Source organism: Streptomyces sp. 549, assembly GCF_030124175.1.
In the GTDB taxonomy this organism is placed as follows: Bacteria; Actinomycetota; Actinomycetes; order Streptomycetales; family Streptomycetaceae; genus Streptomyces.
Window position 1 is genome coordinate 56991 of record NZ_JASKMT010000018.1, and the last position, 57671, is coordinate 114661.

46 protein-coding genes (2 of these 46 cut by a window edge) are annotated in these 57671 nt (G+C 72.7%); 30 read left to right on the forward strand and 16 right to left on the reverse strand.

Annotated features, from left to right (window positions below; genetic code table 11):
• The 5 genes from QNO07_RS19485 to QNO07_RS27725 form a co-directional block, all read left to right on the forward strand.
• Window positions 1-393 carry the 3' portion of an NAD(P)/FAD-dependent oxidoreductase gene (locus QNO07_RS19485; protein WP_283993462.1) on the forward strand. The gene continues 939 nt to the left of window position 1, outside the view, so 393 of the gene's 1332 nt are visible here — the last part of the coding sequence; its start codon lies off the left edge, out of view; its stop codon occupies window positions 391-393.
• Between the two features lie 105 nt (window positions 394-498).
• Window positions 499-864 carry an Rv2175c family DNA-binding protein gene (locus tag QNO07_RS19490; protein WP_283993463.1) on the forward strand — a complete coding sequence of 122 codons (366 nt, stop codon included), beginning with the start codon at window positions 499-501 and terminating at the stop codon, window positions 862-864.
• Window positions 865-984: 120 nt separating this feature from the next.
• Complete coding sequence (gene thiE, locus QNO07_RS19495; protein WP_283993464.1) at window positions 985-1662, forward strand: thiamine phosphate synthase; 678 nt, start codon at window positions 985-987, stop codon at window positions 1660-1662.
• Window positions 1663-1742: 80 nt separating this feature from the next.
• A complete protein-coding gene (metF, locus tag QNO07_RS19500; protein WP_283993465.1) occupies window positions 1743-2660 on the forward strand; it encodes a methylenetetrahydrofolate reductase [NAD(P)H] in 918 nt (305 codons plus the stop codon).
• 20 nt (window positions 2661-2680) lie between these two features.
• The gene (locus QNO07_RS27725) at window positions 2681-3937 is read left to right on the forward strand and encodes a hypothetical protein (protein ID WP_502961886.1); all 1257 of its coding nucleotides are present in this window, start codon (window positions 2681-2683) and stop codon (window positions 3935-3937) included.
• Between the two features lie 46 nt (window positions 3938-3983).
• On the opposite strand, the gene QNO07_RS19510 is transcribed toward QNO07_RS27725, so the two are convergent.
• From QNO07_RS19510 to QNO07_RS19530, 5 genes are all read right to left on the reverse strand, one after another.
• The gene (locus tag QNO07_RS19510) at window positions 3984-5486 is read right to left on the reverse strand and encodes a phytoene desaturase family protein (protein ID WP_283993466.1); all 1503 of its coding nucleotides are present in this window, start codon (window positions 5484-5486) and stop codon (window positions 3984-3986) included.
• A gap of 11 nt (window positions 5487-5497) precedes the next feature.
• Window positions 5498-6124, reverse strand: coding sequence for a DUF4126 domain-containing protein (locus tag QNO07_RS19515; RefSeq protein WP_283993467.1), 627 nt, complete (start codon window positions 6122-6124; stop codon window positions 5498-5500).
• A gap of 243 nt (window positions 6125-6367) precedes the next feature.
• Complete coding sequence (locus QNO07_RS19520; RefSeq protein WP_283993468.1) at window positions 6368-7012, reverse strand: TetR/AcrR family transcriptional regulator; 645 nt, start codon at window positions 7010-7012, stop codon at window positions 6368-6370.
• A gap of 16 nt (window positions 7013-7028) precedes the next feature.
• Window positions 7029-9146, reverse strand: a complete 2118-nt coding sequence (locus QNO07_RS19525; RefSeq protein WP_283993469.1) for a YhgE/Pip family protein — start codon at window positions 9144-9146, stop codon at window positions 7029-7031.
• Window positions 9118-9972 (reverse strand): ATP-binding cassette domain-containing protein, encoded by an 855-nt coding sequence (locus QNO07_RS19530; RefSeq protein WP_283993470.1) that lies wholly within the window; start codon window positions 9970-9972, stop codon window positions 9118-9120. Before QNO07_RS19530 ends, QNO07_RS19525 begins: the two co-directional genes overlap by 29 nt.
• A gap of 130 nt (window positions 9973-10102) precedes the next feature.
• Between QNO07_RS19530 and QNO07_RS19535 the strand changes: the two genes are divergently transcribed.
• The 3 genes from QNO07_RS19535 to QNO07_RS19545 all read left to right on the forward strand — a co-directional run bounded on the left by QNO07_RS19535 (window position 10103) and on the right by QNO07_RS19545 (window position 12014).
• Window positions 10103-10588 carry an SAV_6107 family HEPN domain-containing protein gene (locus tag QNO07_RS19535; RefSeq protein WP_283993471.1) on the forward strand — a complete coding sequence of 162 codons (486 nt, stop codon included), beginning with the start codon at window positions 10103-10105 and terminating at the stop codon, window positions 10586-10588.
• Window positions 10589-10630: 42 nt separating this feature from the next.
• Window positions 10631-11380: a class I SAM-dependent methyltransferase gene (locus QNO07_RS19540; RefSeq protein WP_283993472.1), complete on the forward strand. Its 750-nt coding sequence runs from the start codon at window positions 10631-10633 to the stop codon at window positions 11378-11380.
• 226 nt (window positions 11381-11606) lie between these two features.
• Window positions 11607-12014 (forward strand): SCO2097 family morphological protein, encoded by a 408-nt coding sequence (locus QNO07_RS19545; RefSeq protein WP_283993473.1) that lies wholly within the window; start codon window positions 11607-11609, stop codon window positions 12012-12014.
• Window positions 12015-12309: 295 nt separating this feature from the next.
• Here QNO07_RS19545 and QNO07_RS19550 read toward each other — a convergent pair whose 3' ends face one another.
• From QNO07_RS19550 to QNO07_RS19565, 4 genes are all read right to left on the reverse strand, one after another.
• Window positions 12310-14694 carry a transglutaminaseTgpA domain-containing protein gene (locus QNO07_RS19550; RefSeq protein WP_283993474.1) on the reverse strand — a complete coding sequence of 795 codons (2385 nt, stop codon included), beginning with the start codon at window positions 14692-14694 and terminating at the stop codon, window positions 12310-12312.
• On the reverse strand, window positions 14691-15989 hold the full coding sequence (locus QNO07_RS19555) for a DUF58 domain-containing protein (RefSeq protein ID WP_283993475.1): 1299 nt from the start codon (window positions 15987-15989) through the stop codon (window positions 14691-14693). The genes QNO07_RS19550 and QNO07_RS19555 overlap by 4 nt, the downstream gene beginning before the upstream one ends.
• A complete protein-coding gene (locus QNO07_RS19560; RefSeq protein WP_283993476.1) occupies window positions 15989-17005 on the reverse strand; it encodes an AAA family ATPase in 1017 nt (338 codons plus the stop codon). The genes QNO07_RS19555 and QNO07_RS19560 overlap by 1 nt, the downstream gene beginning before the upstream one ends.
• 135 nt (window positions 17006-17140) lie before the next feature.
• A complete protein-coding gene (locus tag QNO07_RS19565; RefSeq protein ID WP_283993477.1) occupies window positions 17141-17671 on the reverse strand; it encodes a beta-class carbonic anhydrase in 531 nt (176 codons plus the stop codon).
• A 419-nt stretch (window positions 17672-18090) separates the two neighbouring features.
• On the opposite strand from QNO07_RS19565, the gene rsmH reads away from it, so the two are divergent.
• The 16 genes from rsmH (at window position 18091) to QNO07_RS19645 (ending at window position 35756) form a co-directional block, all read left to right on the forward strand.
• Entirely contained in the window at window positions 18091-19056 is a 966-nt protein-coding gene (gene rsmH / locus QNO07_RS19570) for a 16S rRNA (cytosine(1402)-N(4))-methyltransferase RsmH (RefSeq protein WP_283993478.1), read from the forward strand.
• Window positions 19053-19421 (forward strand): cell division protein FtsL, encoded by a 369-nt coding sequence (ftsL, locus tag QNO07_RS19575; protein WP_502961887.1) that lies wholly within the window; start codon window positions 19053-19055, stop codon window positions 19419-19421. The genes rsmH and ftsL overlap by 4 nt, the downstream gene beginning before the upstream one ends.
• A gap of 33 nt (window positions 19422-19454) precedes the next feature.
• Complete coding sequence (locus QNO07_RS19580) at window positions 19455-21395, forward strand: peptidoglycan D,D-transpeptidase FtsI family protein (RefSeq protein WP_283993479.1); 1941 nt, start codon at window positions 19455-19457, stop codon at window positions 21393-21395.
• A gap of 17 nt (window positions 21396-21412) precedes the next feature.
• On the forward strand, window positions 21413-23074 hold the full coding sequence (locus tag QNO07_RS19585; RefSeq protein WP_283993480.1) for a UDP-N-acetylmuramoyl-L-alanyl-D-glutamate--2,6-diaminopimelate ligase: 1662 nt from the start codon (window positions 21413-21415) through the stop codon (window positions 23072-23074).
• On the forward strand, window positions 23071-24513 hold the full coding sequence (locus QNO07_RS19590; protein ID WP_283993481.1) for a UDP-N-acetylmuramoyl-tripeptide--D-alanyl-D-alanine ligase: 1443 nt from the start codon (window positions 23071-23073) through the stop codon (window positions 24511-24513). Before QNO07_RS19585 ends, QNO07_RS19590 begins: the two co-directional genes overlap by 4 nt.
• Entirely contained in the window at window positions 24510-25568 is a 1059-nt protein-coding gene (gene mraY, locus QNO07_RS19595) for a phospho-N-acetylmuramoyl-pentapeptide-transferase (protein WP_283993482.1), read from the forward strand. Before QNO07_RS19590 ends, mraY begins: the two co-directional genes overlap by 4 nt.
• Window positions 25565-27028: a UDP-N-acetylmuramoyl-L-alanine--D-glutamate ligase gene (murD, locus tag QNO07_RS19600; protein ID WP_283993483.1), complete on the forward strand. Its 1464-nt coding sequence runs from the start codon at window positions 25565-25567 to the stop codon at window positions 27026-27028. Before mraY ends, murD begins: the two co-directional genes overlap by 4 nt.
• Window positions 27029-27096: 68 nt before the next feature.
• The gene (gene ftsW, locus QNO07_RS19605) at window positions 27097-28470 is read left to right on the forward strand and encodes a putative lipid II flippase FtsW (RefSeq protein WP_283993484.1); all 1374 of its coding nucleotides are present in this window, start codon (window positions 27097-27099) and stop codon (window positions 28468-28470) included.
• Between the two features lie 6 nt (window positions 28471-28476).
• Window positions 28477-29568: an undecaprenyldiphospho-muramoylpentapeptide beta-N-acetylglucosaminyltransferase gene (gene murG / locus QNO07_RS19610; RefSeq protein ID WP_283993485.1), complete on the forward strand. Its 1092-nt coding sequence runs from the start codon at window positions 28477-28479 to the stop codon at window positions 29566-29568.
• Between the two features lie 32 nt (window positions 29569-29600).
• A complete protein-coding gene (locus QNO07_RS19615) occupies window positions 29601-30410 on the forward strand; it encodes a cell division protein FtsQ/DivIB (RefSeq protein WP_283993486.1) in 810 nt (269 codons plus the stop codon).
• 319 nt (window positions 30411-30729) lie between these two features.
• Complete coding sequence (gene ftsZ, locus QNO07_RS19620) at window positions 30730-31956, forward strand: cell division protein FtsZ (protein WP_283993487.1); 1227 nt, start codon at window positions 30730-30732, stop codon at window positions 31954-31956.
• A 28-nt stretch (window positions 31957-31984) separates the two neighbouring features.
• The gene (gene pgeF / locus QNO07_RS19625) at window positions 31985-32716 is read left to right on the forward strand and encodes a peptidoglycan editing factor PgeF (protein WP_283993488.1); all 732 of its coding nucleotides are present in this window, start codon (window positions 31985-31987) and stop codon (window positions 32714-32716) included.
• 2 nt (window positions 32717-32718) lie between these two features.
• Window positions 32719-33444 (forward strand): YggS family pyridoxal phosphate-dependent enzyme, encoded by a 726-nt coding sequence (locus QNO07_RS19630; RefSeq protein ID WP_283993489.1) that lies wholly within the window; start codon window positions 32719-32721, stop codon window positions 33442-33444.
• A gap of 122 nt (window positions 33445-33566) precedes the next feature.
• A complete protein-coding gene (locus QNO07_RS19635) occupies window positions 33567-34190 on the forward strand; it encodes a cell division protein SepF (protein ID WP_283993490.1) in 624 nt (207 codons plus the stop codon).
• Between the two features lie 68 nt (window positions 34191-34258).
• On the forward strand, window positions 34259-34543 hold the full coding sequence (locus tag QNO07_RS19640) for a YggT family protein (protein WP_283993491.1): 285 nt from the start codon (window positions 34259-34261) through the stop codon (window positions 34541-34543).
• A gap of 49 nt (window positions 34544-34592) precedes the next feature.
• The gene (locus QNO07_RS19645) at window positions 34593-35756 is read left to right on the forward strand and encodes a DivIVA domain-containing protein (protein WP_283993492.1); all 1164 of its coding nucleotides are present in this window, start codon (window positions 34593-34595) and stop codon (window positions 35754-35756) included.
• A 209-nt stretch (window positions 35757-35965) separates the two neighbouring features.
• Here the strand turns inward: QNO07_RS19645 and ileS are convergent, their stop codons facing one another.
• Complete coding sequence (gene ileS, locus QNO07_RS19650; protein ID WP_283993493.1) at window positions 35966-39109, reverse strand: isoleucine--tRNA ligase; 3144 nt, start codon at window positions 39107-39109, stop codon at window positions 35966-35968.
• Between the two features lie 676 nt (window positions 39110-39785).
• Between ileS and QNO07_RS19655 the strand changes: the two genes are divergently transcribed.
• Entirely contained in the window at window positions 39786-40250 is a 465-nt protein-coding gene (locus tag QNO07_RS19655) for a TraR/DksA family transcriptional regulator (RefSeq protein ID WP_502961888.1), read from the forward strand.
• 190 nt (window positions 40251-40440) lie between these two features.
• On the forward strand, window positions 40441-40977 hold the full coding sequence (lspA, locus tag QNO07_RS19660; protein WP_283993514.1) for a signal peptidase II: 537 nt from the start codon (window positions 40441-40443) through the stop codon (window positions 40975-40977).
• A 41-nt stretch (window positions 40978-41018) separates the two neighbouring features.
• On the opposite strand, the gene QNO07_RS19665 is transcribed toward lspA, so the two are convergent.
• Window positions 41019-42425: a metallopeptidase domain-containing protein gene (locus tag QNO07_RS19665; protein ID WP_283993494.1), complete on the reverse strand. Its 1407-nt coding sequence runs from the start codon at window positions 42423-42425 to the stop codon at window positions 41019-41021.
• A 130-nt stretch (window positions 42426-42555) separates the two neighbouring features.
• On the opposite strand from QNO07_RS19665, the gene QNO07_RS19670 reads away from it, so the two are divergent.
• The gene (locus QNO07_RS19670; RefSeq protein ID WP_283993495.1) at window positions 42556-43521 is read left to right on the forward strand and encodes an RluA family pseudouridine synthase; all 966 of its coding nucleotides are present in this window, start codon (window positions 42556-42558) and stop codon (window positions 43519-43521) included.
• A gap of 149 nt (window positions 43522-43670) precedes the next feature.
• Here the strand turns inward: QNO07_RS19670 and QNO07_RS19675 are convergent, their stop codons facing one another.
• Window positions 43671-44738, reverse strand: coding sequence for a mechanosensitive ion channel family protein (locus tag QNO07_RS19675; protein WP_283993496.1), 1068 nt, complete (start codon window positions 44736-44738; stop codon window positions 43671-43673).
• A 112-nt stretch (window positions 44739-44850) separates the two neighbouring features.
• On the opposite strand from QNO07_RS19675, the gene QNO07_RS19680 reads away from it, so the two are divergent.
• On the forward strand, window positions 44851-45444 hold the full coding sequence (locus tag QNO07_RS19680; RefSeq protein ID WP_283993497.1) for a dienelactone hydrolase family protein: 594 nt from the start codon (window positions 44851-44853) through the stop codon (window positions 45442-45444).
• Between the two features lie 69 nt (window positions 45445-45513).
• Here QNO07_RS19680 and QNO07_RS19685 read toward each other — a convergent pair whose 3' ends face one another.
• Window positions 45514-47259 (reverse strand): serine/threonine-protein kinase, encoded by a 1746-nt coding sequence (locus QNO07_RS19685; RefSeq protein WP_283993498.1) that lies wholly within the window; start codon window positions 47257-47259, stop codon window positions 45514-45516.
• 295 nt (window positions 47260-47554) lie between these two features.
• On the opposite strand from QNO07_RS19685, the gene QNO07_RS19690 reads away from it, so the two are divergent.
• Window positions 47555-48562 carry a CopD family protein gene (locus QNO07_RS19690; RefSeq protein WP_283993499.1) on the forward strand — a complete coding sequence of 336 codons (1008 nt, stop codon included), beginning with the start codon at window positions 47555-47557 and terminating at the stop codon, window positions 48560-48562.
• Window positions 48563-48700: 138 nt separating this feature from the next.
• On the opposite strand, the gene QNO07_RS19695 is transcribed toward QNO07_RS19690, so the two are convergent.
• The 3 genes from QNO07_RS19695 to QNO07_RS19705 all read right to left on the reverse strand — a co-directional run bounded on the left by QNO07_RS19695 (window position 48701) and on the right by QNO07_RS19705 (window position 53160).
• Window positions 48701-49573 carry a thioredoxin domain-containing protein gene (locus QNO07_RS19695; protein WP_283993500.1) on the reverse strand — a complete coding sequence of 291 codons (873 nt, stop codon included), beginning with the start codon at window positions 49571-49573 and terminating at the stop codon, window positions 48701-48703.
• 38 nt (window positions 49574-49611) lie between these two features.
• Window positions 49612-50301: a hypothetical protein gene (locus QNO07_RS19700; RefSeq protein WP_283993501.1), complete on the reverse strand. Its 690-nt coding sequence runs from the start codon at window positions 50299-50301 to the stop codon at window positions 49612-49614.
• Between the two features lie 168 nt (window positions 50302-50469).
• Window positions 50470-53160, reverse strand: coding sequence for a DNRLRE domain-containing protein (locus QNO07_RS19705; protein WP_283993502.1), 2691 nt, complete (start codon window positions 53158-53160; stop codon window positions 50470-50472).
• 578 nt (window positions 53161-53738) lie between these two features.
• On the opposite strand from QNO07_RS19705, the gene QNO07_RS19710 reads away from it, so the two are divergent.
• Window positions 53739-57671, forward strand: the 5' portion of a protein-coding gene (locus QNO07_RS19710; protein ID WP_283993503.1) for an RHS repeat-associated core domain-containing protein. Its footprint extends 3108 nt past the window's final position; 3933 of the gene's 7041 nt are visible here — the first part of the coding sequence; it begins with the start codon at window positions 53739-53741; its stop codon lies beyond the right edge, outside the window.

Here is a 57671-nt window from a genome sequence, read left to right on the forward strand (position 1 = left end):
CAGGGGCCGCGCGCGGTCGCCGCCGGGCTGGTGGGCGGCGACGCCGGCCAGGCGGTCCCGGTGGGCGGCGCGGTCTCCGCCGTCTACGATCCCGTGCCCTACTTCTGGTCCGAGCAGTTCGGCCGGTTCGTGCAGTTCGCCGGCTACGCCGCCGAGGGCGACGAACTGGTGTGGCGCGGCGACCCGGGCGGCGCCTCCTGGGCGGTGTGCTGGTTGCGGGACGGGCGCCTGGGCGCGCTGCTTGCGGTGGGCCGCCCGCGGGACACCGCCCAGGGACGCAAGCTCATCGAGAGCGGGGCACCCCTGGACCGGACCCTGGCCGCCGACCCGGCCGTGCCGCTGAAGAAGGCCGCCGGGCAGGCCGTCCTGCGCCCTCGCCCCGACCTGGTCTGACGCGGCCCTCCCGGGCTCCCCAACCCGTTCCCGGACGGCTCGTGCACAGCCCCCGAACGGCCACCGGTGTGTCGCTCGCGCCCAACGGATGGCAGTCTTGGTGGGGTGAACGAGATTGATGCGAAGATCGAAGCGCTCGTCCCCTCCTGGCTCAACGTCCCCGAGATCGCCGAACGCCTCGACGTCCAGGTGACCCGGGTCCGCCAGTGGATCAGGGAGGGCCAGCTCATCGCCGTCCGCCGGGGTGAGAACCGGGTCCTGATGGTCCCGGCCGACTTCATCGGCGAGGGGCGGATCGTCAAGGGCCTCTCCGGAACGCTGACCCTGCTGCGGGACGACGGCTACAGCGACGAGGAGATGCTGGAGTGGCTGTTCACTCCGGACGACACCCTCCCCGGCACCCCGGCCCAGGCGCTGCGGGAGAACCGCGGCACCGAGGTCAAGCGCCGCGCCCAGGCACTCGCCGTATAGGCGGCCCGCCGGGCCGCGCCGGGCCGCGCCGGGCCGCGCCACAAAGAAGGACGCCAGCCACACCGACGGCGGGGGCCGCGCGAGCCGCAGCCCCCGCCCCGCCACCGGGGGGACCCCGCCATGCCCGCAGCAGCCGACCGGCTCGCCGACGCCCGCCTCTACCTGTGCACCGACGCGCGCCGGGAGCAGGGCGACCTGCCGGCGTTCCTCGACGCGGTACTGGCCGGCGGCGTGGACATCGTCCAGCTGCGCGACAAGGGCATGGAGGCCGCCGAGGAGCTGCGCCACCTGGAGGTCATGGCTGACGCCTGCCGCCGGCACGGCAAGCTGCTCGCCGTCAACGACCGCGCCGACGTCGCGCACGCCATCGGCGCCGACGTGCTGCACCTGGGCCAGGGCGACCTCCCGGTCCCGGCGGCCCGTGCCGTGCTGGGCGCCACCTCCGCCCGCAGCGGGCAGCAGGTGCTGATCGGACGCTCCACCCACGCAGAACAGGAGGTCGAGGCGGCGCTGACCGAGCCCGGCGTGGACTACTTCTGCACCGGCCCCTGCTGGCCGACCCCCACCAAGCCCGGCCGCCACGCACCCGGACTGCCGCTGGTGCGGTACGCGGCGCGACGCAGCGCCGAGACCGGCGACGTCCGCCCCTGGTTCGCCATCGGCGGCATCAGCGCCGACAACCTGGACGAGGTACTCGACGCCGGTGCGCGCCGCGTCGTGGTGGTGCGCGCACTGACCGCCGCCGACGACCCCGAAGCCGCCGCCGAACACCTCAGCAATCGGCTGCGGGCGTGCTGAGCAGCGGATTCGCGGCGCGGCGCTGTCCAAGGTGTGAAACGTGCTCTGGCCGTGCGGCCCCGGCCGGATAGCCTGCGGGTATGGCCCTCGGGATTTCATCCACCAGGACAGACAGCGCGCGCACCATCCGCGAGCTGCTCGCCTCCGGCGAGCAGTCGTACTCCTTCGAGTTCATGGCACCGAAGACGGACAAGGGCGAGCGGACCCTGTGGAACGCGATCCGCCGGATCGAGGCCGTCGGGCCGACGTTCGTGTCGGTCACCTACGGGGCCGGCGGCTCGTCCCGGGAGGGCACGGTGCGTGCCACCGAGCGCATCGCCACCGACACCACGCTGACCCCGGTGGCACACCTCACCGCGGTGAACCACTCGGTGGCCGAGCTGCGCAACGTCATCGGCCAGTACGCGGACGCCGGCATCCGCAACATGCTCGCGCTGCGCGGCGACCCGCCCGGCGACCCGCTGGGGGAGTGGGTACGGCACCCGGAGGGCGTCACCTACGCACACGAACTGGTGGAACTCATCAAGGAGTCCGGCGACTTCTGCGTCGGCGTGGCCGCCTACCCGGAGATGCATCCGCGCTCCACCGACTGGGACTCCGACGTGCGGCACTTCGTCAACAAGTGCCGGGCGGGCGCGGATTACGCGATCACGCAGATGTTCTTCTACCCGGACGACTACCTGCGGCTGCGCGACCGGGTCGCCGCGGCAGGTTGCCAGACGCCCATCATTCCGGAGATCATGCCGGTCACGAACGTGCGGCAGATCGAGCGGTTCGCCCAGCTGAGCAACGCGTCGTTCCCTCCGGAACTGGCAGAGCGCATCCTGGCGGTCAAGGACGATCCGGCCGCTGTACGCTCGGTCGGGATCGAGTACGCCACGGAGCTCTGCGCGAGGCTGATGGCCGAGGACATTCCCGGCCTTCACTTCATCACGCTCAACCACTCCACGGCGACGCTGGAAATCTACGAGAACCTGGGGCTGCACCGGCGGTCCTGAGGTCCGGTGAGGGGGCGTACATGGGCTGGGCGGTCCTCTACATCGCGTTCGGCGTGGTCGCACTGTGGCTGCTGGGTGAGGTGCTGCTGCAGTACAAGGCACGGTTGCGCTGGCGGCTGCTGGCCTTCTTCGGCTTCCTGGGCGTGGTCATAGGCGTGCTGATGCCGGACGTGTGGGTGATAGCGGCGGGCACGGTCGCCTTCGCCGTCGGCCAGACCTTCGTCACCCTCTCGTTCCGGCAGGGATTCGCCACCGGCTGGGCACTGCCCGGACTGCCGGGACTGGGCAAGCGCGACCCGGCGGGTGCGGACGGCGACCGGAAGGCCGACAAGAAGGCCGACCCCGTGCTGGAGGTCTCCAGGCTGGAGCAGACTGCCGCCTGGAAACCGGAGGAGGCCGCCTCCTACAAGCTGGAACCGATGCCCGACGACACCGGGCAGTACGGCGTCTACGACCGCAACGCCGAACGGGCCCCGCTCGCCGAGGAGTTCGCCGAGACCGACGTCTGGGGTAACCGGTCGGACCCGTACGCCACGGGCGTGCCCGGCCACGCGGACGCCACGCAGGCCATGCCGGCGCAGAGCCCGCCGGAGCACGGCTACGCCGGGGAGCCCGGCCAGGGCCACCCGTCGGATCAGGGCTACCCGTCGGATCAGGGCTACCCGGCGGAGCCGCAGACGGCCTACGCCGCCTACTCCGACCCGTACGTCGGCGGTTCCCCGGACCCGTCCCCGGCCCAGGGCTGGGGCACGCAGGGCGGCTACGACCCCTCTCCCGGCTACGCCGGCTACGACACGTCCGGCGGCTACGACTCCGGCACCGGGTACCAGGACGGCACGGGTTACCAGAGCGGCACCGGCTACCAGGGGGGCACCGGCTACCAGAGCGGCAGCGGCTACGACCCGGCGGGCTACGGCACCGGCTCCTACGCCCAGCCCGGGTACGACGCCGGCGGCTACCCCCAGGCGGGGTACGACCCCGCCGCCTACCCGGCGGCCCCGCAACCCTCCGGCTCCTACCCGGCGGACCCCTCCGGCGGCTACGGGCAGGGAGATCCCTCCAACGGCTACGGGCAGGGCGACGGCAGTTGGGGCGGTGGGTACGGCACCGGCGGCCAGGACCCCGCCTCCTACGGCGCCGCAGGCGGCTACCCGGCGGGCCAGCAGCAGGCGCCGGCCGACGGGGTGTGGGTGCCGCAGCAGCGGGACAACGAGCCCGAGCCGTCGCCCTACCCCTACGACAGCAACGGCTACCCCAACCCGCCGCAGCGCTGGTAGCGGCCCCGGCACGGCGGTCCTGGTTGCGGCCGGTCCCGCGGCGTCGTCACTGCGAGCCGCGCCAGCCCTCGCCCTCCAGGATCAGTCCGGCGGCCATCGCCCCCGACATGCCCGCGTGCGCCGGGCCGCCACCCGGGTGCGCGCTGCCGCCCACCCGGTAGAAGCCGGGCAGCGCGCCGGTGTTGGCGCCTGCCAGCCACCGCCCGCCCTGCCCGGCCAGGGCGGGGCCCGGTACCGCGCCACCGGCCGCGCCGGTCTCCCGCTCGGTGTCCGCGGGGGTGCGCACCTCCCGCCACAGCGTGCGCGGCCCCAGGCCGAGGCCGGCCGCGTCGACGGCGGCCAGCACCCGGTCCGCGTACGCGTCGGCGGCGCCCTCCGCCGCCCAGTCCACCGGGCCGTGCGCGGGCACCGTCACGGTGAGCGTCACCGCCTCGTGCTCGTCGTCCGGCCGCAGCGCGGCGTCGTCGGGCCGCAGCACGGTCACGGTGGGGGCGGCGCACAGCGGGCCGGGCCGGGTCGCGTCCAGCATCGCCGCCTCGGCCGCCGGGTCGGCGGCGTGCACCACCGTGCGGTGCACGGCGTCCGCCGGACGGGCGCCGCGCAGCGCGAGCAGCACCCGCAGCCGCCCGAGCCCCGCCGGAGCCGCGCCCCCTGCCGGGGCGGGCACACCGGCGGGCCACCGGCGGCCCGGGTGTGCACCGCCGACCACGGCGTCGGCCACGACCTGCGTTCCGTCGGCCAGCCGCACCCCGGCGGCCCGCCCGTCCGCCACCAGCACCTCGGTGACCTCCGCACCGAACACGAACTCCACCCGGCGTTCGGTGCACCGGCGGTGCACCGCGGCGGCCAGTTCGCGCAGACCGCCCTCCACGTACCAGCTGCCGAAGGTCTGCTCCAGGTACGCGAGCACGGTGGCGCTCGCCGGCGCGGCGGCCGGCGGGTAGCCGTAGCCGAGGGCGTAGCTGCCGAGCAGGGCCACCAGCCGCGGGTCGCGCAGCTCGTCCGCGGCCACCTCCGCCAGCGTCGGCGGACGCCGGCGGAGCAGTCCGCGCCGCCGCAGCGCCGGGTAGGGGTCGCGGGCCGCGGGTGCCGGGTCCGTGGCGGCGGTGAGCGGTTCCTCCAGCAGGGGACGCCGGGTGGCCTCCCAGGCCGTCCTGGCCCGGCCCACCAGATCCGTCCAGCGGGTGCCGGCGCCCTCGCCCAGCGCCGCGTCCAGCGCGCCGATCACCCCGGAGCGGGAACCGGCCGGCAGGGTCACGCCGGTGCCGTCGGCGAAGAGGTGCCGGGTGGCCGGGTCCGGCTGGTGCATGCGCACGCACCGCTCCAGCGGTTCGCGCCCGGTCTTGACGAACAGGTCCCGCCAGACCGCGGGCAGTTGCAGCAGCCCCGGGCCGGTGTCGAAGGCGAACCCGTCCCGCGTGTACCGGCCGACGGCCCCGCCGAAGGTCTCGCCGCGCTCGAACACCGTCACCTGGTCGCCCGCCACCGCGAGGCGGGCCGCGGCGGCCATGGCCCCCAACCCGCTGCCGATCACCACAATCCGTGCCATGGGCAGCGACTCTAACCCGGCGGTGGACCGACCCCGGCGCCGGTGGCCCCCCTGTCCTCGGCAGCGGCCCGGCGCTCCCGCCGGCGGCGCAGGAAGCGCCGGACGCGGCCCGCGAGGAAGACCACCAGCAGCCCGCCGAGGACCAGCAGCACGGCCGCGACGACGGCCGCGGCGACCGGGTTGAAGATCGCGACGGTGATCACCGCGGCGACGCCGAGGTCCTCCAGCACGCTCACCACGATGTTCGAGGCGGGCTCCGGCGAGGTGTTGACCGCCATCCTGGTGCCCGCCTTGACCAGATGGCTCAGCAGCGCCGTCGTGCCGCCCACCGCGCCCGCCGACAGCTGCGACAGCGAACCGTCCTCACCGGCCAGCAGCGCCGCGATCACACCTCCGGCGACCGGCCGCACCACGGTGTGCGCCGCGTCCCACACCGAGTCCACGTACGGCACCTTGTCGGCGACCGCCTCGATCGCGAACAGCACGCCCGCCGCGATCAGCACGTCGGTGCGCTGCAGCGCCTCGGGCACGTCGTCGGAGAGCCCGGTGGAGCCGAAGAAGCCGAGCAGCAGGACCACGGCGTAGGCGTTGATGCCGCTCGCCCAGCCGCTGGTGAAGACCAGAGGGAGTACGGACACGCCGGTGATCGTAGCGTGTGGGCCCGCAGGCCCAGAGGTGAGTAGGCGTACTCACCAACGGGGTTGAGTACCCGCGCGGATGGGCGGCGACCTGCCGGGGCGGCAGAGTACAGAGCACCGGGAGGACGCGCCGCAGGACCGCCGACACGGGGCGGCGGAACGGGGGCGGTCGTCCTCCCGGCAGGGGGAGACCGTACGGGGGTGCGGGGGAACGGGGGGAGGCACGGGCGGTCCCGGTAGGCGCTACCGGGGCCGCCCGTGGCCTGCTACCCGGCCCTGGAGCAGCAGCGAGAGCGCCGCGTGCACCTCGTCCAGCGAACGGTCCGGCTGGAACGACTGCCAGTCCAGTGCCGCCACCAGCACCATGCCCACCAGCGCCGCCGCGGTCAGCTTGACGTCGATCTCCGGGCTCAGCTCCCCCTCGTCGACCCCGGCGCGCAGTGCGCCCTCCACCACCGACACGGCCTGCTCGCGGACCACCAGCAGGGTGGACTGCCAGGTCCGGTTGGTCCGCCACAGCTCCGCGACGTACAGCTGGGTGAAGGCCGGGTAGCGGTCGATGAAGAGCAGGCCCGCCCGGATCATGGCGTCCAGCTCGTCGACCCGGCTGCCGCCCGCGGCGGCTGTGGCTGCGCCCGCCTGACGCAGCTGCGCGGTGAGCAGTTCCACGCCGTGCCGCAGCAGCTCCTCGAACAGCTCGTTCTTGCTCGCGAAGTTGTAGTAGACGGTGCCCTTGGCGACACCGGCCCGTTCGGCGATCTGCTCCACCGTGGTGGAGGAGAAGCCCTGCTCGGCGATGAGGGTCACCGCCGCCTCGTACAGCTTCTGCCGGGTCGCGTCCCGGCGGGTGCCGCCCGCGCCGCTCGTACTGCTCGTGCCGCTTTTCATGTACACGATTGTCTCCTCACAGGGTCAGCTCCGGGTGCAGGCGCTTCAGGGTCCACACCGAGCTTCGGCGCGCGGTCCACGCGGTGAGCGCGAGGGCGCCCACGGTGTAGCCCGCGAGTACCGCGCACGCCCGCCACACGGGCCACAGCTCCCCGCCGGTGATCAGGTGCCGAAGCCCCTCCACCACGTAGGTCATCGGCAGCAGCGGGTGCAGGACGTTGAAGAAGTCCGGGCTGGTCTGCACCGGGTAGGTGCCGCCGGCGGACGTGAGCTGGAGCATCAGCAGCGCCAGCACCAGGATGCGCCCGGCCGGCCCGAAGCGGGCGTTGAGCCACTGGATGACGGCCGCGAAGCAGACGGTGACCAGCATCAGGAAGCCGACCGTGCCGGCCGTCCTGGCCGGCTCCAGGCCCAGCCCCCAGCGCAGCACGGCGAGCAGCGCCAGCACCTGGAGCGCGCCGATGCCCGCCACCGGGAGCCAGCCGGCCAGCGCGGTGCGCCAGGCGGGCGCGCCCGCCGCGAGCGCCCGCCGGTTGAGCGGCGGCAGCAGCATGTACGCGACCATCGCCCCGACCCACAGCGAGAGCGGGATGAAGTACGGCGCGAAGCCGGTGCCGTAGTTGGGCGCGGCGTGCGCCTTGCCGGAGTCGAGCTGCACGGGGTCGGCCATCACCGAGCTGCGGCCGGCCCGCTCGTCCTCGTCGTAGTCGGGGATGCGCTCCACGCCGTCGTGCAGGCCCTTGGAGAGGTCGCCGGAGCCGTCCGCGAGCTTGAACATGCCGCCGTTGAGCGACCGCGCACCCGAGCTGAGCCGGCCGAGGCCCTCGTCCAGTTCGCGGGCGCCGTCCTTGGCGGTGCCCAGGCCCGTCTTGAGCCTGCCCGCACCGGAGTTCACCTGCTGGGCGCCCTTGTTGAGCGCGTTCACCTGGGAGACGGCGGTGCTGAGGTCCTCGCTGAGCCGCGGAGCCTTGCGCTGCACGTCCAGCGCCATGGTGCGCAGCGTGCCGAGGTCCTTGTCCAGCCGGTCGAGCGCCTGGTCGTCCCGCACCTTGCGGTCGGCGGCCTCCGCCGCGTCGGCCGCCGAGCCGGCCGCGTCGGCGTGCTCACCCAACTCCTGGCAGTCCACCGGCGACTCGGGGGCCTCCGGCCCGCACAGCGCGGTGTCCAGCCGCTCGGCGCTGTCGGCGGCGGCGCGGGCCAGCCGCGCCGCCTTCGCCGCGTCCTGCGGCAGGGTGCGCACATGCGCCTGCGCGGTCTTCGCGGCGTCGGCGACGTCGCCCGCGACCACCGCGACGTCCTTGCCGTCGGCGCGGTTCGCGAGCGGTCCCACGGCCTCGGCGAGTTTGTTGACCTTCTCGGCGAGGGTGCGGGTGCCGTCCGCGACCTGCTTCGTGCCCTTCTGGAGGTCGCGGGCGCCGTCGTCGAGGCGGCTGACGCCGTCGCTGAGGTTCTTGGCCCCCGTCTTCGCGTTGGAGGAGCCGTCGGCCAGCTCACCGGCCCCCTTCTTCGCGTCCCCGATGCCGTCCTTCAGCTCGTCGGCGCCCTCGGCGGCCTTCTTCGTCGCGTCGTGGATCGAGGAGAAGGACACGAAGATCTTGTCGTAGAAGCCACGTGAGGTCTTGGCGGACGCCGCCGCGCGCACGTCGGCGAAGACCGTACGGGAGATCTGCCCGACGATGTAGTTGTTCGCGTCGTTCGTCTGCACCCTCAGCGCGCCGTTCTCCGGGTTGTCGCCGGAGCTGGAGGCGACCTTGCGGCTGAAGTCGGCGGGCACGGTCAGTGAGAGGTAGTAGGTGCCGTCCTCGACGCCCTTGCGGGCCTCGGCGGCGGAGGTGCGGTGCCAGTCGAAGGTGTTGCTGTCCAGCAGGCCCTTCTCCAGGTCCTTGCCGGCGGTGACGCGCTCCGGCTCGCCGGAGCCGTCCTCGCCGTCCTGCGGTTCCACCGTCGCGCCGCGGTCCTCGTTGACCAGCGCCACGGGTATGCGGTCCAGGCGGTCGTACGGGTCCCAGAACGACCACAGGTACAGCGCGCCGTAGAGCAGCGGCAGCAGCAGCATCGCCGCCAGCGCCGCCCGCGGCAGCTTCCCCCTGCCGAACCGCTTCAGCTCAAGCGCGGCCAGCCTCGGCGAGCGCATCCTCGTCCCCCTCCATGTTGGTGCTGGTGGTGCTGGTGGTGCTGGTGGTGCTGGTGGTGCTGGTGTCAGCCGGGTCCGTGGTGTCGGCCGGGTCCGCGGTGACAGGCACGGCCTCCGTGCTGGCGTCCGTGCCCGCGCTGGTGCCCTCCGGGCCCAGGTGCACGGTTCTGACCTGCGCGCCGGCGGTGTCCGCGGGCGGCTCGCTGCTCACCGCCAGGACCGTCACGCCCTGGGCCGTGATGTCGCGCAGCAGGGTCCAGGCGGCGTCCCGTTCGGCGTCGGACAGCTTCAGGTCGAGGTCGTCCACGGCCAGCAGCCGCGGGCGGTCCAGCAGGGCCAGCGCCACGCCAAGGCGCAGCGACTCCAACCGCTCCAGGTCGCGCACCGCGGTTCGCGGCCCCTTGACCAGAGCGTCGAGGTCCAGCCCCGCGGTCTCCAGCGCGGCGTCCACCCGGGCCAGCCGCTGGGCTCTGGGTTCCCGGCGCCACCCGCTGAAGTAGCTGCGTAGCAGCGCCCGTTCCCGCAGGTGCTCGACGACGGTCAGCGACGGTTCCAGGTCGGTGACGCCCGGTACCGGTCCGAGGGCGGCCACCCGCCGCACGGCCGCCATCCGCTTCGGCAGCGGGTGCCCGTCGACCACCGCGTGGCCCGCGGTCGTCCGCATGCGCCCGGTGAGGGCCAGCAGCAGGCAGGTGCGCCCCGCCCCGGACGGGCCCTCGACGCAGATCAGCGAACCCGCGGGCGCGTCGAGTGAGACCCCCTCGAAGACCGTGCCGCGCGACCCCTTCATGCCCAGGCCCTCGGCGGTGACTGCCGCCCCTGCCATGACGCCTCCCCATTGAACTGACTGGTCAGTTCAAAACAGTAGCAGCCGGTCAGCGCCGATTGTCAGTGGGGTGGTCCACGATGTGTGCATACGAGGGAATGAGCTGAGAAAGCGAAGGAGGCACCAGTCGATGAAACTGAACGGGCCCCCGAGCGACATCCACCCCGTGCTGCGGCGGTCCACCGCCCCGCCGGCCGCACTCGACCTGCTCTCCCAGGCGCAGCACGGCCTCGACGAGGCCGCCGCCCAGGAGCAGCCCAACGACCGCTACGCCACCGCCCACCTCGCCGCGCTGCGCACCGCCGCGGCCGTCCTGGCGGTGCGCGGCCGGCCGGAGGCCACCGAGCGGGCCCGCCGCAAGATACGCAGCGCCTGGGAGGTGCTGCCGGAGATCGCCCCCGAGCTCGCCGAGTGGAGCCTGCACTTCGCCTCCGGCGCCACCCGCCGGGCGCGTGCCGAGGCCGGTATCCGCGGGGCGGTCAGCGACCGCGAGGCCGACGACCTCGTGCGCGCGGTCGGCGTGTTCCTGCGCACGGTGGAACGGCTGCTCATTTCCCAGCCGGCATTTCCCCGGGCGCGCGTGGAGGCGGAGTCACCCGCTGCCGCGAGGCAATAGGGTGGGGCCAGCCAGCACCTGAAGCCGCCGAGGAGCACCGTCATGTCCCGCCCCCGCGCATCCCTCCGTACCGCCGTGGTCTGGGAGGTGCTGCGGGAGGCACTCGACCGCCGCATCAAGGCCACCGGGCGGAACTCCCTCGACGTGCTCGACACCGGCGGCGGCTCCGGCCACTTCGCCGTACCGGTTGCCGAGCTCGGCCACCGGGTGACGGTCGTCGACCCCAGCCCCAACGCCCTGTTCGCCCTGGAGCGCCGGGCGGCGGAGGAGGGGGTCGCCGACCGGGTCACCGGCGTGCAGGGCGACGCCCACGGCCTCTTCGACGTGGTCGAGCGCGGCCGGTACGACGCCGTGCTCTGCCACGGAGTCCTGGAGTACGTCGACGACCCGGCTGAAGGGCTGCGCAACGCCGTCGCCGCCCTGCGGTCGGACGGCGGCACGCTCAGCCTGCTCGCCGCGGGCCTGGGCGGCGCCGTGCTGGCCCGTGCCCTCGCCGGGCACTTCACCGAGGCCCACCGCGCCCTCGACGACCCCGACGGCCGCTGGGGCGCCTCCGACCCGATGCCCCGGCGCTTCACCGCCGACCAGCTGACCTCGCTCGTCGCGGACACCGGCCTGCGGGTCGGGTCGGTCCACGGCGTCCGGGTCTTCACCGACCTGGTGCCCGGGGCGCTGGTGGACACCGAGCCGGGCGCCCAGCGTGCGCTCGCCCAACTGGAGGCCGCCGCCGCCGAGCTGCCCGCGTTCCACGCCGTCGCCACCCAGTTGCACGTACTGGCCGAGGTGCGCTAGACCACAGGCCACCCGATCGCCCGCTACCCGCCGTATGATCGAAGGACACCGTCGGGCATGACGGGTCGGCAGCAGGGGAATGAGATGGCCACTGCTGTGATCTGTCAGTCGTTCCTGGCCGGTGGGAGGAATTGGCGTGAGGGGCGGGTTTCACGGGGACGATTCCCTGCCTATCCTTGAAGGGTCGCATCCGGTCGCCCCCGCGACCGACGAGTAGGAGGACTCCGTGCCGCTCTCTGAGCACGAGCAGCGCATGCTCGAGCAGATGGAGCGAGCGCTGTACGCCGAAGATCCCAAGTTCGCGACAGCGCTCGAGGGAAGCGAGCTGCGCGCGCCGTCCCGCAAGCGGGTCTATCAGGCGGTTGCGGGCTTCCTCGTAGGTATCGCGCTCCTCATGGCCGGTATGGTCTCGCAGACCATCTGGATCAGCGTTGTCGGTTTCCTGGTCATGCTCGGCTGTGCCGTGCTGGCCGTGACCGGATGGCGCAAGGGGCCGAAAGCCGGGGAGGGCGAAAGCCACCCCCAGCCGGCCGGAGGAGCCGCGCCCGCGCAGGGGCGCCAGCCCAAGCAGCGCCGCTCCATGATGAACCGCATCGAACAGCGCTGGCAGCGCCGCCGGGACGAGCAGCAGTAGCCCCCGGCCGGGCCGCCGGCACCCCTGCGCAAGCGCAAGGGCCACCCGAGCCGTCGGGGTGGCCCTTCAGCCGCGTCCCCGCCCGCACGCGCCCCGAGTCGTCATCGGGGAGCCGGCGAACGCATCGCCGCGATCATCTCAGGCCCCGATCAACCTCAAGCCCGATCCACCTCAGGGTTCTGACCAACATCAGGGTCCCGCCCGGCATCGAGCAACTGATCGCCCGAGCCCCGCTTACGTGACCTGCCTCACAGACGAGGACGCCCCGGCCGCGGAGGCCGGGGCGTCGCCGGTGTCAGGCGCGGGTGCCGCCCGGCCGCAGCGCCGAGGTGACCCGGCCAAGCAGGACCCGCTGCCGCTGGGCGAATGCCGTCCAGCGGTCCGAGAGGGACCACAGCACCCGGACGGCCGAACGCGGCAGCAGCAGTGCGCGGAGCCTTCCGCGCCGGTCCGCGGACTCCCGCAGCCCGGCCTCGACCCGCCGCACGTCGTCGGCCAGCCCGTCTGCCGTGCGCGGCTCGGGTGCGTACAGCACCTGCTCGACCGCCGCGGCCAACCGCCCTGCCGCGGCCGCCGGTTCGGCGCCGAGCCGGCCCGACTCCACCAGCCGGGCGGTCGCCGCCCGCGGCGTCTCCGACTCGTCGGGCACGACGCCCCGGTCCCAGCCGGCGTCGAGCATCTCCCGCCAGGCGGCCAGGGTGCGGCCGGCCGGGTCCAGGCGGGCGGCGCCCGCCCCGATCCGCCGGCTCCTGGCCCGCACCCGCCACAGCAGTGGCAGCAGCGGCAGCAGCACGAGCACGAGCAGCGCGCCCGCACCCAGCAGCACCGGCTGCCAGGGGAAGCCCCCGCCCGCCGCGGCGGCGTCCGCGTCCTGCTGCTCCTCGCCGCACTCACCCATGCGGCGCAACTCCGGCGGGCAGTCCTCGGGGGCCGCGGGCTGCGCCTCGGGCTCGTCGTTCTGCTCGGGTTCCGGCAGCGCCGGCTCCTCCGCACCCGGCTCGGGCAGGTCCGGCTGCGCGTAGCCCGGAGTGCTGCCGCGGGAGGGCGTGGGCTCGAACCGCGTCCAGCCGACACCTTCGAAGTACAGCTCCGGCCAGGCGTGCGCGTCCTGCAGGCCGACGCGCGTCGTCTCGCCGTCCGAGGTGCCCGGGGTGAAGCCCACCGCCACCCGGGCCGGAATGCCCAGGGTGCGCGACATGGCCGCCATGGAGAACGCGAAGTGGACGCAGAAGCCCTCCTTCTGCTCCAGGAACCGGGCGATGGCGCTGCTGCCGGTGCCGGCCCGCACCTCGGTGTTGTAGGTGAAGCCGCCCTCGCGGGCGAACCACTCCTGGAGGGCGAGCGCCCGCTCGTAGTGGTTGGCGGACCCCGCGGTCACCCGGCGGGCGGTGCTGCGTACCTCGTCCGGCAGCGAGGGCGGCACCGCGGTGTACTCGCGCAGCATGCCGGGCTGCGGCTGCGGCGCCTCCGCCAGCTGGGCGGCGGTCGGACGGACCTGGAGACTCTCCACCTGGTAGCGCACGCCCTTGGTGGTCTGCCCCCGGTCGCCCACCAGGGTGCGGCCGACCGGCTCGAACCGCCAGCGGCCGTCGATGTCCACCTGCCGGGCCGGGTACGGCATCGGCAGCCAGTTCTGGGCGTACCAGTCGGCCGCGGCGATCCGGGTGGTGACCACGTCGGTGTCCACGTCGGAGGACAGCCCCGGAGGCTGCGGCAGGGGCCGCGGGACGGCCTGGATACGCCGCTCCGACGGCTTCCAGGAGGTGCCGTCGAACTGGTCCAGCGCCACGATGCGCAGGTAGAGGTCCTGGGTGCTCGTCGCGTCCGACTCGTAGGTGAGCACGGTGCGGTTCTCGGGCTGGTTCAGGCTGTCCTGCAGGGACACCAGCGGGTTGACCGCGGAGACCGTGCCGCCGCCCGACCCGCCACCGCTGCGGCCCGCCGGGTCCAGCAGGCCGCTGTTCAGGGACGGCAGCAGGGCCGGCACGAGCAGCGCCAGCCCGAGCGAGGCGGCACCGATCCGGCGTCCGGTGCGGACCGGTGCCAGCACCGGTCCGCCCAGGGCCGGGTCGTGCGGGCCGGTGCCACCGCTGAACACCTGGCCCCACTGCGAGAGCCGGTCCCGCCCCTCGGCCAGCAGCAGCACCAGGTAGCCGCCGGCCGCGCACAGGAACCACGCCCAGGAGGCGCCGTCGGGGGACAGGCCGGCCGCCACCGAGTACAGCGCGAGCAGCGGCAGGCCGGCCGGGGCGGCGCTGCGGAACGTCACCGCGAGCGCGTCCACCAGCAGGCCCACCGCGAGCACGCCGCCGACCAGCAGCAGCCGTATGCCCTCGGTCACCGGCGCGGGGATGGCGAACCGGCCCACGTCGTCGGCGCCCTCGCTGAGCAGCACGCCGAGGTACTGCACGCTGTCCGGGCCGGGGATGACCCCGGCGAACGCCACCTCGCGGGTGAAGACCAGCGTGATCAGCAGCACCGACACGGCGGCCTGCGCGGCGAGGACCAGGGGCCTCGCCAGTGGTATCCGCCGGGCGCCGACCCCGACCAGGGTCTGCACCGCCAGCAGCAGCGCGGCCTGCACCATCCAGCCCGCCGGGGTGACCAGCGGCAGCAGTGCCGCTGCCGCCGCCAGCGTGGCCAGCCAGGAGCAGGCCGCCAGTATCGCCCGTCCGCTCATCCCTGACCGCTCTCCTCAGCGACTGTGCCGGCACTCGACCGGTCCGCCTGCTGCCACAGGTGCGGCAGCGGGTCGCCGGGGGAGTAGGGCACCACCGTCCACCCCGCCTCCCGCAGCAGGCGCGTCTGTTCCGCTTCCGTCTGCTCGGGCTGCTGTCCGCGCGGCGTGAAGGCCACACCGCCCGGCGCGCGCTGCCGCATCCGTGCGGCGACCGCGGTCTGCGCCTCGTCCAGCGTGCCGAGGAAGGCGATCAGCAGCCCGTCGCCCCCGCCCAGCGTCTCGTGAGCCTTCGCCAGGCCTGTCTCGCCGGAGTGCCCGACCACGGCGAGTGTGTCCATCAGCAGCCCGGCGGTCTCCGAGGAGTCCCCGGTCAGGCCGCCGTCCAGGCCCGGCGCCGGCGAGCCGGCGTCCGTCACCAGGCGTACCCCGTAACCGCGCTCGACCAGGTGCATGACCACCGAGGCCGCCGCGGAGACCGCCCACTCGAAGGGCGAGTCGGGTCCCGACCCCGACCAGGCGGACCTGCGGGTGTCCAGCACGACGGCGCAGCGGGCCTTCTGCGGCTGCTCCTCGCGGCGCACCATCAGCTCGCCGTAGCGGGCCGTGGAGCGCCAGTGCACCCGCCGCAGGTCGTCGCCGTGCCGGTACTCGCGGGGGATCATGTCGTCGTCGCCGGCGAGGGCCAGGGCGCGCAGCCCGCCGTCGCCGTAGCCGGATGACTCGCCGGCCAGCCGCACCGGCGGCAACGCCTCGACACGCGGGATGACGGTGAGGGTGTCGTACGCGCTGAACGAGCGGGTCAGCTCGACCATGCCGAACGGGTCGGTGAGCCGCAGCTGCAGCGGGCCCAGCGGGTAACGCCCCCGCAGGTCCGAACGCACCCGGTAGGAGACCTCGCGCCGTCCGCCCGGCTCGACCCGGTCCAGCACGAACCGCGGCCGGGGGCCGAGCACGTAGGGCACCCGGTCCTGGAGCATCAGCAGGCCGGTCGGCAGCCGGGAGACGTTGTCGACCCGCAGGTGCACGCGCGCCTCGGAACGCACCGGCACCCGGGCCGGGGCGAGCCGGCGGGAGCCGGTGACCCGGTGGCGGGTGCGGTGCAGCACCACGACGCACAGCAGCGGCAGCACCGCAAGCAGCATGCCCACCCGCAGCAGGTCCGACTGGCCGAGCACGTAGGCGCAGACGGCCGCGGCGATCCCGGCGGCCAGGAACGACCGGCCGCGGGTGGTGAGGCCGCCCAGGGAGGTCCACAGGTTGCCGCGCGGCTCCTGCTCGCCGGCGCCCGCCGCCATCAGAAGCCCCGCGGCTGCTGCTGGCCGTAGGAGTCCCGCCAGGCGTGGGCGCCGGTGTCGGGCACGGGCGTGCGCTGGAGGATCTCGGTGACGATCTGCTCGGCCGAGCGGCGGTTCAACTGGGCCTGCGCCGTGGGCAGTACCCGGTGCGCGAGCACCGGCACCACCAGCGACTGCACGTCGTCCGGCAGGGCGTAGCCGCGGCCGGCCAGCGCCGCTGTCGCCTTCGAGGCCCGCAGCAGCTGGAGTGTCGCCCGCGGTGACGCGCCGAGCCGCAGCTCGGGGTGGTTGCGGGTGGCCGACACCAGCTCGACGGCGTACCTGCGGACGGACTCCGCGACGTGCACGCCGCGCACGGCCTCGATGAGCTTGGCTATGTCGTGGGCGTGCGCCACCGGCTGGAGGTCCTCCAGCGGCGACGCCCCGCCGTGCACGTCGAGCATCTCCAGCTCGGCGGCGGCGCTGGGGTAACCGATCGACACCCGCACCATGAACCGGTCGCGCTGGGCCTCGGGCAGCGGGTACGTGCCCTCCATCTCGACCGGGTTCTGGGTGGCGACCACCATGAACGGATCGGGCAGCGGGTAGGTGTGGCCGTCGACGGTGACCTGCCGCTCCTCCATCGACTCCAGCAGCGCCGACTGCGTCTTCGGCGAGGCCCGGTTGATCTCGTCGCCGATGACGATCTGCGCGAACACCGCGCCCGGCTTGAACTCGAAGTCCTTGCGCTGCTGGTCGTACACGCTGACCCCGGTGATGTCGGAGGGCAGCAGGTCCGGCGTGAACTGGATGCGCCGCACCGAGCAGTCCACCGACCTGGCAAGCGCCTTGGCGAGCATGGTCTTGCCCACGCCAGGGACGTCCTCGATCAGGAGATGGCCCTCGGCGAGCAGCACCGTCAACGCCAGCCGCACGACCTCCGGCTTCCCCTCGATCACGCTCTCCATCGAACGGCGCACCTCGTCCGCCGTCGAAGTCAGATCGCTGAGGCTCGTCTGCTCGTCGTAGGTCGTCACCCGGTCCTCCTCGGTCCGTTTCCGCAGACCGGACCCCGCACGGAACGGAGTCGGCACAACCGGAAGCTCATCGGCATCACCCTCGGACGGGTGATGCCGTTGACTGTTCATTGTTCACGTACTCCGCAGTCCGCGTCACCGTTCAGGCTGCACGGCGGGATCGATCTCCCTGAGCAGCCCGGTGGTGACGTCGAAAACGAAGCCGCGCACATCATCAGTGTGCGGGAGGAAGGGGGAGGTGCGGACCTTCTGCATGGACTGGCGCACATTCTGGTCCAGGTCGCGGAAGGCCTCCACCGCCCAGGCCGGCCGCTGGCCCACCTCCAGCTCCAGCTCGTGCCGGAAGTCCTCGGTGAGCGTCAGCAGGCCGCAGCCGGTGTGGTGGATCAGGACGACGGACCGGGTGCCCAGCGCGCGCTGGCTGATGGTCAGCGAGCGGATGATGTCGTCGGTCACCACACCGCCGGCGTTGCGGATGGTGTGGCAGTCGCCGAGCTGGAGGCCGAGCGCCGCGTGCAGGTCGAGCCGGGCGTCCATGCAGGCCACCACGGCGACCTTCTGCACCGGCTTGGCGTCCATACCGGGATCGGTGAAGTGCTCGGCGTACTGAGCGTTGGCGTTGACGAGACGGTCGGTGACGGTGGCGTGCTGCGGAGAAGTAGACATGGACAGACGGTATCGGGGCGGAGCCGGGACGGCCCGGGGCGACTACTGGGCCAGACCGGTCAAACGCGGTCAACGCGGCAAGCTGTGAGGTACCCCACAGGAGTGGCCCGGGTGTGCCGGGGGCGTTGCGGACGGTGTCCCGCGGTTGGCCGGGGACGCGCCTTCGGAGGTTGGTTGACCGGGGGGACGAGTGGACTAAAGTGGCGCGAAGTGGGAGGCGCCGCGGCGTGTTCCGGCCAACTCCGGACCGCGGGACACGGCGCCCCTCGGGTGCGCCGGACACCACCGTCACGCACGGCCTCCTCCTGCTCGGCGGCCCACTGACGCTCCCTCCCCGGCGGCAGGGGCCGCGTTCCCCCAAGAGCGGGCGGGGACCGAGCTGCAGGTGCAGCAGCCCGCGCCGGACCTTAAGAGGGCGCATGACCAGCAGCGACCAGCGGCACGTACCCGTCATGCTCCAGCGGTGCCTGGACCTGCTGGCACCCGCGCTCACCGAACCCGGTGCCGTCGTCGTCGACTGCACGCTCGGCCTCGGCGGGCACAGCGAGGCACTGCTCAGCCGCTTCCCCGAGGCGCGGCTCGTCGCCCTCGACCGGGACCCCGCCGCGCTGAAGCTCGCCGGCGAGCGGCTCGCCCCGTACGCGGACCGCTCCGAACTCGTGCACGCCGTCTACGACGAGCTGCCCGCCGTGCTGGAGCGGCTCGGCACCCCTCAGGTGCAGGGTGTGCTGTTCGACCTCGGCGTCTCCTCCATGCAACTCGACGAGGCCGACCGCGGGTTCGCCTACGCCCAGGACGCGCCCCTCGACATGCGCATGGACCAGACCACCGGCATCTCCGCCGCCGAGGTCCTCAACACCTACCCGCCCGGAGACCTCGTCCGGCTGCTCCGCAGCTACGGCGAGGAGAAGCAGGCCAAGCGCATCGTCGAAGCCGTCGTCCGGGAACGCCGGCAGGAGCCGTTCACCCGCAGCGCGCGGCTGGTCGAACTGATCCGCGACGCGCTGCCCCAGGCGGCCAAGCGCACCGGCGGCAACCCGGCCAAGCGCACCTTCCAGGCGCTGCGCATCGAGGTCAACGGCGAACTCGCCGTACTGGAGCGGGCCATCCCGGCAGCCGTCGACGCGCTCGCGGTCGGTGGCCGCATCGCCGTGCTGTCCTACCACTCGCTGGAGGACCGCCTCGTCAAGCAGGTCCTCGCGGCCGGAGCGGTGAACACCGCGCCGCCGGGCCTGCCGGTGGTGCCCGAGCGGTACCAGCCCCGGCTCAAACTGCTCACCCGCGGCGCCGAACTCCCCGACGAGGAGGAGGTCGCCCGCAACCGCCGGGCCGCGCCCGCCCGCCTGCGCGGCGCCGAACGCATCCGGGAGGCCCAGGACCGATGACCGCGCCGAACCGGCTCGCCCGCCTCGCCAGCCTGGTTCCGGGCGGCGGCTCGCAGGCGGCCCGCACTCCGTTCGTCCTGCTGGTCGTGGTGCTGCTGGGCTCGGGGCTGCTCGCCCTGCTGCTGCTCAACGCCTCCGTCAACCAGGGCTCGTTCGAACTCAGCAAGCTCAAGCAGCAGACCAAGGAGCACACCGACGAGCAGCAGGCCCTCCAGGAGGAGGTCGACGCCTACTCGGCGCCCGACGCGCTCGACCGGCGGGCCCGCGAGCTGGGCCTGGTCCCCGGTGGCGCCCCCGCCTTCCTGCTGCCGGACGGCACCGTCCGCGGCGTGCCCGAGCCCGCCACCCCCGAACCCGGGCGGTGACATCCCCGTGAGCGACGCATACGAGGTGACCCGGTGAGCCCCCAGGAACCGCGCCGGCGGGTGCCCAGGCCGTCCCGCCCGGCCCCCGCCCGCGAGCGGCGCCCCCGCCGGCCGCCGCGCGCCGGTGCGCCCGCCAAGGCGCCCGCCAGGAAGGTGCGGCTGGGCAGCCCCCGGCCCCGGCTGCGGCTGATCAGCGTCGGGCTGACCCTGGTACTGCTGGCGTTCGTCGTCCGGCTGCTCCAGGTGCAGGCCGTGGACGCGGCGGCCTACGCGGAGAAGGCCAACGTCAACCGCTACCAGACGGTGAAGGTCGCCGCCGAGCGCGGCACGGTCACCGACCGCAAGGGCCGCGACCTGGCCACCACCGTCGACGCCTACGACATCACCGCTGACCCGTTCTACTTCCTGCCCGAGCAGGCCGGCGTCGCCGACGCGCCCGCCCAGGCGGCGGCGCTGCTCGCCCCCGTGCTCGGCGTCGACCGGGAGGAGCTGGCGGACCGGCTCGCCGACCCGCCCGCGCCGCGCTACGTGCAGCTGGCCCGGCAGCGGAGCCCGCAGGCGTGGCGGCAGATCCAGGACCTCAAGCGCGCCCTCGCCGACAAGGAGGCCAAGGGCGAGGGCACCAACGTCCTGGCCGGGGTCTACGCCGAGCCGCGCTCCAAGCGTGTCTACCCCAATCGGGAACTGGCCGCCGGAGTGCTGGGGTTCGTCAAGTCCGACGGCACCGGCGGGGGCGGGCTCGAAGCCCAGATGGAGAAGCAGCTCGCCGGCCGCGACGGCCGGATCACCTACGCCCAGTCCGCCGGGCGGCGGGTGCCCACGGCGGGCTCCGAGGAGCAGGCCGCCACGCCCGGCACGGGGCTGGAACTCACCCTCGACCGCGACATCCAGTGGGCCGCACAGCGCGCCATCGGCGACCAGGTCGCCAAGTCCAAGGCCGACAACGGGTACGTCGTCGTCCAGGACACCCGCACCGGCGAGATCCTCGCCCTCGCCAACGCGCCCGGCTACGACCCCAACGACCTCACCGGCGTCGGCGCCGGCTCGCTCGGCAACCCGGCCCTGCAGGACGCCTACGAGCCCGGCTCCACCGCGAAGCTGGTCACCATGGCGGCCGTGCTCGACCAGGGCGTCGCCACGCCCGACACCAAGGTCACCGTCCCCAACCGGCTGCCGCGCGCCGGCCGGGCGTTCGCCGACGACCACGACCACCCCACGTACCACCTGACGCTGACCGGGGTGCTCGCCAAGTCAAGCAACATCGGCACCATGCTCGCCGCGGAACGGCTCGGCAAGACGCAGGGCCACTCCAACCGCGTCCTGCACCGCTACCTCACCGACTTCGGCATCGGCCGCCCCACCGGCCTCGGCTTCCCCGGGGAGACCCGCGGCATCCTGGCCCAGCCCGGCGACTGGAACTCCGCGCAGCAGCACACCATCCCGTTCGGCCAGGGCTTCTCCGTCAACGCCGTCCAGGCCGCATCGGTGTACTCGACGATCGCCGGCGGAGGGGAACGGGTCACGCCCACCCTGGTCCGCGGCACGACCGGCCCCGACGGCCGCTACGCCGCCGCCCCCGAACCGGCCCGCGAACGGGTCGTCAGCAAGGAGACGGCCCGCACCCTCACCCGCATGCTGCAGGCCGTCGTCGACGACGAGCAGGGCACCGGCCAGAAGGCGCAGATCCCCGGCTACCGCGTCGCGGGCAAGACCGGCACGTCCAACCGGGTGGATCCGCAGACCGGCCGCTACAAGGGCTACACGGCGTCCTTCGCCGGCTTCGCCCCCGCCGACAAGCCGCGCGTCACCGTGTACTGCGCGGTGCAGAACCCCAAGCGCGGCAGCTACTTCGGCAGCGAGGTGTGCGGGCCGGTGTTCAAGCAGGTCATGAAGTTCTCGTTGAAGACACTGCAGGCCGCGCCCAGCGGCGCGAAGGCCCCGGGGCTGCCCACCACCTTCGACCCGGGCGACTGAACGACACGGAGAACCACATGCCGAAGACCACCGAGGGCCCCGCGGGTCCGCCCACGGGCCCACGCGGCGCGCGCCCCTCGCTTCGCGGGGCGCCGTCCGCGCCCGGTAACCTCACCGCCGTGCCACAAGCTGATCAGAACCCATCCGCCCCGCCCCGCCCCACCGAGGTGCGCCCCGTGCCGCTGACGGAACTGGCCCGGCTGCTCGGCACCGCCGAGCCCGCCGGCTCCCGGTCCGGCACCGGCGTCACCGGGATCACGCACGACTCGCGGGCGGTGCGCCCCGGCGACGTCTACGCGGCCCTGCCGGGAGCCCGGTACCACGGCGCGGACTTCGTCGCGCAGGCCCAGTCGTTGGGCGCCGCCGCGATCCTCACCGACGAGGCCGGGACCGAACGAGCCGCCGCCACCGGCCTGCCGGTGCTGACGGTCCCCGACCCGCGCAGCCGGATGGGGGAGCTGGCCGTCACCCTCTACGGTGACCCGGGCCGCGACCTCCTCCAGATCGGCATCACCGGGACCTCCGGCAAGACCACCATCGCGTACCTGGTCGACGGCGGCCTGCGCGCCGCCGCCAAGGAGGGCCAGCTCACCGGCCTGATCGGCACCGTGGAGTCCCGGATCGGCGACGTGCGGCTGAAGTCGGAGCGGACCACGCCGGAGGCCACCGACCTCCAGGCGCTGTTCGCCGTGATGCGCGAACGGCAGGTCACCGCGGTCACCATGGAGGTCTCCAGCCACGCGCTGGTGCTCGGCCGGGTCGACGGCTGCGTCTTCGACGTCGCCGTCTTCAGCAACCTCAGCCCCGAGCACCTCGACTTCCACCCCGACATGGACGACTACTTCCGCGCGAAGGCGCAGCTGTTCACGCCGCGGCTGGCCAGGGCCGGAGTGGTCAACGTCGACGACGAGTGGGGCCTGCGCCTCGCCCGGGAGGCGGAGATCCCCGTCACCACCTTCTCCGCCGAGGGCCACCCGGACGCGCACTGGCGTGCCGAGGACGTCTCCGTGGGCCCGCTGGGTTCGACCTTCACCGCCGTCGGCCCCGGCGGCGTGTCGGTGCGGGCCGCCGCCCCGCTGCCCGGACCGTTCAACGTCTCCAACGCGCTCGCCGCGCTGACGGCGCTGGTCACCGCCGGTATCGACGCGCAGACCGCGGCCGACGGCATCGCCGCGGTGCCGGGCGTGCCCGGGCGACTGGAGCGCGTGGACGCCGGGCAGCCCTACCTCGCCGTGGTCGACTACGCCCACAAGCCGGACGCCGTGGAGTCGGTGCTGCGGGCCCTGCGCCGGGTCAGCGGCGGCCGGGTGCACGCCGTGCTGGGCTGCGGCGGCGACCGCGACCCGCACAAGCGCCGCTCGATGGGCGCCGCGCTCGCCCGGCTCGCCGACACCGCCGTGCTCACCTCGGACAACCCCCGCTCGGAGGACCCGCTGGCGATCCTCGCGGAGATGCTCGCCGGTGCGGCCGAGGTGCCCACGTACGAGCGCGGCACGGTGCTGCTGGAGGAGGACCGGGCCGCGGCCATCACCGCGGCGGTCGCCCGCGCCGAGCCCGGCGACACCGTGGTGATCGCAGGCAAGGGCCACGAGCAGGGCCAGGACATCGCCGGAGTGATCCGCCCGTTCGACGACCGCAAGGTGCTGCGCGCCGCCATCGAGGAACGGCTGAACCGATGATCCCCATGACGCTCGCCGAGATCGCCCAGGTCGTCTCCGGCCAACTCCACGACATACCGGACCCGGCGGCCCTCGTCACCGGCCCCGCGGTCATCGACTCCCGCGAGGCCGCCCCCGGCACGCTCTTCGCCGCCTTCGCCGGCGAGCGGGCCGACGGCCACGACTTCGCGGCCGGCGCGGTCGCCGACGGCTCGGCGGCCGTGCTCGCCACCCGCCCGGTCGGTGTGCCCGCGGTGGTCGTCGACGACGTGGTGGCCGCGCTCGGCGCGCTCGCCCGGCACAGCGTGTCCACCCTGGGCACCTCGGTGGTCGCGCTCACCGGCTCGGCGGGCAAGACCAGCACCAAGGACCTCGTGGCGCAGCTGCTGGAGCGCCTGGGCCCGACCGTGTGGACGCCGGGTTCGCTGAACAACGAGATCGGCCTGCCGCTGACCGCGCTGCGCGCCGACGGCAGCACCCGCCACCTCGTCCTGGAGATGGGCGCCCGCGGCAAGGGCCACATCGCCTACCTCGCCGAGCTGACCCCGCCCCGCATCGGAGTCGTGCTGAACGTCGGCACCGCGCACGTCGGCGAGTTCGGCAGCCGGGAGCGGATCGCCGAGGCCAAGGGCGAACTGGTCGAGGCGCTCCCGCCGGCCGATGAGGGCGGTGTCGCCGTGCTCAACGGCGACGACCCCCTGGTGCGGGCCATGGCGTCCCGCACCAGCGCCCGCGTGGTGTTCTTCGGTGAGAGCGACTCCTCCCCGGACGCCTCGGTACGGGCCGCCGACGTCCGGCTCACCGCCGACGGGCGGCCCGCCTTCACGCTTCACACACCCTCCGGGTGCAGCGACGTGACCATGCGCCTGTACGGTGAGCACCACGTGTCGAACGCGCTCGCCGCGGCGGCCGTCGCCCATGAACTGGGCATGCCCGCGGAGCACATCGCTACCGCGCTCAGCAGCGCGGGCACGCTCTCCCGGTGGCGCATGGAGGTCACCGAGCGCGCCGACGGCGTCACCGTCGTCAACGACGCGTACAACGCGAACCCCGAGTCCATGCGGGCGGCGCTCCGCGCGCTCGCCGCGATGGCCGGAGGGGGGGACGCACGGGCTGCGGGCCGCCGCACGTGGGCGGTGCTCGGTGAGATGGCCGAACTCGGTGAGTCGGCGCTCGCGGAGCACGACGCGGTCGGACGGCTCGCCGTCCGGCTCAACGTCAGCAAGCTCGTGGCGGTGGGCGGCACAGCAGCCGCCTGGCTCGACATGGGCGCCAAGAACGAGGGTTCGTGGGGTGAGGAGTCGGTGCACGTGTCCGACGCTCGGGCGGCGATCGACCTGTTGCGCAGTGAACTGCGCCCGGGGGATGTCGTATTGGTGAAGGCTTCCCGTTCGGTGGGCCTTGAGCAGGTCGCGCAGGCGCTGCTCGCTGACTCCGAGGGCGAGGTCGCCGGTCGATGAGGCAGATCCTCTTCTCCGGAGTCATCGGGCTCTTCCTGACCCTGGTCGGCACCCCGCTGCTGATCAAGCTCCTGGCCCGCAAGGGCTACGGCCAGTTCATCCGCGACGACGGCCCGCGGGACCACCACAGCAAGCGCGGCACGCCCACGATGGGCGGTATCGCCTTCATCCTGGCGACGCTCATCGCCTACGTGCTGACCAAGGTGATCACCGGCAGCGAGATGAGCATCTCGGGCCTGCTGGTGCTCTTCCTGATGGCCGGCATGGGCCTCGTCGGCTTCCTCGACGACTACATCAAGATCGTCAAGCAGCGCAGCCTGGGCCTCAGGGCCAAGGCCAAGATGCTCGGCCAGCTGATCGTCGGCATCGCCTTCGCGGTGCTCGCACTCAACTTCGAGGACCTGCGCGGCAACGCCCCGGCCTCGGACCGGCTCTCCTTCACGCAGGACTTCGGCTGGCAGATCGGCCCGGTGCTCTTCGTCATCTGGGCGCTGTTCATGATCCTCGCCATGTCCAACGGCGTGAACCTCACCGACGGTCTCGACGGCCTCGCCACCGGCGCCTCGGTGATGGTCTTCGGCGCCTACACGTTCATCGGCGTGTGGCAGTACCAGGACTCCTGCGCGATCACCGGCAGCCCCAGCTGCTTCGAGGTACGCGACCCGCTGGACCTCGCCGTGGTGGCCGCGGCCCTGATGGGCGCCTGCTTCGGCTTCCTGTGGTGGAACACCTCGCCCGCCAAGATCTTCATGGGCGACACCGGGTCGCTGGCCCTGGGCGGCGCGCTCGCGGGCCTGGCGATCCTCTCCCGCACCGAACTGCTGCTGGCCATCCTCGGCGGCCTGTTCGTGCTGATCACCATGTCCGTGGTGATCCAGGTCGGTTCGTTCCGGCTCACCGGCAAGCGGGTGTTCAAGATGGCGCCGCTCCAGCACCACTTCGAGCTGAAGGGCTGGAGCGAGGTCCTGGTGGTGGTCCGCTTCTGGATCATCCAGGGCATGTGCGCCATCGTGGGCATCGGCCTGTTCTACGCGGCCTGGGCGGCCCGCAAGTGACCGCCACGCTCTCCGGGCCCCGTTCGGCCGAGGAGTTCGCCGGGCGGCGGGTCGTCGTCGCCGGACTGGGCGTGAGCGGCGTCAGCGCCGCCCGCGCGCTGGTCCGGCTCGGCGCCGAGGTCACCGTGGTCGACGGCGGCGACGGGCCCGCCCACCGGGAGCGGGCGTCCGCCGCCCGGGAGTCCGGCGCCGCCGTCCGCCTCGGCGACGGCGGCACCCTGCCCGACGGCACCGACCTGGTGGTCACCTCGCCGGGCTGGCCGCCGCAGAGCCCGCTGTTCGCCGCGGCGCAGGCTGCGGGGGTGCCGGTCATCGGCGACGTGGAGCTGGCCTGGCGGCTGCGCGGCCCGGGCGGCGCGCCCTGGCTCGCCGTCACCGGCACCAACGGCAAGACCACCACCGTGCAGATGCTGGCCGCCATCCTGACGGCGGCCGGGCTCCGCACCGCGGCGGTCGGCAACATCGGCACCCCGCTGGTGGACGTCGTGCTCGCCGACGAGCCCTACGACGTGCTCGCCGTGGAGCTGTCCAGCTACCAGCTGCACTGGGCGCCCTCGCTGCGCCCGCACTCCGCGGCGGTGCTCAACCTCGCCCCCGACCACCTGGACTGGCACGGCTCCATGGACGCCTACGCGGCGGACAAGGGCCGCATCTACGAGGGCAACACGGTCGCCTGCGTCTACAACACCGCCGACCCGGCCACCGAGGAACTGGTCCGCCGGGCCGACGTCACGGAGGGCTGCCGGGCGATCGGATTCACCCTCGGCGCCCCCAGGCCGTCGGAGTTCGGCGTGGTGGACGGCATCCTGGTCGACCGCGCCTTCGTGACCGACCGCAGGCAGCACGCGCAGGAGCTGGCCCAGGTCACCGACATCGCGCCGGACGCCGGCCCGGCGGCCCCGCACAACATCGCCAACGCCCTCGCCGCCGCTGCCCTGGCCCGCGCCTACGGCGTGCCGCCGCAGGCCGTGCGCGACGGGCTGCGGTCCTTCCGGCCCGACGCGCACCGCATCGCCCGGGTCGCGGAGGTCGGCGGGGTCACCTACGTCAACGACTCCAAGGCGACCAACACCCACGCCGCACATGCGTCGCTGGCCGCCTACGACCCGGTCGTGTGGATCGCCGGCGGGCTCGCCAAGGGCGCCACCTTCGACGACCTGGTGGCCTCCGCCGCGCCCCGGCTGCGCGGCGTCGTACTGATGGGCGCCGACCGCGCGCTGATCGGCGAAGCGCTGGCCCGACACGCCCCGGATGTGCCGGTCGTCGACCTCGACCGGACGGACACTGGGGCGATGGCGGCGGCGGTCCGGGCGGCGGCCGGACTGGCCCGGCCCGGCGACACGGTGCTGATGGCACCCGCCTGCGCCTCGATGGACATGTTCACCCACTACGGGCGGCGCGGCGACGCGTTCGCCGCCGCGGTCCGCGACCTGGCGGGCGGGGCCGAGGACGCGCGGTAACCCACCGCGCCCGCCCCCGTCCCGGGAACGCGGCAGCGGGCGCGGTGGAGAAGAGGGGACGGGAGCAGATGACGGCGGACAACCGGCTCAGGCAGCGGACCCGCGCGGCAGGGCAGCCGGGGCGAGCCGGGAAGACCCCGCGTCCCCCGGGCGGTTCCCGCCGCCCGCCCGCCTCCACGGCACCCACCGAGGGTGTGCGCAAGCTCTACGAGCAGGCCAGGAGGGCCTGGGACCGTCCGCTGACGGCCTACTACCTGATCCTCGGCGGCAGCCTGCTGATCACGCTGCTGGGCCTGGTGATGGTGTTCTCCTCCTCCCAGATCCAGGCGCTGCGCTACGACCTGCCCGCCACCTACTACTTCCGCAAGCAGCTGGTCGCCGCGGCCCTGGGGACCGTGCTGCTGCTGATCGCCTCCCGGATGCCGCTCAAACTGCTGCGGGCGCTGTCCTACCCGATGCTGGCCGTCTCGCTCGTGCTGCTGCTCCTGGTGCAGATCCCCGGCGTGGGTGTCGAGGTCAACGGCAGCACCAACTGGATCAAGGTCGGCGGACCGTTCCTGCTCCAGCCCAGCGAGTTCGCCAAGCTGGCGATGCTGCTGTGGGGCGCGGACCTGCTCGCCCGCAAGGGCGACCGGGGGCTGCTGACCCAGTGGAAGCACCTGCTGGTGCCGCTGGTGCCCGGAGTCCTGGTGGTGTGCGCGCTGGTCATGGCGGGCGGCGACATGGGCACCGTGATGATTCTCGTGGGCATCCTCTTCGGCCTGCTGTGGCTGGCGGGCGCGCCCGTCCGGCTGTTCGTCTCGGCGCTCGCGGTCACCGCGGTGACCGGCGCCGCCTTCATCCTCACCAGTCCGCACCGCATGAGCCGACTGGCCTGCCTGGGCGCCACCGAACCCGGCGTCAACGACCAGTGCTGGCAGGCGCTGCACGGCATCTACGCCCTCGCGTCCGGCGGCTGGTTCGGCTCCGGACTGGGTGCGAGCGTGGAGAAATGGGGTGAACTCCCCGAGCCCCACACGGACTTCATCTTCGCCATCACCGGTGAGGAACTGGGCCTGGCGGGGACGCTGTCGGTCCTCACCCTCTTCGCGGCTCTAGGCTATGCGGGTATCCGCGTGGCCGGACGCACGGAGGACCCCTTCGTGAGGTATGCCGCGGGAGGGGTGACCGCCTGGATCATGACCCAGGTGATCATCAACATCGGTGCCGTACTGGGGCTGCTGCCCATCGCCGGTGTCCCCCTCCCGCTGTTCTCCTACGGGGGGTCCGCCCTGCTGCCGACGATGTTCGCCATCGGGTTGCTGATCGCCTTCGCGCGCAACGACCCCGCCGCACGCGCGGCACTGGCCATGCGGCAGCCTGGTGTCCGCAGGACGCTGGCTGGGGTGAGACGTAAGACGATGAGACGGTCCGTCAGAAGGCGGCCGTCCGGAGAGCGGTGAAATTCGGTGCATGTCGTACTCGCCGGTGGGGGGACCGCCGGCCACATCGAGCCCGCGCTCGCCCTCGCGGACGCCCTGCGCAGGCAGGACCCGTCCGTGGGGATCACAGCACTCGGAACCGAACGCGGCCTGGAGACCAGGCTCGTCCCGGAACGGGGCTACCCGCTCGAACTGATTCCGGCCGTCCCGCTGCCGCGCAGACCCACACCCGAACTGATCACCGTGCCGGGGCGGCTGCGCGGCACGATCAAGGCCACCGAGCAGGTGCTCGAACGCACCAAGGCCGACTGCGTGGTGGGTTTCGGCGGCTACGTGGCGCTGCCGGCCTACCTCGCCGCCAAGCGGCTGGGCGTGCCGATCGTGGTGCACGAGGCGAACGCCCGGCCGGGGCTCGCCAACAAGATCGGCTCCCGCTACACCCGGTTCGTGGCGGTCTCCACGCCGGACAGCAAGCTGCGCCACGCCCGGTACGTCGGCATCCCGCTGCGCCGTTCGATCGCCACCCTGGACCGGGCCGCGGTACGGGCCGAGGCGCGCGCCGCGTTCGGCCTCGACCCGAACCTGCCCACGCTGCTGGTCTCGGGTGGTTCGCAGGGCGCCAGGCGGCTGAACGAGGTCGTGGAGAGCATCGCCCCGACGCTCCAGCGCTCCGGGGTGCAGATCCTGCACGCGGTCGGTCCGAAGAACGAACTGCCGCAAACGGACAACATGCCGGGAATGCCACCCTATCTCCCGGTACCGTATCTGGACCGGATGGACCTCGCCTACGCCGCGGCGGACATGATGCTCTGCCGCGCGGGTGCGATGACCGTCGCCGAACTCTCCGCCGTCGGGCTGCCGGCCGCCTACGTCCCGCTGCCCATCGGCAACGGCGAGCAGCGGCTCAACGCCCAGCCGGTGGTGAAGGCCGGCGGCGGACTGCTGGTCGACGACGCCGAGCTGACGCCGGAGTGGATCCAGGGGAACGTCCTGCCGGTCCTCACCGACGCGCACCGGCTCTACGACATGGCGCGCGCCGCAGCCGAGTTCGGCCGTCCGGACGCCGACGAGCTTCTCGTCGGCATCGTGAGGGAAGCGATCGCGGCCCGCCGGGACTGAACCGGCCCGCGGGCGGCAGGAAGCGGGGAAGCGTGGGCGCGGCAGCCTCAGGGACGACGACCGCCGAGGAGCGGGACGGCCTCGCCGGGACGGGCGGCGGCGCGCCGCCGCGCCCGGCCCGGCCCCGGCTGCCGCGCCGCCCCGCGCTGCTGCTCGGCGCTGCGGCGGTGGCCCTCGTCGCCGGGTTCGGGGTGTGGGCGTTCTACGGCTCCGCCTGGCTGCGGGTGGAACGGGTGGAGGTCAGCGGGACCCGGGTGCTCTCCGAGGAGCAGGTGCGTACCGCCGCCGGGGTGCCGCTCGGGGAACCGATGGCGAGTGTGGACAGGTCGGCGGTTGCCGACCGGCTGACCCGCCGGCTGCGGCGTGTGGACTCCGTCGAGGTGGTCCGCGACTGGCCCGGTGCGGTGGTCCTGGAGGTCACCGAGCGGCGGCCCGAGGTCGTGATGGAAAAGACCGGGGACAGCGGGAAGTTCGTCGAGGTGGACGCCCGGGGCGTGCGCTACGCCACCGTGGTGAAGCGCCCGGCGGGTGTGCCGCTGCTGGTGGTGGAACGGGACCGGACCGCGGGCGACCGCCACTTCGGCCCCGGCACGCTGCGCGCCGAGGCCGTCAAGGTCTCCTCCGCGCTGCCGCCGCGGGTGAGGAGTGCCACCGAGACGATCCGGGTGCGCAGTTTCGACTCCGTCATGCTGGAGCTCTCCGGAGGCCGTACGGTGATGTGGGGGAGCAGCGAGTACGGTGCGGCCAAGGCCCGCTCGCTGCGGGCGCTGATGAAGGCCCGCGGCAAGGCCGGGCACTTCGACGTCAGCGTGCCCAGCGCCCCTGCCGCCTCCGGCGGTTGACGGCGTGGTGGGCGGCTCGCACCCTGGATGGATGGCAGGATGGCTGATCACATAGGGTGAAAAGAAAAACGGGAGGTTCGGCGTGTTCGTTGAACACGCGGCACTTGTCGACTTAGTGTCCGTTCCGAGGAACACATGGATCCCGGGAAGGACATGGAAGACCATGGACCCCATGGAATCCATCCCACTCGGACACTGGTAACCCTAAACGTAAGCGTTAGGGTTCGGGTCGGCATTCGAACCGTCCCATCGGCATAGGTCGGCGCACCTCAACCACCGTGGGGCGGCGACACGTAACTCGAGGCGAGAGGCCTTCGACGTGGCAGCACCGCAGAACTACCTCGCAGTCATCAAGGTCGTCGGCATCGGCGGCGGTGGCGTGAACGCCATCAACCGGATGATCGAGGTCGGTCTCAAGGGCGTCGAGTTCATCGCGATCAACACCGATGCACAGGCCCTGTTGATGAGCGACGCAGACGTCAAGCTCGACGTGGGCCGCGAACTGACCCGAGGACTCGGCGCCGGGGCCAACCCGGACGTCGGCCGCAAGGCGTCCGAGGACCACCGCGAGGAGATCGAGGAGGTCCTCAAGGGGGCCGACATGGTCTTCGTCACGGCAGGCGAGGGCGGTGGCACCGGCACTGGGGGAGCCCCCGTCGTCGCGAACATCGCCCGGTCCCTCGGCGCTCTGACCATCGGCGTGGTCACCCGCCCCTTCACCTTCGAGGGGCGGCGCCGCGCCAACCAGGCGGAGGACGGCATCGCGGCCCTGCGGGACGAGGTCGACACCCTCATCGTCATCCCGAACGACCGGCTGCTGTCCATCTCGGACCGCCAGGTGAGCGTGCTCGACGCGTTCAAGTCGGCCGACCAGGTGCTGCTGTCCGGCGTGCAGGGCATCACCGACCTCATCACCACCCCCGGCCTGATCAACCTCGACTTCGCGGACGTCAAGTCCGTCATGTCCGAGGCCGGTTCGGCGCTGATGGGCATCGGCTCGGCCCGCGGCGACGACCGGGCGGTGGCCGCCGCCGAGATGGCGATCTCCTCGCCCCTGCTGGAGGCGTCCATCGACGGCGCCCGCGGCGTGCTGCTGTCCATCTCCGGCGGCTCCGACCTCGGCCTGTTCGAGATCAACGAGGCCGCCCAGCTGGTCAGCGAGGCCGCGCACCCGGAGGCCAACATCATCTTCGGCGCGGTGATCGACGACGCCCTGGGCGACGAGGTCCGGGTCACCGTCATCGCGGCCGGATTCGACGGCGGCCAGCCGCCGTCGAAGAACCGCGACAAGGTGCTCGGTTCCTACGGCAAGGAGGAGCCGGCCGCCGGCTCCCGCCCCTCGGCCGTCTCCGAGCCGGAGCGCCCGGCGGCCTTCGGCGGCCTCGGCAGTGTGCCGGCCCGCGACGCCGAGCCCGAGCCGGCGCCCGCCGAGCCCGCGCCCGCCAACGAGGTCCCGGTGGCCGCGCCGAGCCCGCAGGTCCCACCTGCCCGTCCCTACCAGGACAGCCAGGCCGAGGAGCTCGACGTCCCGGACTTCCTCAAGTGAACCCCTGCGACATAGGGCACAGCCCGACGTGATACTCCGGCACGACTCCCGAAGCGGCGCGCACTTCGCCTTCACCGACAGGTGGGGCGGGGTGAGCGCCGCTCCGTATGAGGCACTCAACCTGGGCGGCGCGGTCGGCGACGACCCCGCCGCCGTCACCGCCAACCGCGCCCGCGCGGCGGGTGAACTGGGCATCGACCCCGGCCGGGTCGTGTGGATGAACCAGGTCCACGGCCGGCAGGTCGCCGCCGTCGACGCTCCCTGGCCCGGCGTCGGGGCGCCGCCGGTGGACGGCGTCGTCACCACCCGCGCCGGGCTCGCGCTCGCGGTGCTCACCGCGGACTGCACCCCGGTGCTGCTCGCCGACCCGCAGGCCGGCGTGATCGGCGCGGCGCACGCCGGGCGGCCCGGCCTGGTGGCCGGGGTGGTGCCCGCAACCGTGGCCCGCATGACCGAACTCGGCGCGCGCGCCTCCCGGATCACCGCCTGGACCGGGCCCTCGGTGTGCGGCGGCTGCTACGAGGTTCCCGCCGCGCTGCGCGACGAGGTGTGCGCGGTGGTGCCCGAGGCGCACGCCGTCACCCGCTGGGGCACGCCCGCGGTGGATGTCGCGGGCGGGGTGCGGGCCCAGCTCGCCGGGCTGGGGGTCACCTCGGTCGACGACGCGGGCATCTGCACACTGGAGTCGCCGGACCACTTCTCCTACCGCCGGGAGAGGACCACCGGGCGGTTGGCGTCCTACGTCTGGCTGGAGGAGTGACGATGACCGAGGCCGCCCGCAGGGCCGAACTGGCCGCCAACCTGGACCGGGTGGAGCAGCGGCTGCAACGGGCCTGCGCCCGGGCCGGCCGCGAGCGCGCGGAGGTGACGCTTGTCGTCGTCACCAAGACCTACCCCGCGAGCGACGTCCGGCTGCTCGCGGAACTGGGTGTGCGGCACGTGGCGGAGAACCGGGACCAGGACGCGGCGCCCAAAGCCGCGGCCTGCGCCGGGCTGCCGCTCACCTGGCACTTCGTCGGGCAGCTGCAGACCAACAAGGTCCGCTCGGTGGTCTCCTACAGCGACGTGGTGCACTCGGTGGACCGGCTGAAGCTGGTGAAGGCACTGTCGACGGCTGCCGGGGGACGGAACCGGCCGCTGGACTGCCTGATCCAGGTCGCCCTCGACAAAGAGGCGGACGAGGGGGTCGGCCGGGGCGGGGCGGCACCCCGGGAGGTGCCCGAACTCGCCGACGCGCTCGTGAAGGCCCCCGGCCTGAGGCTCGCCGGGACGATGACCGTGGCGCCGCTCACCGGTCCGTTCGCAGGTCGGCCCGGGGCCGCGTTCGCCCGGCTCCGGGAAATCTCAACGGACCTGCGTGCCGCGGATCCTGCTGCCACCATGGTCTCGGCGGGTATGAGCTCCGACATGGAGGAAGCGGTTGCGGCGGGGGCGACACATGTGCGCGTCGGCACTGCGGTACTCGGAGACCGTCCCCGGCTCGGGTAACGTCGCGAAGAAAGTCGGACCACAGCAGAAAATATGGTCATTCCCGACGAAATGGGCGGGCCACGTGGATTTCAGGCCACCGGTGACGGAGCCGATCCACCACTGAGCGGAGGATGCGGAGCATGGCCGGCGCGATGCGCAAGATGGCGGTCTACCTCGGCCTCGTGGAGGACGATGGATACGACGGCCGGGGTTACGACCCCGATGACGAGTTCGAACCCGAGCCCGAGCCCGAGCGGGACCGGCGACGCCACCAGGCCGCCGCCCCGCCGCGCGAGGCGGAGCCCGAGGAGCCGGTCAGGGTGGTGCAGCCACCGGCCCAGCGGGAACGTGAACCCTCACCCGCGCTGGTCGGCGAAAGCGGGCGAGTGGGGCGGATCGCCCCCGTGTCATCCATCACACCTGAACGCCCGAACCTGGAGAAGAGTGCGCCGGTGATCATGCCCAAAGTCGTGTCGGAGCGAGAGCCCTACCGGATCACCACACTTCACCCCCGGACCTACAACGAAGCCCGTACCATCGGGGAACACTTCCGCGAAGGCACGCCGGTGATCATGAACTTGACCGAGATGGATGACACGGACGCGAAGCGACTTGTCGACTTCGCCGCCGGTCTCGTCTTCGGCCTGCACGGAAGCATCGAGCGGGTGACGCAGAAGGTGTTCCTGCTGTCTCCTGCTAACGTCGATGTCACGGCGGAGGACAAGGCCCGCATCGCAGAGGGCGGGTTCTTCAACCAGAGCTGAGACACGACACCGGTTGGACCCCCGGCCGCATGGCACGGGAAGACCCAGGGGAGAGGGAGTAACGCAGGATGGCCATCGCACAACAGGTGATCCTGATTGCGTTGCAATGCTTCTTGGGCGTGCTGATCTTCCGGCTGGTGATGGACTACGTCTTCATGTTCGCCCGCTCATGGCAGCCCGGCAAGGCGATGGTGGTCGTTCTTGAGGCCACCTACACTGTCACTGATCCGCCACTGAAGCTGCTGAGGCGGTTCATCCCGCCGCTGCGCTTCGGGGGTGTGGCGCTTGACCTGTCCTTCTTCGTACTGATGATCATCGTTTACATCCTGATCAGCGTCGTGGCCAGGCTGTGAGCGAGTACGGTCTTGCCGATATGCCGATGACCTACGTTGAGGTGAAGAGATGCCGCTGACCCCCGAGGACGTGCGGAACAAGCAGTTCACTACCGTCCGTCTGCGAGAAGGCTATGACGAGGACGAGGTGGACGCCTTCCTGGACGAGGTCGAAGCCGAGCTGAATCGACTACTCCGGGAGAACGAGGACCTGCGCGCCAAACTGGCCGCAGCCACCCGCGCCGCTGCCCAGAACCAGCAGCAGCAGGGCATGCGCAAGCAGCAGGAGCAGGAACAGCAGCAGCAGCGCCCCGGCGGCGCACCTGTGCCCGCTGCCATATCCGGACCGCAGCCGGTCCCGCCCGGCCAGCCGCAGATGGGCGGCCCGCCCCAGCTGCCCGGCGGCGCCCCCCAGCTTCCCGCCGGTCCCGGCGGGCACCAGCAGCAGCACCCCGGCCACCAGCAGCAGCACCCGGGCCACCAGCAGCAGCACCAGCAGCACCAGGGCCAGTTGCAGGGCGGTCCGCACGGACCCGGCCCGATGGGCCACGGCGGACCGCCCATGGGTGGTCACCAGCAGATGCAGCAGCAGCCGAGCGGCAACAACGAAAGCGCCGCACGTGTGCTGTCGCTGGCCCAGCAGACCGCCGACCAGGCGATCGCCGAGGCGCGCAGCGAGGCCAACAAGATCGTCGGTGAGGCCCGCAGCCGCGCCGAGGGTCTGGAGCGTGACGCCCGTGCCAAGGCGGACGCCCTGGAGCGGGACGCCCAGGAGAAGCACCGCGTGGCGATGGGCTCGCTGGAGTCCGCCCGCGCGACGCTGGAGCGCAAGGTCGAGGACCTGCGCGGGTTCGAGCGCGAGTACCGCACCCGCCTGAAGTCCTACCTGGAGAGCCAGCTGCGCCAGCTGGAGAACCAGGCGGACGACTCCCTCGCCCCGCCGCGTTCCCCCGCGGCGCCCTCGCTGCCGGCCTCGCCGTCGATGGCCGGTGCCGGTGCGCCCTCGGGCACCATGGGCGGCCACCAGGGAATGGGCGGCAACCAGTCGATGGGCGGCGGCCAGTCCATGGGTGGCCACGGCCACAACCAGGGCGGCCAGACCTACGGCGGTCAGCAGCAGATGTCCCCGGCGATGACCCAGCCGATGTCCCCGGTCCGGCCGCAGGGCCCGCAGCCCATGCAGCAGGCGCCGTCACCGATGCGCGGCTTCCTCATCGACGAGGACGACAGCTGAGCACCGGTCCCGTCCGCTAGGACGGGCAGTACCGGCATATCGCAAGGGCCGGGCCCCCTCAAGGGGGCCCGGTCCTCTGCCGTGTCCGGCGCCCTTCCCCCGCACCGCACGGGCGCACGCCGACGCACCGCCACCCGCGGGAGTGCGGGCGGCGGTGCGTCGGCAGGGGCGTCGGCAGCGCGGGGCCGTCGGCCGGACGCCTGCGGGGCTCAGGCCTTGCGGAGCCGGAAACCCAGGTCCAGCGCCTCGTCAGAGAAGGGCTCCCCGAAGGAGTCGTCCGCCTCACCGTCCGAAAGGTCGGTGGCCAGCACCTCGTTGGCGATGAGTGCGGAGTGCTCGGCGAGCGCGGTGGCGACCTCCTCGTCGCCGGAGTGCCAGCGCAGCGCGATCCGGTCGGCGACCTCCAGACCGGAGTTCTTGCGCGCCTCCTGGATGAGCCGGATCGCGTCCCGGGCCAGTCCGGCCCGCCGCAGCTCCGGCGTGATCTCCAGGTCCAGCGCCACCGTCGCCCCGGTGTCGGACGCCACCGACCAGCCCTCCCTGGGCGTCTCGGTGATGATGACCTCCTCGGGGGAGAGCGGCACCGTCTCGCCGTCGACCTCCACGGCGGCCGTGCCGGCCCGCAGCGCCGCCGACAGTGCGGCGGCGTCCGCCTCGGCGACGGCCTTCGCCACCGCCTGCGTGCCCTTGCCGAACCGCCGGCCCAGCGCCCGGAAGTTGCCCTTCGCGGAGGTGTCCACCAGCGACCCCCCGACCTCCGCGAGTGAGGCGAGGCGGCTGACGTTCAGCTCCTCGGCGATCTGCTCGCGCAGCTCGTCGTCGAGCAGTTCGAAGCCCTGTGCGGCCACCAGCGCCCGCGAGAGCGGCTGGCGGGTCTTCACCCCGGACTCCGCCCGGGTGGCCCGGCCCAGCTCGACCAGGCGCCGCACCAGCAGCATGTCGCCCGACAGCTGGGGGTCGACCTCCTCCAGGTCGGCGACCGGCCAGTTCGCCAGGTGCACCGATTCCGGTGCGCCCGGTGCCACCGGCACCACCAGGTCCTGCCAGACGCGTTCGGTGATGAACGGCACCAGCGGCGCCATCAGCCGGGTGACCGTCTCCAGCACGTCGTGCAGGGTGCGCAGCGCGGCGGCGTCACCCTGCCAGAACCGTCGGCGGGACCGGCGCACGTACCAGTTGGACAGGTCGTCCACGAACGTCGACAGCAGCTTGCCCGCGCGCTGCGTGTCGTAGCTCTCCATGGCCCGCGTCACCTGGTCCACCAGCGCGTGCAGCTCGCTCAGCAGCCAGCGGTCCAGCAGCGGGCGGTCCCGCGGCGCCGGGTCCGTGTCGCCGGGCGCCCAGCCGGCCGTGCGGGCGTACAGCGCCTGGAAGGCGACGGTGTTCCAGTACGTCAGCAGCGTCTTGCGCACGACCTCCTGGATGGTGCCGTGCCCGACCCGGCGGGCCGCCCAGGGCGAGCCGCCGGCCGCCATGAACCAGCGCACCGCGTCCGCGCCGTGCTGCTCCATCAGCGGGATCGGCTGGAGGATGTTGCCCAGGTGCTTGGACATCTTGCGGCCGTCCTCGGCCAGGATGTGTCCGAGGCAGACCACGTTCTCGTAGGCCGACTTCTCGAAGACGAGCGTGCCCACCGCCATCAGCGTGTAGAACCAGCCACGGGTCTGGTCGATGGCCTCGGAGATGAACTGCGCCGGGTAGCGGCGTTCGAACAGCTCCTTGTTGCGGTACGGGTAGCCCCACTGCGCGAACGGCATCGAACCGGAGTCGTACCAGGCGTCGATGACCTCCGGCACCCGCTCCGCCGCCAGCGTGCAGCCCTCGGCGGTGCACGCGAAGGTGACGGCGTCGATGTACGGGCGGTGCGGGTCCAGGCCGCTCTGGTCCTGCCCGCTCAGCTCGGACAGCTCCGCTAGCGAGCCCACACACGTCAGGTGCTGCTCGGCGCAGCGCCAGATAGGCAGCGGCGTGCCCCAGTAGCGGTTGCGCGACAGCGCCCAGTCGACGTTGTTGCTCAGCCAGTCGCCGAAGCGGCCGTGCTTGACCGAGTCAGGGAACCAGTTGGTGCGTTCGTTCTCCCGCAGCAGCGCGTCCTTGACCTGCGTGGTGCGGATGTACCAGGACGGCTGCGCGTAGTACAGCAGCGCCGTGTGGCAGCGCCAGCAGTGCGGGTAGCTGTGCTCGTAGGCCAGGTGGCGGAAGAGCAGTCCGCGCTCCTGGAGGTCGGCGACGAGCGCCTCGTCGGCCTTCTTGAAGAACTGCCCGCCCACCAGCGGCAGATCCTCCTCGAAGGTGCCGTCTGGGCGCACCGGGTTGACGACGGGCAGGCCGTAGCGGCGGCACACCGCGAGGTCGTCCTCACCGAAGGCGGGGGCCTGGTGCACCAGGCCGGTGCCGTCGTCGGTCGTCACGTAGTCCGCGTTGACGACGAAGTGCGCGCCCTCGATGTCGACCAGGTCGAACGGGCGGCGGTACGTCCAGCGTTCCGCCTCTGCGCCGGTGAAGGACTCGCCGGTGGCCGTCCAGCCCTCGCCCAGCGCCTTCTCCAGCAGCGGCTCGGCGACGACCAGCCGCTGCTCGCCGTCGGTGGCGACGACGTAGCGCACCTCCGGGTGCGTGGCGACGGCGGTGTTGGACACCAGGGTCCACGGCGTGGTCGTCCACACCAGCAGGTCCGCGGTGCCCGCCAGCGGTCCTGAGGTGAGTGGGAAGCGGACGTACACCGACGGGTCGACGACCGTCTCGTAGCCCTGGGCCAGCTCGTGGTCGGACAGGCCGGTGCCGCACCGCGGGCACCAGGGCGCGACCCGGTGGTCCTGGGCCAGCAGGCCCTTGTTGAAGATCTCCTTCAGCGACCACCACACCGACTCGATGTACTGCGGGTCCATCGTCCGGTAGGCGTCGTCCAGGTCGACCCAGTAGCCCATGCGCCGGGTCAGCTCGGCGAACGCGTCGGTGTGCCGCGTCACCGACTCGCGGCACTTGGCGTTGAACTCCGCGATGCCGAAGGACTCGATGTCCTTCTTGCCGTTGAAGCCCAGCTCCTTCTCCACCGCCAGCTCCACCGGCAGGCCGTGGCAGTCCCAGCCGGCCTTGCGGGCCACGTGGTAGCCGCGCATCGTGCGGAACCGGGGGAAGACGTCCTTGAAGACCCGGGCCTCGATGTGATGGGCGCCCGGCATGCCGTTGCCGGTCGGCGGGCCCTCGTAGAACACCCACTCCGGGCGACCCTCGGACTGCTCCAGCGTCCGGGCGAAGATCTTCTGGTCGCGCCAGAACTCGAGCACGGCGTGCTCCAGCGCGGGCAGGTCGACCTGGGCGGGAACCTGGCGGTACTGCGGGGTCGGACTCATCGGGCGTTCCTCCGGCGGACACGGTCTCTTCCGTCGGAGGGACGAGACCGCCACCCGTCCGGCGCGGTTCCCGCGGTACCACCCTCCTTGGCGGCGGAAGCCTCTCCGCCGCCCCCTCATTGGGGGACGGACCCGCCCTGTCGGGACGGACCCTGCGTGCCGGTTCTACTCACCCGTTCCGGGCTTTCCTCCGGCGGCTCCGGGGTGATCTTCGCGTCGCGCCAACCCCCGGGCTCGCACCGTCCCCGGGTCGCTCCTGGCCGCTCACGGACGCTACTCGTCCCCATCGATGCCTTTCGCTGCGCCCAGTGTAAGGGCCTCCGGCAACCGCCGCCGGTCGGTTTTCCCGCCGCCGGGCGGGGCACAACGGTTCCAGACCGGCGTGGCCCGTTGCCGACCGACCGGAGTCGACTTATCGTTCCGGCACGATTCGCGAACAAGATCACACTATGCGGAGGGCGGTATGACGGCGAGCGGCAGCAGAACCGGCGGATCGGCCGCCGGCCGCACGGTCGGCAGTGTGCCGGCCGCCCGGTTCCGCGAACCGCCGCCCGGGCGGCCGGGCTCGACGAGACGGGCCGCGGCAGCGGCCGGGAGGACCGCCGCGGCCGACACGGCCGCGGCGCAGCAGGTGACCGCTGGTGCGGCGGACGCCCAGCAGACAGGAGCAAAGACGGTGGCTGCGAAGAAGACGACAACCGAGAAGCCCTCGGCGGTGCCCACTGCCCGCGTCTCGACGGCCGCAGCCGGTGATCTTGCCGTCCGCGCCGGCGAGGACCCGTGGACCGAGGCGGAGATGCAGGAGGCGCGCGACGAGCTGGAGACCGAGGTCAAGCGCCTGCGCGACGAGATCGAGGCCTCCCAGGCCGCGCTCACCGGACTGCTGCGCGACTCCGGCGACGGCGCCGGCGACGACCAGGTCGACACCGGGACGAAGAACGTCACCCGCGAGCACGAGATGGCCGTCACCGAGAACGCCCGCGAGGTGGTCCTGCAGACCGAGCGCGCGCTGGAGAGGCTGGCGGCCGGCACGTACGGCCTGTGCGAGGGCTGCGGCAACGCCATCGGCAAGGCCCGCATGCAGGCCTTCCCCCGGGCCACGCTGTGCGTGGAGTGCAAGCAGAAGCAGGAACGCCGCTGAGGCCCGCCCGGCGGCGACCGCTCCCGGGCCGCCGCGGCGCGAGGCGCGCGCCGACCGGCGCCGCGGGCCGTCCGGGCGGACACACTCCCGACCGGGCGGGCCGCCCGGCCTGCCCGACGCCGCACGCTCCCGACCGTCGCGCGGGCGCGTGTCGTACCCTCGTCCCGTGACAGCAGAGGCGGAGAAGGCCATCGACGAAGCGCCGGACCAGACCGCGGACGACACGGCGGACCGACCCCGGGGCAGGCGCAGGATCGCCGTGCTGCTCGGTGTGGCGGTCGTGGCGTACGTCCTCGACCTGGTCAGCAAGTTGATCGTGGTCGCCAGGCTGGAGGGGCACCCGCCGATCGAGGTGATCGGTGAGCTGCTGCGCTTCCAGGCGGTGCGCAACCCCGGTGCCGCCTTCGGCATGGGCGAGGCGCTGACCTTCGTGTTCACCGCCATCGCCGCAGCGGTGATCGTGGTGATCCTGCGCATCGCGCGCAAGCTCTACAGCACCCCGTGGGCGGTGGCGCTCGGCCTGCTGCTGGGCGGTGCCCTCGGCAACCTGACGGACCGGATCTTCCGTTCCCCGGGCGTGTTCCAGGGCGCGGTGGTGGACTTCATCGCGCCCGCGCACTTCGCCGTGTTCAACCTGGCCGACTCGGCCATCGTGTGCGGCGGCATCCTGATCGTGATCCTGTCCTTCCGCGGCCTCGACCCGGACGGCACCGTCCACCGCGACTGACCGCACCGCTCCCAGCCGGGCGGCGCTCGGGCGACGGGACGTCAGCTGCTGATGCGCACGCTGTAGCCGTCGGCTGAGCGCGCCAGCACCTCCACCGTCACCCCGGCGACCCGGTGCCGGGAGCCCGGCTGGAAGGGCGCGTCGGCCAGCTCGGCCGTCTCCGCACTGTCCCGGCCGCCACCGCACGCGGCCCCGCCGCGGCTGCCGGGGGCCGCGTCCACCACCCGGACCGGGCCCCGCCCGGTGGGCACCGAGGAGTCCACGGTGTACAGCAGCACCCCCTCGGTGCAGATCCGGCGGTCCAGGCCGACGCGGGTGCGCGCCTCCGCGACGAGCGCGGTGGCCGGTCCCGTCCTGACCACGGCGATGGACGCGCCGTCGGGCGAGCCGATCGGCTTCAGCAGGTGCCGTGCCGTGCCGGGCCCCACACAGGCGACCTGTGGGCCGTCCAGCCAGCCGTACTTCCACTTGTGCCAGCCCAGCAGGTCGCTGCGGTCCGCGAGACTCATCGGGTCCCACGCCCCGGCGAACTCCACCGAGGCGCCGTTGCGGGTGTTGTACAGGTCGGGCAGCCCGAACAGGTGGTGGGCCTCGTGCACGAAGTTGCCGCGCTGCCAGGCCGCGCTGTCGCCCTTGCGGCCGAAGACGAGCGCCGCGGCGCGCAGCGTGCGTCCCCCAGCGGACAGCGAGGTGAAGGTGTGGGCCTGCGAGACCATCGGGTCGGCGGGCACGTTGCTGTCGGCCACGACGAAGACCAGGTCGGTGCCGGCGAAGTCGGTGCCGGCGGCCAGCGCCGCGTCGACGGCGTCCTGCACGTACCGCTGCATGACGGCGGCCGAGGTGCCGCGGCCGACCCCGTAGGCGGTCCACGGCTGCGGCATGCGCACCCAGTCCGCGGTGGGCTCCATCACCTGCCGGTAGCCGCCGTAGGACGACTGCCGCAGGTGGTCGAGCGCGTAGTCGGTGAAGAACGAGGAGCGGGCGGCGGCGTCCGACACCGCCGGGAGGTCGGGGAAGTCGGCCATGACCAGCGTGGCCCGGTGCGTGCCCTGCGGTCTGAGATGGCGGCCGTCGTAGGGGCCCACCCCCACCCAGCCGTTCGGCTCGGGTGCGATCGCGCACGGCCCGCTGATGTCCGGGCCCGCCCCGGGCCGGGCCCGCCCGGCCGGTGCGCCCGTCGCGGCCCGCACGGCCCCGGACCCCTCATGTGCCCCGCCCGTCGGGGCGTCGGCACCGTCCGGCGTCCCGCGGGCGCCCGCCCGGTCGGGGGCTGAGGCCGCCCCCGACGCGCCTTCCCGGGCCGCCGCACGTTCTCGGGCTGCCGTCTCCTGGCTCGGCGTGGTGGGTGAAGGGGAGGCGGGGGCCGCGGTGACGGCAGCGCAGAGGGCGGCGGACGCCGCCAGCAGGGTGCGCAACCCGGAGGTGCGCAGCGGCGGGCGGCTGGCCATGGGGCGGCTCCGGACGGCGCGGGCGCCGGGTCGGGGACGGCGTTCGTCCTGCCACCGTCACTCCCCGTAGCCGCCCTCGCACCCCGGGCGGGTCCGAAGGGGTGGCCCGGTCTCCGGCATACTCGGACGGGTGAGCAACCCAGGTAACCCAGACGCACAACCGCCTTCCGAGGTCCGCACCCTGCCCGTACCCGACGGTCTGGAGGGGGAACGCCTCGACGCGGCCCTCGCCCGCATGTTCGGCTTCTCCCGCACGAGGGCGGCCGAACTGGCCGCGGACGGGAAGGTCCTCGTCGACGGCTCGGCGGCCGGCAAGTCCGACCGGGTGCACGGCGGTGCCTGGCTGGAGGTGGAGATGCCGGCGCCGCCCGCCCCGCTGAGGGTGGTCGCGGAGCCCGTCGAGGGCATGGTGATCGTGCACGACGACGAGGAGATCGTCGTCATCTCCAAGCCCGTCGGCGTCGCCGCGCACCCCAGCCCCGGTTGGACCGGAACCACCGTCATCGGCGGGCTCGCCGCGGCGGGCTTCACCATCTCCACTTCGGGCGCCGCCGAACGCAAGGGCATCGTGCACCGCCTCGACGTCGGCACGTCCGGGCTGATGGTGGTCGCCAAGTCCGAGCGCGCCTACACCTCCCTCAAGCAGCAGTTCCGGGAGCGGACGGTCGACAAGCGCTACCACGCCATGGTCCAGGGCCACCCCGACCCGATGAGCGGCACCATCGACGCGCCCGTCGGACGGCACCCGCAGCACGACTACAAGTGGGCCGTCACCGCCGACGGAAAGGCGTCCGTCACCCACTACGACCTCATCGAGGCCTTCCGCGCGGCCAGCCTGCTCGACATCAAGCTGGAGACGGGCCGCACCCACCAGATCCGGGTGCACATGTCCGCGCACCGCCACCCCTGCGTGGGCGACCTCACCTACGGCGCCGACCCCACGCTCGCCAAGCGCCTCGGCCTCACCCGGCAGTGGCTGCACGCGATGCGGCTGGGCTTCACCCACCCCGGGCACGGCGAGTGGGTCGAGTTCGCCAGCGCGTACCCCGAGGACCTGCAGCGGGCCCTGGACCGGGTGCGAGCCGAGAGCGCCTGACCGGGCGCGGGCGGCCGGCGAGCACCGCCCGCCGGTCGGGAGGTCACCGGCTGCACCTGGCCCGGCGGCTCCCGCCGCCTGCGGGCGGGGCGCCGCCGGACGGGCTCGGGCCGGAGCACGGGCTCGCCCGGGCCCGCTGCCGCGCGCGGTCAGATCTTGCGGATGTCCGGGTCGTCGAACCCTTCCGTGCCGGGCTCGCGGGCGGTGCGAAGCCGGGGCAGCGCGTAGGGGTGCTTGTCCCGCAGCCAGGTGATCAGGGCCTCCCGCACCTCGCAGCGCAGCGTCCAGATGTCGTCGGCGGTGCGGGCGGTCATCGAAGCCCGCACCTCGATGGTCGACGGTGTGCTGTCGGTGACGACCAGGCTCCAGTTCCGGCCGTCCCAGGAGTCGCTGGCCCGCACGACCTCCTCGGTCTTGGCGCGCAGCTCGTCGACGGGGGTGGTGTGGTCCAGGTGCAGGAAGACCGTGCCCGTCATCTGCGGACCGCCGCGCGACCAGTTCTCGAACGGCTTGCTGGTGAAGTACGACACCGGCATGGTGATCCGCCGCTCGTCCCAGGTCAGCACGACCAGGTAGGAGACGGTGATCTCGTCCACCGTGCCCCACTCGCCGTCCACCACCACCGTGTCACCGATGCGGACCATGTCGCCGAAGGCGATGGACAGGCCCGCGAAGAGGTTGCCGAGCGTGGACTGCGCCGCGATACCGGCCACGATGCCCAGCACACCGGCGGACGCCAGCATCGAGGTGCCGAACGTCTGCATCGCCGGGAACTGCAGCAGGACCGCGGCGACGGCGATCACCGTCACCACGGCCGTCACCAGCCGCTGGATCAGCGTCAGCTGGGTCCGCACCCGCCGGGCCCGCGCCGGGTCCTGGGCGATGCCCGCGTACCGGGTGGCGGCCGTCTCGGCTATCGCCGTGACCACCCGCAGCGCCAGCCAGGCGGACGCCGCGATCATGATCGTCGTCAGCCACAGGTCAGCGGTCTGCCGGTTCTCGCTGGCCAGGTGGGTGCTGCCGAAGAACCCCCGCACCAGGGCGACGAAGAACACCGCCTGCAGCGGCACCCGCCCCCGGCGCAGCAGGCCCCACATCGGGGTCTCCGGGTGCCGCGCGTCGAGGTGGACGAGCAGCCGGTCGACGCCCCAGGCGATCACCCAGGCCAGCACGAACGCGCCACCGAATACGATCAGTGGCCGCAGCACGTCTTCCATGATGGTCTTGACTCCTTGAGCGAGTGAGGGAACTCCCGACCGTACCTGCCGTCATGGGGCAGAACCCGCTCCGGGCCGCAACGGCACCGGAGCCTGTGAAGGAAGTGACACCGTGGCCCACGTCGTACTGTTCCACTCCGCCTACGGCCTGCGCCCGGCCGTTGAGGCCGCCGCCCAGCGGCTGCGGGCCGCGGGCCACGAGGTCCACACGCCCGACCTGTACGAGGGGCGGACCGCCGAGACGGTCGAGGAGGGCATGAAGATCAAGGACCGGATCGGACGTGACGAACTCCTCATGCGTGCCGTCACGGTGACGGCCCCGCTGAGCGAACACGGCCTGGTCTACGCGGGGTTCTCGCTCGGCGGCTCCGTGGCCCAGAACCTGGCCCTCGCCGACCGCAACGCACGCGGCCTGCTGCTGCTCCACGGCACCTCCGACATCGCCGAGGACGCCGCCGTGGACGACCTGCCGGTCCAGCTCCACGTCGCCGACCCCGACCCGTTCGAGCCGCACGACTGGCTCAACGCCTGGTACCTGCGCATGCGCAGGGCCGGCGCGGACGTCGAGGTGTTCCGCTACCCGGGCGCCGGGCACCTGTACACCGACGACTCGCTCGCCGACCACGACGCGGAGGCCGCCGAGCAGACGTGGAAGACGGCGCTGGGCTTCCTCGACAGCCTGGAACCCGGCGCCGGACCTTCCTGAGGCGCTGGGAGGCGGGCTTTCGGAAGGGTGCGGGGGCGCGGGCCGCCTCCCGCCCGGAGGGCGCTCCGGTCAGGAGCGGGAGCAGCGCCCGGTTCCGCCGCCCTGCGGGTAGCAGACGTACACCTTGTCGTCCGCGTCGTCGCTCAGGTAGCGGCCCACGCAGTCGTCCGGCTGGGTCCGTCCTCGGGCGGCGCAGTACCGCACGGCGTCCTTGCCGTCGGTGAACGGGCCGGTCGCGTAGACCACCCAGTATCCGGGGTTGAGGGACGCGTGGTCGTCGCTTCGCAGCAGCTTGGCCTCCGGCACCTCCGTGCGCACCGCCGCCAGCCGCCGGTCGCGCACCTCGGTGCCGCTGCTGACGGGCTCCGAGAACAGCTGGGCGACCCAGGCGCCCTCCGTTCCGCCCCCCGGCTTCTCGGCGTCCGGGGACGGCTTCGGCTCGTCGGCGCCGGGCGAGGCGTCCGGCGACGCGTCGGACACCTCGTCTGAGGTCTCCGGCTGCCCCTTCGCCCCACCGTCCTGCCGGTCGTCGGTGTGGGGCTCTTCGGCGTCGGGCGCCGGTGTGGCGGGCTTGTCGCCGTTCGTGCCGCCGTCAGCGGTGCCGTTCGCCGTAGCGCCACCGCCGGGTGCGGAGGCCGACGGCGTCTCCTTGCCGGCGGCCTCACCGTTCCGGCCGCTGCCCCACGCCAGCACTCCGCTGACCACCAGCGCCACCACGACCACCGCGGCGGCAGCCGCCGCCATGGTCGTCCGCCGGCTGCGTCCGCCACCGGCGGGTGCGGGCGGGAGAGTGGGTGCCGCAGCGGCGGGCGGGCCGGCCTGCGCCCCGCCGCCGGGTGGCGGTGTGGGCGGCGCCCCGAACGCGGGCTGCCCGGGCGGCACGGGAGCGGACTGCGTGGGCGCCGACTCCACGGGCGGGGGCTGCACGGGGAACGGCTCCACGGTGGTGGGCGTGGCGACGGACCGTGGGCCGTCGCCCGCAGGCCCGGAGGCAGCCTCGGCCAGCATGCCGTCCAGCGCCTCGGCGTCCGGACGGGCCTGCGGGTCGCGCACCAGTAGCGCTTCGAGCACCGGCGTGAGCGGCCCGGCCAACCGCGGCGCGGGCACCGGCTCGTCCAGCACCGCGGCCAGCGTCGCCAGCGACGTGCCGCGGCGCAGCGGACTGTGGCCCTCGACGGCGACGTACAGCGTCATGCCCAGCGACCACAGGTCGGAGGCGGGGTGGTCCGCCACGCCCCGGATGCGCTCCGGCGCGATGTACTCGGGTGAGCCGATCAGCTCACCGGTAGCGGTGAGCGCGGTGGAGTCCTGCAGCGCGGCGATGCCGAAGTCGGTCAGGACGGCCGAACCGTCCTCCCGCAGCAGCACGTTGCCCGGCTTGACGTCCCGGTGGTGGATGCCCGCCCGGTGCGCGGCGCGCAGCGCGGCCAGTACGTCCCGGCCGACGGCTGCGGCCTTCCGCGACGGCATCGGGCCGTCGGCCACGAGGTCCTGGAGGCTGCCGCCCAACACCAGCTCCATCACGAGCCACGGGTGCTCACCCTGGTCGATGATGTGGTGGATCGTCACCACGTGCGGGTGGTTGAGGCGGGCCAGTGCCCGCGCCTCGCGCAGCACCCGCTCCCGCAGCATGCGGGACGCCTCCGACCCCTCGGGCGCCAGCACCGGGTCCGGCGGCCGCACCGCCTTCAGCGCCACCTCCCGCTGGAGGGCCAGGTCCCGTGCCCGCCACACCGTGCCCATGCCCCCGCTGCCGAGCGGCTCCAGCAGCTCGAAGCGCCCGTCGATGATCTGTCCCTGCGTTCCCCCGGCCATGGGGGTCAGATTACGGTCCGCACCGGCCGCCCCGGTACGCGCCCCGGCCAAGAACCGCCTTGGGACGGCGGGTTGGCCGGGGACGGTTCCTCGCCGCCGACCGGACCTTTTTGCTTGAACGGTTCGGGGCGCTTAATGGGTGCGGGCGCTTGGCGCGGTCCGGGGAGGCCGAGGGGTTCCGGGCTGCTCGGTTCGGGGCCGCGTGGTTCGGCGGCGGACTCCGCCTGGACAGGTGACCGCTCGCACACCGGAGCGGAACTTGCCGCTCCGGGCCGTTGGCGGCGAAGATCCGGACATGTCCTCCTCAGTCCAGCCCGCCCCGGACGCCGACCGGCGTCCGGGAGCGGCCCGCGCGGCGGCCGTACTGGCCCTGGTGGCCGCCGCCGCGGTGATATCCCTGCTCGGCCCGTCAGCCGCCCTGGACGGCACGGGGGAGGGCACCGGGCCGGGCGCCCGCACCCTCACCCTGCTGCGGACCGTGATGTTCGCCGCCCTGTGCGTGCACGTCGGCGAACTGCTCACCGCCCGGCTCGTCCGCCGGGTGCCGGAACTCCCCGAAGGGCCGATGCCGCGTCCGTGGGCGCCCACGGCAGCCGCCGTCGGCATGTTCGCCGCCCTCGGCCTCGCGGCGATCGTCGCCAACGGCAACCGGCTGCCGCAGTCGCTCGCCGAACTCGACCTGGGCCGCCTCTACGGCAACCACGACGGCACACTCGCCCTGCTGGAGGTCAACGGCTTCCTGGTGGCCTGGATGTGCTCGATGTCCCGGCGGCCGCAGACCGCCGCGCTGCCGCTGGCCGTGGTGGTCGTCGCCGAGGCGCTGCGCGCCCACCCCGAGCAGTACACCCCGCTGCTGGGCAGCGCCCTGACCCTGGTCCACCTCACCTGCGCCGCACTGTGGACCGGCGGCCTGCTGCACGTGCTGCGCACCATGGCCCGCTGGCGTGCCGCCCCGGCCGCCGCAGCCGGCCTGCTGGGCCTCTACGCGCGCTTCGCCACCGTGCTCTTCGCCGCGCTCACCGTCACCGGAGTCGCCAGCACCCTGCGCCGTCTGCCGCTGGACGCCTGGCTCTCCACCGCCTACGGGCGCGTCCTCCTGGCCAAGCTGCTGCTGGTCGCCGTGATCGCCGCCCTCGCCGTCACCGCCCGCCGGCGGTTGCGCCGCGAGCGCGACCCGTGGGCCGCGATGGCCCCGGCACGGGCCGAGGTGTGGGTGCTGTTCGCGGTCGTCGCCGTGTCCGCCCTGCTCACGGCGGTACCGGTCCCGTTCGTGTGGGGCATGCCCTGGCCTTTTGGGCGCTGAACGGCGGGCGCGGGAACTGCGGCGCTTTCCGGAGGTTCACAGAGCGCGCGGCCGTCGGGAGACGACCCGTCCACGCCGAGCGGCCCGGGGCGCAGTGCGTCCCGGGCCGCTGAGTGACCGCCCTTCAGGCGGGTCCGGCTACTTCTTGAGCTTGGAGTCGATGACCTGGTTGTACTGGTCGGGGGCCATCGGCGCGTTCTGCTGTTCGCCGACGCCCGCCTTCTCACCGTTGACCTTGACGGTGGGGGTGCCCGTGACGTCCTTGGCATCGTCGAACTTCTGCGACATCTTGACCGCCCACGGGTCGAAGGTGCCGTTGTTGACGGCGTCCTCGAACTCCTTGTTGCCCTTGAGTTCCTTGATGTCCTGAGCGAGCTCGATCAGGTGCTCGTCCTCGCCGAACTTGTCCGGACCGGACTCGTCCGGGTGGTGCTCGGCCGAGTACAGCAGCTTCTTGTACTCCAGGAAGGCCTCGGGGCTCACGTTGTAGGCCGCACCGAGCGCGCTGAGCGCGTTCTTCGAGCCGGTGCCTGCGATGGAGGGGTTCTTGTCCAGGAAGGTGCCGAAGACGAACTCGGCCTTGTACTTGCCGTCCTCGATGTCCTTCTCGATCACCTCGCCGTTGGCCTGCTCGAAGGAGGCGCAGACGGGGCAGCGCATGTCCTCGTAGACGGTGACGGTGTTCTTGGCGTCCTTGTCACCGAGGAAGAGGTCCGTGCCGTCCTTGCCCTCGGTGCCGGCGGGCGTCTCGTAGCCCTTGTACTGGCCCGACGCCTTCGTGCTGTCGGCGACCTTCGCCGCGGCGTCCCAGTCGCTGGCGTCGCCGTCGCTGCTGCCGCCCATGTTGGTCACGGCCACACCGATGCCGCCCGCGATCGCGAGCACGGCTATCGCGGCGACGCCGATGCCGAGGTTGCGCTTGAGCTTGTCCTTCTTGGCCTGCTTCTCACGCTCGATGCGCAGCCGCTCGCGGGCTTCACGCTTGGCTTCCTGGCTGTTGCGCTTGCTCATGGTTTCTCTTGCTCCGTGGTGTGTGGGGACGGACGTGCTCAGGCGGCTGTGGTGAAAGCCGTGAGCGGCGGTCCCCTACGTACCACGGAGTGAGCCAGCGCCGGCAGGGCGGGCCGGGCCGCCGCCCGGTCGGTCCGGAGACCGGGGAGGCGGTCCGGAAGCGGTGCGGGTCGGAGCGCGGCCAGTCCGGTCAGCAGTGGCCGGAACCACCGCGACGCCTCGGCGGACGCGGTGTGCAGCAGCCGCGACAGCGCCTGCTCACCGCGGTGCAGCCAGGCGGCTGCGGCCAGGCCGAGCCCGACGTGGGCGGCCAGCAGCAGCCAGGGTGTCATCGGATGGGCCAGGGGAGTGGCGGGTACGTCCCCGGCGAGGCGCGCCAGCGGCGTACCGAACTCACCGCCCGCGCAGATCAGGTCGAAGCCGACCGTGCGGAGTGGGCCGGTGACCGGGCCGCCGGACGGTCCGTAGCAGGTCTGCTGTCCGGTGGTGAAGACGGTGTCGGCCGCCAGCTCCAGCGGCACCAGCAGGGCCGCGATGCGCCAGAAACCGCGTTCCCGGCCGGCCAGGGCGAAGGCGATCACGAAGACCGCGCCCGTCACCGCCAGCAGCGGCACCAGGGGCACCGGCGTGGCGGACAGCAGGACGTGCGTGCCCACGGACAGCGTGACGCACACCGCGGTGAAGACCGCGGCGCGCGCTGCCCGGAAGCCTGCTCCTGATATGCCCATCGCGCCCGAGTGTGCCACGGTCGGGGTTAAGCGTCAGGTCAAGGGGACCGATCGGGATCATTCCGGAACCGGCACATGACCGTGAGCAGGCGGTATCGCCGGTCCCGGAAGGGGAGAAGGTGCGCGGCACCGCGCCCGTGGACGCGCCACCGCGCACCTCAGCCGTTCTCAGGAGAACCGCACCACGTTCCCCCAGCCGGTTGCGGCCACGGTCACCGGGTTCCCCGCCGCAGTGGGGCTTCCGGAGGAGCGCAGCAGGCGCCCGGCGGCGTCCGTGCTCCACAGGTCCGTGACGCCGTTGCCGTCCGCATCACCGGGAGCGGTCAGCCGGGGGCGGTCGAGGCTGCTCCACCCTGTTCCATAGCGGATGCGACTGCTCTGGTCGGCCAGCGACGCGGGTGCCGTGGACGTCGGATCGTCGGCCTCCGGCTGCCCGCGGTACAACCAGAGGTCTCCTGCGTCGTCGTCGCGTGCCAGCAGGTCGGCGTGTCCGTCGCCGTCGAGGTCACCGGGGGAGACGAGGGTGCGATCGCGCCACCCGCTGTCACCCACCAGGTACGGCTCGTCCAGCACGGCGCCGGCGTATCCCGGCAGGAACCACAGCTGGTCGCCGATGACGGCGAGGAAGTCCGTGACGGCCGATTCGCTGTCCGCGCTCAGATCTCCCACGGCCACCAGCTGGCTGATCGCCGAGGTGTCGACGTAGGCGTCGCCGTTCTCGTCAGCGAACTGCCCGACCTCCTGACGCGTGTCGTGGGAAACGGCGCCCAGACCGTCGTTCGGGTAGAGCCACAGCTTGCCGTCGGAGTGGCGGGTGACCAGATCCGTGTAGCCGTCACCCGTCCAGTCACCGCGCTGGGTGATCAGTGCTCCCTGCCAGCCGCCGGAGACGTCGATGTGCGGGGCGAGTCCGCCGGACCCGTTGCCCGGGTGCATCCGCAGCTGGCCGGAGCCGTCGATCGCGTAGAAGTCCGGGTGGCCGTCGCCGTTCAGGTCGCCGGGCTTGTCCTTGATCCCCGGGGACGCGGCGTAGAACGTGTACCGCTGGGTGTCGGAGGAGTTCCCCGCCCGGTCGACGGACTGCACGTACAGCGTGTGAGGACCGGTGCTGGTCGGGGTGATGGTGACCTTCGCCGTTCCACCGGCCGACGCCGGCTTGACGCTGCTGGTCGGGGGGTTCCTGTTCAGGTCGTACCGGTACTCGACGACATCGGTCACACCGCCGCTGCCGAGTGAGAAGACGCCGGGAGTGCGGGCGGCAGCGCCCTGATCGCCGTCCGTGCCGTCCGGGTACTCGACCGAATCGACCGTGGGCATGGCGCTGGGGCGATTCGGGTCGAAGGCGAAGCGGCAGCCGGGTTCGCCGAGCGGCGGGGTCCAGTCCGACGACGAATGGGCGTCGTGCGCCTTGGCCTTCCACGAGAAGTGTCCGTTCGCCGCACCGACGTGCTGGTTCAGCAGCGACTTCGGGACCGTGATGTGCGCGTAGGTGCCGGTGGTCTTCGACGTGACGGTCACCGACTTGTCGAGCAGCAGGCCCGGAGCCACGTTCCGTTTCCCGGTGGCCCACAGATGGAACTGCACACGCACGCTGCCGCCGTCGGGATCGGAGACGTAGGCGGACAGGCGCACGTCGGTGTTACCCACCCACACCTGCGAGCTGATACCGCAGTCCGTGCCGTTGTGTGTGCTGGGGACGGTGTCGAGGTTCCAGGGCGCCTTCGGCTCGCGGTTGTACTCCACGATGAGCTTGGGGTCGGTCCTGAAGCGTTTCCAGCCGAATGTGTCGGACTCGTCGCTCGCCCGCAGGCCGAGAGTGATGTTGGCCCACTTGTTCGCCGCTGCGCGCTTGGCTGCGACTGTGGCGTCGAAGTCCACTCCCTTGTCCGCGCATCCCACCGACTCGTTGCCACCGGCGGTGTTGAGGGTGTCCAGCTTCGTGGACCAGGAGGGCTGCTTGTTCCACGTGGTCGCCGAGCTGATGGCACCTGTCAGCCAGAGTTCGACCGGACGGGGGCTGCACGACCACGAGTGGGTGAGCGTGATGTTGAACTGGGCGTCGAGGACCTGCACACCGGCAAGGGCCTTGGAACCCATCCTGAAGAACGAACGCGCGGTTCCCTTACCGGACGACTCGTATCCGACCCGGGCGTCCTTCGCGCTGCTTCCCCACCCGGTCCCGTTCCAGTACGAGTTGTTCGGATAGGGCTTGTACGCGGTGGTCCACGCCTCGCGGTTGCCCGAGAACCGGGGGTCGATGTAGACGGGGAAGGTCGTCTCTTCCGACCGCAGCAGTTCCGGGTCCGGCGTGAGCGCCAAGGCGCGCTCGGAGACCTCCACCTTCACCTCCGCGCTGCGCACTCCCGGCTCGAGGTCCCCGCTCGGCTCCCGAGAACGGCCGGCCTCGTTCGCGGGCACGGCTGCCGCCCGACTCACACGGGCGGAAGCCGCGGTCTCCCCGGCGGTGGTTGAGGAGTCCCACATACGTGCGGTGGAGGTGGCGAACAGCGTCTGCCCCGCCGGGTTCACCGCGGTGAGCGACCCCGACTCGCTGTCGGAAAGGAGCTCCAGGCCCTTGGTGCCGAGGTCGAAGTCGATCTTCTGCAGGTCGTAGTGGCGGGCGGCCTCAGGGGTCTTCACGATGAGGACCTGGGAGAACCCGTCCACCTCCGCGGCGACCGAGAGGTCGACATCCGGCAGCACATCCGGATAACGCGCGATGTTTCCTTCGAGGACGGGCTTCGGCAGGGGCTTCGGCCAGGAGAGCGACAGTTCCCGCCCCTGGTCTGCCAGCTGGACCAGTGGGTCTGCCCCGCCCGCCGAGAAGCTGACGCTGCCGGCGGCGGCTCGAGGAGCCAAGCGGCCTTCAGACCGCGTGAGCGATGTGTCAACCGGAACCCAATCGCCGCTCTTCCGAACCCTCACGGGCTGGGCGTGCTGCGTGAGTCGGAACGTGCCGCCCGGCTGCGCGTGGACCTCGCTCGTCTCCGTGCGCAGCTCGCTCACCTCGACGTCCTTTCCGCTACGAGCCGCTCGGTCCAACGCCGCCTGCTCTGCGGTGAGTGGCTGCGTCGCGAGATCCTGCTCAGCCGCCCCGGCGGAAACCGGAGGGAGCAGGCCGAGCATCGTGCCGGCCAGCACGGCCGCCAGGGCCGAGCGTGTGGGCGAGCCACTCAGCCGAGGGCGTCTGAATCGTATGTCGGACATGTCAGTCGTACCTCTGGTCCTTCCCTAAGGGAGCAACTGGCCGGAACAGTAACCGGTGTTGTGACCTGCGGCCTTTACCAGTTCTTGGTAGGTCAAGAAATGATCACGGCCCTTGTCGGAGCACGCAGGGTGACCGTACGGTTCCATCGCTTACATGATCTTTAGGGGTGGGGACACTCGTGCAGCAGCTCCTCAGGCAGCTCAAGTACCTGTCGCATTGGCGTTGTTCGGTGACGCTGGCCACCTTCGTCGCCATGCTCGTCACGCTGGTGCCGCAGGTGGACATCGCCGAAGCGGCGACGCTTCGCGCCGAGCTCCCCGAGCTCAAGCGCGAGGCGTCCGTTCCCGGTAAGGACCACCGTCCTGGCAAGCCGTCCGGCAAGGACGAGGCGTCCCGGGAGTGGCGTCCCGGGGACGACTCCTGGCAGGCGGCTGCCGAGATCCTGCCGGTGGCTGAGGGGTCGGCGTCCGCTGACGCTGCCGAGCGTCGGCAGAAGAACCTGCTGCGGTCAGGCTCGGCCGCAGAACTGCGGCGCGGAAACGTTCCGGTGGCCCTGCGGCCCGCGGAGGCGACATCCGGCCAGGGCAAGTCCGGCAAGGGACGCAAGGCGGAGGGCCGCTCGGCTCCGCGAGCCCGGACCGGCGACACGGCACGCGTGGAGGTCAAGGGCCTTGACGCCGCGCGACGTGCCGGTGTGGCGGGCGTGCTGTTCACCGTCGCGCCGGCCACCCCCGGCGGCGCCCGCGCGGACGACGCTCCCCGGCCCGCCACCGGGCGGGTGGGCGTGGAAGTCGACTACTCCGGCTTCGGCGGGCACTTCGGCGGCGACTGGGGCTCCCGCCTCAACCTGGTCCAACTCCCCGCCTGCGCGCTCACCACCCCCGCCAAGGACGAGTGCCGCACCCCCAAGCCCCTCGACGGCGCCAACGACCCCGCCCAGCAGACGGTCACCGCCGAGGTTGAGCTGCCGTCCGCCGCGCCCAGTTCCCGTACGGCAGCCGCACCGATGGTCTTCGCCGCGGTGGCTGCCGCCTCGGGTTCCTCCGGCTCGTACGCGGCCACTCCGCTGTCACCGTCGGGTTCGTGGATGGCCGGCAGTTCCTCCGGGGGGTTCTCGTGGACCTACCCCTTCGACGCCCCCGAGGTGCCGGGCGGCCCGCAGCCCGAGATCGCGCTCGGGTACTCCTCGCAGGCCGTGGACGGCCGGACCGCCTCCACCAACGCGCAGTCCTCCTGGATCGCCGAAGGCTGGGACTACGAGCCGGGCTTCGTCGAACGTCGCTACCGTCCCTGCTCGGACGACCAGGGCGGCGGTGCGAACAACACAGCCAAGACCGGGGACCTGTGCTGGGGCTCCGACCAGGTGGTCATGTCCCTGGGCGGCAGCTCCGTGGAGCTGGTCAAGGACGACACGTCGGGCGAGTGGCGTCCCGCTGACGACGACGGCTCGCGCGTGCAGCGCAGGACCGGCGCGGACAACGGCACCAAGGACGGCGAGTACTGGGTCGTCACCACCACCGACGGCACCCAGTACCACTTCGGCCTGAACAAGCTGCCCGGCGCGCCCGAGGGGACGGTCACCCACTCGACTGCCACCGTGCCCGTCTACGGCAACCACCCCGGCGAGCCCTGCCACGCAAGCACGTTCGCCGCTTCGTCGTGCAACCAGGCGTGGCGATGGAACCTGGACTACGTCGTCGACACCCACGGCGACGCCATGAGCCTGTGGTGGGCCAAGGAGACCAACCGGTACGGGGCGAACAACAAGGACACCGGCGTCGCCTACACCCGCGCCACCCACCTGCGGCGCATCGACTACGGGCAGCGGGCCTCCGCGCTGTTCTCGGCGCAGCCGGCCGGGCGTGTGGCCTTCACCGTCGCCGAACGCTGCCTGCCCACCTCCACCTTCGACTGCGCCGAGTCCAGCCGGACGACGGCCAACGCCAGCCGCTGGCCGGATGTTCCCCTGGACCGGCAGTGCAACGCGGGCGAAGCGTGCAAGGACAAGAACTCGCCCACCTTCTGGTCCACCAAGCGCCTCACGAAGCTCAGCACCCAGGTGCTGGTCGGCAGCTCGCTGAAGACCGTCGACACGTGGACGCTCGACCAGTCCTTCCCCGCCACCGGTGACGGCACCTCGCCGGCTCTGTGGCTCAAGTCCGTCACCCGAACCGGCCATGGCGCCGACGGAAGCACCGCCACCATGCCGAAGGTCTCCTTCCGCGGTGTGCAGCTCGACAACCGGGTCGACGGCGTCGAGGGACTGCCCCCCTTCTCGCGCTACCGGGTGCAGGCAGTGGACACCGAGACCGGCGGCACCATCTCGGTCACTTACTCGGACCGCGACTGCCGCGCGCTGGAGCCGAAGCGGCTGCCCGCCAACCCGCACGGCAACACCATGCGCTGCTACCCGCAGTACTGGACGCCTGAGGGCGCATGGGAGCCGGTGCAGGACTGGTTCCACAAGTACGTCGTCACCCAGGTCCGGGAGGAGGACAACGTCACCGACGCCCCACCGAAGGTGACCTCCTACGAGTACCTCGGTGGCGCGGCCTGGGCGTGGGACGACAGCGAGTTCACCGAGACCAAGAACCGCACGTGGAGCCAGTACCGCGGCTACGAGCGGGTCCGTACCCGCATCGGCGCGGGAGACGACGTCAAGCAGCTCTCCGAGCACCGCTACTTCCGCGGGATGAACGGCGACCGCCTGCCGGGCGGAGCGAAGCGCAGCGCGGCCGTCACCGACTCCGAGGGCACGACGATCACCGACGAGTCGCAGTACCAGGGGCAGCTCCGCGAGGAGCTGACCTACGCCTCCGACGGCGGTGCGGTGGAGAGCGCGTCCGTGCACACGCCGTGGTCGAAGAAGACCGCCACCCGCAAGCGTGCCGGGACGACCGACCTCGAGGCGTACCAGGTAAGGCCCTCCGTCACCCAGACGCGGGAACGCGCGGGCGGCACCAACTGGCACCGATCCAGCGAGACCACCACGTTCGACGAGTACGGCATGCCGACCCGGGTGGACGAGGTGACCTCGGGAGGCAGCAAGCGCTGCACCGTGACCACCTACGCCCGCAACACCGCGAAGCACATCATGGACGCCCAGATCCGGGAGGTGACCACGGCGGCTGCCTGTGGCACGTCCGGAGCGACGGTGCTCGACGACACCCGCACGCTGTACGACGGCCAGGAGTACGGCAAGGCCCCCGTCACCGGTCTCGCCACCGAGGTCCAGGAGCGCAACGAGGCCGGGACCGGCCACCTCACCGTCGACCGCACCGAGTACGACATCCACGGCCGGGAGACCACGACGTGGGACACCGAGGGTGAGAAGACCACCGTCGCCTACACGCCTGCCACCGGGGCGGTGCCCACCAGGACGGTCACGACCGACCCGTTGGGACACACGGACACCGTCGAGTTCGACCCTCTGCGCGGACTGCCGCTGGCCGAGATCGACGCCAACGGCAAGCGCGCCGACCTGGAGTACGACCCGCTCGGCAGGCTGCTCAAGGTGTGGGAGATCGACCGGGACAAGGCGACCCAGACACCCACGGCCACGTACGACTACCAGATCCGCGGCAACGCACCCACCGTCGTCACCTCTCGCACGCTCAAGGACAACGGCCAGTACGCCGTCTCCCACGAGATACTCGACGGGCTGCTGCGCACCCGTCAGACCCAGGACGAGGCGACCGGCGACGGCCGCATCGTCAACGACACCTTCTACGACAGCGCCGGCCGCGACTTCAAGACCAACGACGGCTACTACAACGAGCAGGAGCCGTCGACCGCCCTGCTGATCGTCGGCGACAACGCGGTCCCCTCGCAGACCCGCGTCACCTACAACGGCCTGGGTGAGCCCGTATCGGAGACCTCCTACTTCCGCGGCGAGGAACGCCACCGCACCACGATCGAGCGCACCGGCGACTCCACCACCACCGTGCCGCCGAAGGGCGACACCGTCACCACCACCTTCACCGACTCCGAAGGCCGCGTGGCGAAGCTGCGTGAGTACTCCAAGCGGGATCGCAGCGAGTGGCGGGACACCACCTACCACTACGACACGCTCGACCAGTTGGTGAAGATCACCGCCCCCGGTGGAGCCGAGACGAGCTTCGCCTACGACGGGCGCGGGCGTACGACATCGGTGACCGACCCC

Excerpts from the sequence above, each read along its gene's own strand:
- QNO07_RS19645 (WP_283993492.1), top strand. The coding sequence starts at position 34,593 with ATGCCGCTGACCCCCGAGGACGTGCGGAACAAGCAGTTCACTACCGTC.
- QNO07_RS19630 (WP_283993489.1), top strand. The coding sequence starts at position 32,719 with ATGACCGAGGCCGCCCGCAGGGCCGAACTGGCCGCCAACCTGGACCGG.
- QNO07_RS19535 (WP_283993471.1), top strand. The coding sequence starts at position 10,103 with ATGAAACTGAACGGGCCCCCGAGCGACATCCACCCCGTGCTGCGGCGG.
- rsmH (WP_283993478.1), top strand. The coding sequence starts at position 18,091 with ATGACCAGCAGCGACCAGCGGCACGTACCCGTCATGCTCCAGCGGTGC.
- QNO07_RS19685 (WP_283993498.1), bottom strand. The coding sequence starts at position 47,259 with ATGGCCGGGGGAACGCAGGGACAGATCATCGACGGGCGCTTCGAGCTG.
- QNO07_RS19695 (WP_283993500.1), bottom strand. The coding sequence starts at position 49,573 with ATGAGCAAGCGCAACAGCCAGGAAGCCAAGCGTGAAGCCCGCGAGCGG.
- QNO07_RS19665 (WP_283993494.1), bottom strand. The coding sequence starts at position 42,425 with ATGGCCAGCCGCCCGCCGCTGCGCACCTCCGGGTTGCGCACCCTGCTG.
- QNO07_RS19530 (WP_283993470.1), bottom strand. The coding sequence starts at position 9,972 with ATGGCAGGGGCGGCAGTCACCGCCGAGGGCCTGGGCATGAAGGGGTCG.
- QNO07_RS19635 (WP_283993490.1), top strand. The coding sequence starts at position 33,567 with ATGGCCGGCGCGATGCGCAAGATGGCGGTCTACCTCGGCCTCGTGGAG.
- QNO07_RS19675 (WP_283993496.1), bottom strand. The coding sequence starts at position 44,738 with ATGGAAGACGTGCTGCGGCCACTGATCGTATTCGGTGGCGCGTTCGTG.
- QNO07_RS19590 (WP_283993481.1), top strand. The coding sequence starts at position 23,071 with ATGATCCCCATGACGCTCGCCGAGATCGCCCAGGTCGTCTCCGGCCAA.
- QNO07_RS19640 (WP_283993491.1), top strand. The coding sequence starts at position 34,259 with ATGGCCATCGCACAACAGGTGATCCTGATTGCGTTGCAATGCTTCTTG.
- QNO07_RS19585 (WP_283993480.1), top strand. The coding sequence starts at position 21,413 with ATGCCGAAGACCACCGAGGGCCCCGCGGGTCCGCCCACGGGCCCACGC.
- metF (WP_283993465.1), top strand. The coding sequence starts at position 1,743 with ATGGCCCTCGGGATTTCATCCACCAGGACAGACAGCGCGCGCACCATC.
- QNO07_RS19555 (WP_283993475.1), bottom strand. The coding sequence starts at position 15,989 with ATGGCGGCGGGCGCCGGCGAGCAGGAGCCGCGCGGCAACCTGTGGACC.
- ftsL (WP_502961887.1), top strand. The coding sequence starts at position 19,053 with ATGACCGCGCCGAACCGGCTCGCCCGCCTCGCCAGCCTGGTTCCGGGC.
- QNO07_RS19550 (WP_283993474.1), bottom strand. The coding sequence starts at position 14,694 with ATGAGCGGACGGGCGATACTGGCGGCCTGCTCCTGGCTGGCCACGCTG.
- QNO07_RS19510 (WP_283993466.1), bottom strand. The coding sequence starts at position 5,486 with ATGGCACGGATTGTGGTGATCGGCAGCGGGTTGGGGGCCATGGCCGCC.
- QNO07_RS19565 (WP_283993477.1), bottom strand. The coding sequence starts at position 17,671 with ATGTCTACTTCTCCGCAGCACGCCACCGTCACCGACCGTCTCGTCAAC.
- QNO07_RS19690 (WP_283993499.1), top strand. The coding sequence starts at position 47,555 with ATGTCCTCCTCAGTCCAGCCCGCCCCGGACGCCGACCGGCGTCCGGGA.
- ftsW (WP_283993484.1), top strand. The coding sequence starts at position 27,097 with ATGACGGCGGACAACCGGCTCAGGCAGCGGACCCGCGCGGCAGGGCAG.
- QNO07_RS19520 (WP_283993468.1), bottom strand. The coding sequence starts at position 7,012 with ATGAAAAGCGGCACGAGCAGTACGAGCGGCGCGGGCGGCACCCGCCGG.
- mraY (WP_283993482.1), top strand. The coding sequence starts at position 24,510 with ATGAGGCAGATCCTCTTCTCCGGAGTCATCGGGCTCTTCCTGACCCTG.
- thiE (WP_283993464.1), top strand. The coding sequence starts at position 985 with ATGCCCGCAGCAGCCGACCGGCTCGCCGACGCCCGCCTCTACCTGTGC.
- ileS (WP_283993493.1), bottom strand. The coding sequence starts at position 39,109 with ATGAGTCCGACCCCGCAGTACCGCCAGGTTCCCGCCCAGGTCGACCTG.
- QNO07_RS19525 (WP_283993469.1), bottom strand. The coding sequence starts at position 9,146 with ATGCGCTCGCCGAGGCTGGCCGCGCTTGAGCTGAAGCGGTTCGGCAGG.
- QNO07_RS19700 (WP_283993501.1), bottom strand. The coding sequence starts at position 50,301 with ATGGGCATATCAGGAGCAGGCTTCCGGGCAGCGCGCGCCGCGGTCTTC.
- QNO07_RS27725 (WP_502961886.1), top strand. The coding sequence starts at position 2,681 with ATGGGCTGGGCGGTCCTCTACATCGCGTTCGGCGTGGTCGCACTGTGG.
- QNO07_RS19540 (WP_283993472.1), top strand. The coding sequence starts at position 10,631 with ATGTCCCGCCCCCGCGCATCCCTCCGTACCGCCGTGGTCTGGGAGGTG.